We start from the raw sequence: 57,147 nt of genomic DNA, 5'->3' as shown, positions 1-57,147 counted from the left end.
TGCCGGGTTTTTGCAGGTGTGAATCGAATGAAGCCACTTACACTTCTTGTTCGTAATCCGCTTCTTGTTTAGCGTTTTCAAACGCAATGCCCACTACATGAATGTTCACTTCGCCAGCGTCGATAGCGGTCATATTCAACAAAGCTTCACGAATGTTATCTTGCACTTCCTGAGCAACTTTCGGAATTGAAACACCAAACTTCATGACACAATAAAGTTCGACTTTGATGGATTCTCCCGTTAAGTCCACTTTAACACCTTTACCGTGGTTCTTTTTACCAAGCTTTTCAACAACACCCGTAGCGAAATTCCCGCGCATATGTGCAACACCTTCAACTTCCGATGCAGCGATACCCGCAATTACCTCTATCACCTCAGGCGCAATCTCCACTTTGCCCAGCCCACTATTATAATCATTCATTTCGAGTAATTGGCCTTCCATTTCACTCATTCAAAAGCACCTCCTGTCTTCCTTTACATTATGAGTTCATTACATCATATATTTCAAGGAATTTGGTATTAAATTCTCCGGAAACAAATTGTTCATGTTGAAGTAACTTAATATGGAAAGGAATTGTGGTACTGATCCCTTCAATGACAAACTCACCTAAGGCGCGTTTCATCTTCTCGATCGCCTCTTCTCTAGTCGATGCATGGACGATCAATTTAGCGATCATGGAATCGTAATACGGCGGTATCGAGTACCCAGGGTATGCCGCGGAATCCACACGAACTCCGTAGCCGCCTGGCGGTAAATACATTTGAATCTTACCTGCGGAAGGCATGAAATTCTTTTCTGGATTTTCCGCATTTATCCGGCATTCGATAGACCATCCGTTAAAAGTGACATCTTCTTGTGAAAGCGAAAGTTTGTTACCTGAAGCAACTTTGATCTGTTCTTTAATCAAATCCACGCCCGTTACCATTTCCGTAACTGGGTGTTCAACCTGGATACGTGTATTCATTTCCATAAAGTAGTATTTTCTATTCACATAGTCATAAATAAATTCTACTGTTCCGGCACCTGAATAGTTAACGGCAAGTGCAGCCGTTACTGCAGCCTGCCCCATTTCCGCACGTGTTTCACCATCCAACGCTGGTGACGGGGTTTCTTCAACAAGTTTTTGCAAACGTCGTTGGACCGTACAATCACGCTCACCTAAATGGATGGCGTTGCCATGATTATCAGCCATGACCTGTATTTCAACGTGACGGAAGTCCTCGATGAACTTTTCAATATACACGCCAGGATTCCCAAATGCCGTCGCGGCTTCCTGTTGCGTGATGTTAATGCCTTTAATGAGTTCTTCTTCCGTCCTTGCGACACGGATACCTTTACCGCCTCCGCCAGCAGTAGCTTTGATGATGACTGGATAGCCCATTTCATTAGCTAAGGCTACACCCTCATCCGTATCTTTAATTATGCCTTTAGAACCTGGTACGATCGGTACACCAGCTTTGCGCATGGTTTCCCTTGCTACATCCTTTGTTCCCATTTTATTGATCGCTTCGGGGCTAGGACCGATGAAAATGATATTGCATTCACGGCATAGCTCAGCAAAGTCGGCATTTTCAGCAAGGAATCCATATCCTGGATGAATTGCATCAGATCCCGTTTTCTTGGCTGTGCTGATAATGTTCGTTGTATTTAAATAACTGTCTTTTGATAATTTAGGACCGATGCAATATGCTTCATCCGCAATTTGAACATGTAATGCTTCTTTATCTGCTTCTGAATAGACTGCAACAGTCTCGATTCCTAATTCCTTGCATGCCCGGATGATACGGACAGCAATTTCCCCGCGATTGGCAATTAATACCTTTTTAATCATTTAGAAACAGCTCCTCATTCCGGCTTTACTAAAAATAATGGTTGACCATATTCTACAAGTTGCCCTTCTTTTACAAGGACTTCAACGATTTCACCGCTTACTTCAGCTTCGATTTCATTGAAAAGTTTCATGGCTTCCACGATGCAGACAATGGAATCCCCCGTTACTTTATCGCCTGTTTTTACGTATGCAGGTGAATCCGGTGCAGGAGATTGGTAGAATGTTCCTACCATCGGAGAAGTGATTTTATGTAAATTTTCCTGTTCGATGACGGCAGCAGCAGGTTTTGCAGGCTCAACAGCTTTCGGCACTGCAGGGACCGCTGCGGGCTTGACCTCTACAGCTGCATTGGCTTGAACAACATCTGGAGCAGCTACTGATTGTAATACTGTACCCGTTTCAGTTTTTTTCAATTTAATTTTCGTTCCTTCATTTTCAAAAACGAATTCACTGATATTTGATTGATCGACTAGCTTAATAATTTCACGAATTTCTTGCACTTTCATTTTGTGGCACCCCTTGTCTAATTTAATATGAGTTTGTGAGGCAATAATATTTTATGTAACCTTACCCTTAGCTTATCCTACTTTGTCCAATACTGCACAAAGTAGCCGCTTTCTTTATGCGAATGCGAATAAACTGAATACAAACCTCATCTGTATTATAACAGATTTTTCACTTTCTCAAAATATTGTTTCCCTAAGAGAAATGAAAAGTTTATGACCAGCTTCTAACATCATACAATATTAGCTTATACAAATTCAATGATAGATTAGTTGTAACTTATTATCCGTACTTCTATCTTACACCTTTATTATAATATTGTGAATATTTTTCACCTGGGGCACCTTAACGCCTTCTCTTGAATTTCGCATTTAATTCCTAAAAAATCAGCAATAATATCCAGTTTAATTACTTTTCTAGAATATTTCGGATGGTCGTAATCACCATTTTTATTTGAGTTCCTTATGCCAATTGACATAAAAAAAACTTTTCCTCTAAAGTTTCCAGATTGTAAGATAGTTAAAAAAACATAATAAAAAAAGCCTCCTTTTTTTTATTAAGGGGGCTTTCAAAATTTTATGATGTTGAACTGTTCTGTATCAGCATTATTTTCTGTAAGTGTGTTTACTTTTCCGGTTGGAAATCGACTACAACATTTTGTGCATCGCTCACTTCTTTCCTTACGAGGCGGATAATGTTATTGGCCTCTGTTTTCGTCTGTTTATCAGCCTTGACACTCACCTTTACATCCGTACCGTCCACCCGGACCAGTGCGGCATTGTAATCCATGGCAACTATTAAGTTTTCGATGATATTTTCTTTTACTTTCGTTTCACTTAATTGTTCGATTTTTGCATAAGCCTCGTCTCTTTCTTCAGCTGATAGTTCTGTATTGCCCATCTTTGCAGTCAATTCTTCATTCAGCTTCGCCCGTTCATCTTCAATCTGCATCCTTAACGATTCGAACTCATCTCCAGATGCAATGGTTACAGAGGAACCTTCTGTATTTTTGGACGTTTCTTTTTCACTTTTATTTTCCTCTTTAGTATCTGCTTTGTTCTCTGTTTTAGTTTCTGTTTTATTTCCTTCCTGTTGCTCTGTTGCCGTCATATCGGCGGCATTTTCTTCAGGAGCGGTTAAATAATAGACTGAAAGCACAACGACCAGACTTAGCATAGTCAATAACCAAACGGTTTGTTTTTTTAATAACATGTAGATTTTCCCCCTTATTTTTTAGGCATGACAGAAACCCTGTGACTCGGTACATCAAGTGAGCGTGTGACAGCCTCGATGATCCACTTCTTTATTTGAATGTTTTCGGCCCCTTTAGCGACAACCAGAACTCCTCGTACACTAGGTTTTTTCGTTTCCGAAATGATCGGTCCTTCTTTTTCACCGCTCTTGACCAAAACTAGCTGTTCATCAACAGATGTGTCTTCGACCGTCCTTTTGCCGCCTTCCTGGTCGGTTTCTTCAGTGACTTGTTTTTGGGTGACTTTGTTTCTTTCATATACTTTTTTCTCAGATGCATCGACGTAAATTACGACTTTTACATCCTGGACGCCTGCGATGGATTCAAGCGCTTCCTTCATTTCATTCTGAAGATATATTTCATAGTCTTTTGTTGTCTTGAATTCTGATTTCTTCTGCCCGAATGTTTCAACATCCCCCTCATCATCCTGCTGTTTATCATTATTGAATACAGTCTTCACTTCAGGTGTTTGTCCAGTCTGGTTGGTGGTTAACAAATTCCCGGCCATCATGATTCCCGCTCCCAAAAGGACAACTATTAGAGCATAGACATACAGGGAAGGTTTTTTTTCCTTAGGCTCTTTTTGGTCAGGGTCTTTATTTAATAGTTTTTGCAGCCAGGATAATGGACCTTTGTCTTTGTTCAATACTCAGTCACTTCCTTTCCCCGGCGATTTCAATGATTTCTTCATCAACAGACCAACTTGTTGCCAGAAACCTTTTGACAGCATCCAGATTGGCATCATTCGAAGTGGATGGGCTATCTGCATTGATATCAACCTTCGCTACTGCCTCTATCTCCGAGTTTTCTTTCCCTTCTGCCTTTTCCAATGAGATGGTTATGTTCTGCAGATCATCAACACCCGGTTCTTCCTCATTCTTGACCCCTACATCAATTGAACTAATCTTCATGTTATAATCCACCATCAGCTCCTCTTCCACTTCTGCCTGTAAGTCAACAGCCATTTGTTTTAAAATATATGCACCCTGGGTAGCTTGTATTTCTTTTTTCTTCATTTCTGTCAAATTTCCTAAATCTTTTTTTTCCTGATCCTCAAATTCACTAGTAGCCGCAGTGAGAATATCGTCGAAATCCATATTGAATAATCCCAATATAGGAGTGATGATGATCGCAATCAGTAAAAGTCCGATGACCATTTTTGCATACTTCTGTAAAGCTGAATTCGGAAGAAGCATATCAATCACAGTAGCCAGCAATACAAATATGATGATGTTGGATACCCAGCCAGCTAAAAAACTCACCAAGCCCTCCTCCTTTCTAACGAACCATCAGGGTAATGTTTCCAGAGGCGATAATTACCGTGACACTTAAAAAAAACATGAGTGAGACAATGGCCAATGCAGCGAAAATATAAATCATGCTTTTACTTATAATGTCAAGGCATTTTATAACAGGTCCTCCGCCCAGCGGCTGCAAAAGACTCGCTGCCAATTTATATACAAAAGAAATCATCAAGATTTTTATGGCGGGAAATGTGGTAATGAGCAAGAGAATGATGACGCCTGACAAGCCCACTGTATTTTTCAATAGGACCGAGGCACTGATGACGGTATCCGTTGCATCGGTAAACATGCGCCCTATTACCGGTATAAAGTTACCTGTCACGAATTTGGCTGTCCTGATGGTCACTCCGTCAGCTACAGCTGAGGATGCTCCCTGAACGGAGATCACACCAAGGAATATGGTCATGAATGCTCCAAGGATACCGATGGCAAAATTACGGAGAAGTTGTGCCATCTGAGTCACTTTGTAATGTTCGGTCAGCGTGCTGACTATGCTTAAAATCGCTGCAAAGAATAATAACGGAAGGACGACAAACTGGATCAAGATGCCGCTTGTATTCATCAAAAACATCAATACCGGATGAAAGAATGCTGCCGATACAAGTCCGCCTGAAGCAGCTATCAATGCCAAGAGTAAAGGGATGAGCGCCATTAAAAAGGAAATCATCAAATCTATCGTATCTTTTGTATATTCCATCGCCACATGAAAACTGTTAAGTGCCAAAATGATCAGAACCATATAAACGATTGCATAAGCGACCTTACTTACGGAGCTTTGCTCGAACGCATTCTGCAAAGATTGGAGGAACATGCTGAAAACGGTTAATAAAATGAGTGATCCCAGCAGCTTTCCATTCACGAGCAGTTCATGAAAAATGAATTTTGTCATTCCCTTTATCCATTGCTCAAAGGAAAATTTCTTATCGCCGCTTACAAAATCCATGAAGCTCCCTTTCTGGCTTTCCGGTAAGAATCCTCCGTATTCCGTAACGATGTCATCCCAATATTGTTTGAGTTCATCAACACCAAGCCTTTCTATTTGGGCTTGTACCAGTTCGGACTGCATGATCGGCTCTTGATCGATTTCACCATTTTCTGGATTTTCGGCAGCTTGTCCAATAGATGCATGCAAAAAAAAGAGTAAAACGAATAGAATGGATAAGTAAGGCATCCGCTGCTTCATACATTCACCTCATTGACTAGTAGGAGTAATCCATTAACTAGGGAGCATCTGTAAAATCGTTTCGATAATGACCGTCAAAATCGGAATCGCCATGGCAAGAATCAAGATTTTTCCGCTCAATTCTATTTTGGAAGCGAGCGAACCTTGCCCCGCATCTTTTGTAATTTGAGAAGCGAATTCTGCAATATAGGCAATTCCGATTATTTTTAAGATGGTCTCTAGATACACGGTATTTACATTCGCATTAACTGCAATTTTTTCTAACATTAAAATGATTTCGTATATTTTATCAGCTAAAAAAAGAAAGATGGAGCATCCTACAAAAACGACCAGCAGGAATGCGAAATTTGGTTTTTGCTCTTTAACGATCAGTGCCAAAAAGGTGGCAACTAGGGCAATGGCCACGATTTTTATGATTTCAATCGCGAATCCCTCCCTTACTGAAATAGAAATACAGATTTAATTTTTTGAAATAAATCCTCTACAACAGAAGCAACCATGAATAAAATATAGATAAATCCGAAAAGTGTCACCCACTGGGCATATTCCTTCTTCCCAACCTGATCGAGTATCGTGTGAAGAAATGCCACAACTAGCCCAACACCCGCTATTTTAAATATGATGTCCACATCAATGCCCATTTTCATTCCCCCCACATATTCCTACATCAGCAAGATGATCAATAATAGCCCTGATAAAAAACCAAGACTTTTCATCATTTTTTCATATTTTCCCTGGCGGTCGAGTGCATCGCTCTCTTCCCGTTCCAAGTGTGCCATCGTTAGCATGATTTGCTTTTGCTGATGATATTTATCGCTTTTTCCAAGCGTCTCCCCAAACTGTGAAAGAATCTCGAATTCTCCCTGTTGTAAAGCAAGGGATTGCCATATTTTCTTCAAACTATCATCCCATGCTTCTTTGACGGTGGTCTCACCTGACTCGAGTCGATTTGCAAATGTATCGAAAAAGATGGATAAAGGTTTGGCCATCTGTTTAGAAAGTTTCCTTGCTGCTTCTTTCAAAGGTGTATGACCATACATGATTTCAGCTTCAAGCGATTGCATGGCGACTTTCAGCTGTCTCAGTTGACGAGGCCTCATACTTAATTTTTTCGCAGCTTCGAAACCTGCCCATGTCGTTGCAATAATAATTATGGCTGCTCCTATTATCTTAAACATGCGGGCTCACACCTTCCCCCAAGAAAATGGGAACCCCCGCTGCATCAAGGACTTTGTAGCTCCTCTTACCGGATTTACTTCTCTGTAATTCTATAAAACGTTCAAAGATGTTTTGCTTTAATATTTCCGCGATAAAAGGTCGCTTCTTAATCTCACCCAGTGTATGGCCATGTGTGGTTATCATGAGTTTAATACCTGCATTCACCGCTTCCAGCACAGCCTGTGTATCCTCTGCACGACCTATTTCATCCACGATCAATACATCCGGGGACATTGAACGGATCATCATCATCATCCCTTCCGCTTTAGGACATCCATCGAGCACATCAACCCTTGTTCCAAATTCGAGTTGCGGCACTCCATGAACACATCCGGCAATTTCCGAGCGCTCGTCCACTATCCCCACCTTTTGAGGAGCAATGCCGCGTTTTTCATTACCACTGGATATCATTCTTGCAATATCACGTAATATGGTCGTTTTTCCCGTTTGCGGAGCACCGATCAACATAGTATGCTGCCATTCCCCGTCATATAAATATGAAGTGAGTGGTTCAGCTGCACCTATTTTTTCACGTGCAACCCGAATATTGAATGAGGATATATCCCTGATCGCTTTGACCGACCCATTTTCAAGGATCACCTTCCCAGCAAGCCCCACCCGATGTCCGCCCGCTATGGTTATATAACCCCGCTTTAATTCTTCCTCAAGTGTATATAACGAAAATTGACCTATTTGATTCAACAATTGATCTGCATCCAGATGGGTCACTTCATAGGAAAAGAAGTATGGTTCCCCTCCTACAATGACCTCAAGCGGCCTTCCAACCCGAATTCGCAGCTCTTCCATCTTATCGATCATCATCGGTGTCATACCCCGGAGTTGCTCGTTTAATTTTTTCGGTAAAAAAGAAAGAATCGTTTCCATTTTGACAATCCTCCTGTATACACCACTTTCAATAAAATATATGCCGACAAGCCCATAATGATGACAGGCTATTAAAGAAACAGACCTATTATTGATTTTTTATATCTTCCGAGATCAAAAAAAAAACAAAAAAAGACCGAGAAATTAATCTCGGTCTACAGACTGTAGACAAATTCGAAGAAAACGAGTTTGCCTAAGTTTTTTTATGGCTTGTACAATTTGGACGTTGATTGGAACGTAGGGCACTCGCTTTCCGCGGGCGGTCCGGGAGCCTCCTCGGCGCCTTTGCGCCTGTGGGGTCTCCCTTGGACACGCTTTTCCCGCAGGAGTCTCGTACCTTCCGTTCCCAATCAACTTTGGTTTAACATTAAGATAGACCCCTTCCTACAGTCTTTTTAAAATAGGCGGATGAAAAAACTTGAGGTGATAAGGATTCTTTTTAAAACATGATTCTATTCAGCGAGATCAGCTTGAAATGATTACTTTAGACCAAATGGTGCCAGCTTGTAAAATGGAGATTAAAGAGGGCTATCGTGTGTACAAATCATCCTAATCCATTTGTGCGACTCGTTCATTTTTATCACAGTGTACAGAAAGTAAGGACCATCAGAAAGTGGTGACACTCCATATTTGGCAAGAATAAATGGAAGAAGCAGATCATCTGCGTCATCATGAAGTCCAATCCAATAAAAAATCAAAAAGGTTTCGGAATAAGACCATTCCGAAACCTTTTTGTCTACAATTTGAGGCCGAGAAATTAATCTCGGCCTCCTTTCATTTATGCACGTGATACGTAAGAACCTTCATTAGTGTTGATCAATAATTTGTCACCTTGGTTGATGAAGAATGGAACTTGAACCGAAAGGCCCGTCTCAAGTACGGCTGATTTCGTGCCGCCTGAAGATGTATCTCCTTTAATGCCCGGCTCAGTCTCCGCCACTTCAAGTTCCACTGTGTTTGGAAGCTCGACCCCAAGTGTTTCCGCTTGGAAAGTCATGATATGTACTTCCATATTTTCCTTAAGGAATTTAAGTTCACGTTCAATGCTTGAAGCAGGCAGTTCGATTTGGTCATACGTTTCGTTATCCATGAATACATGGCTATCTCCACTTGCATAAAGGTACTGCATCTTGCGGTTTTCGATATGTGCTTTAGCGACTTTTTCACCAGCACGGAATGTTTTCTCTTGGATTGAACCTGTACGAAGGTTACGAAGTTTAGAACGTACAAAAGCTGCACCTTTACCAGGTTTAACATGTTGGAACTCGATAACCTGCCAAATTCCATTATCTACTTCAATTGTAACACCCGTGCGAAAATCGTTTACAGAAATCATAAATTTGTCCTCCTACATGTACATGTTTACAGAATGATTAACTCTTTGGTTGAATGAGTAAGTGCTTCGTTACCTTCAATTGTAACGATTGTATCATCTTCAATCCGCACTCCGCCTACACCCGGTAAGTAAATGCCCGGTTCAACGGTTACAGCCATACCTGGTTCTAAAATGATATCAGACCTTAAGGATAATGCTGGACCTTCATGAACTTCAAGACCGATTCCATGTCCGGTCGAATGACCAAAATACTGCCCATATCCCTTTTCTTCAATTAGATTACGAGTTAGTGCATCCGCTTCCCTGCCAGTCATACCAGGTTTGATCCCAGCCATTCCTCGCAGTTGAGCTTCCAAAACAATGTCATAAATATTAATAAGTTCTTCACTTGGCTTGCCAACTGCTAATGTCCGAGTGATGTCAGACACATACCCGTTATAGTATGCCCCGTAATCCAATGTGACAAAATCGCCTTTTTCGATGATTTTATCCGTAGCCACTCCATGCGGAAGTGCGGACCTTATTCCGGATGCTACAATGATATCGAAGGAAGAAGAAGTTGCCCCTTGTTTCCTCATAAAGAATTCAAGTTCATTGGATACATCCAGTTCCGAGATCCCTGGACGCAGGAAATCCAGAATATGTGTAAACGCAGCATCAGCAATAGCAGCCGCTTCCTTTAATATCTTAATCTCTGATGAAGTCTTTATCAAGCGTAAATTCTCAATAACACCCGACACCGGCGAAAGTTGACCATCAATGGACGCTTCGTATGCCTTATATGTAGCATAAGTCAGGTGCTCTTGCTCAAAGCCCAGCTTGCCGATATTCATCGCTTTAGCCTGCTTGCCTACTTCTTCGATGATGGTTCCTTTGTGTTGAACGATCTCATAATCCGGTGCCTGCTTGCCCGCTTGTTCCACGTATCGGAAATCAGTGATGAATTTAGCTTCTTTTTGGGAAATAAGGACAACGCCTGCACTTCCCGTAAAGTTGGTCATGAATCGGCGGTTATATGTACTGGTGATCAAAAAACCATCAATGCCCACCTTTTCCATTGAGGCCCTTAAGCGCATTAGTTTATTCATTTAATTTCTCCCCTTTGCAATCTTTGTGACCGCCTGCAATGCCAATTCATATCCGTGTATCCCCAAGCCGACAATCTGTCCCGCCGATACCGCCGCGGTCACTGATTCATGCCGAAAGCTTTCACGGGCATGTATGTTCGAAATATGCACTTCCACCACTGGAACATCAATTCCGGCTATTGCATCACGAATCGCATAGCTATAATGAGTAAAAGCTCCAGGATTAATGATAATCCCGTCGATCCCATGATCCTCTGACCAATGGAGCTTGTCGATAATTGCTCCTTCATGGTTAGTCTGAAAAGAGGTTAATTCCACATTTAACCCTTGAGCTTGCTGCATTAATTGCGCTTCCACATCCGCAAGCGTCGAGGATCCATAATGCGCAGGTTCCCGCTTCCCCAAGCGATTTAAATTCGGACCATTGATTAGTAAAATTTTTGTCATCATCAAACACCTGCTCATGTTAAAAGAATGCTTTCCATGAACATTCTATCATAATTACAAATTGTCTTACTACTTTTTTACAACCAAGAAACAATCAGCTTTCCGATTGCTTCTCGGCTTTGTTTTTTTGACGTATATACTCCTGATGATCGTATGATATAGAAAACCCTATAAAAAGACCGTATATAATAAAAATGCAGACACTTGTTATAACCGTATTTGCTGACATCTTAGAAAAGGTTGGCAAATCGACGAACATCGGTCTTAGGACAAATACCAGCAAAGCCCAGCAAACCACTCCGAAAAAAACACCCGAAAAAATACTCTTCATCCTTTTAAAAAGACTATAGTATATAAAAGCGATCCCCACGGATAGAATTCCGAATAAAATTATGGTCATTACCGTACCGAGCCAATGATCGATCCAGGTCATGTTGGACCATGAAGTTAGTATGAATTTTGGGCTAAAATCCATAAAATTAAAATAATGGGCAATGATTCCGATAAAACTGGCTAAAGCCCCCCCAACAAAACCGACAGCAAGTACATTGTAGATTAACATGCTTTGATATTCCTGTTGAATTTGTCCATTTTCATTAGAAGACATATCAATCACCTCCGCTACGTAGTATGCCCTTTGTTAATTAGAACTATTTTTTTTTATTCTTAGGAAGGAGAATCACTAGAGGTTTTGTGATTTATTCTGTATGATTAAATCATAAATAATCTACTTTTTTCAGAGGAAAATACCCATCCTCTGTTGAAGATTATAATGTACACAGGATACTATCTTCCTGTGATTCAACATTCATAAAGTAATCGCAGGGTTAAAGCTTCCATTCAATTTTATTGGAACACCTTTAAACCCTTGTGATGCTTGATAATAAACATGTTAGCACCCTTGAGAGAGCTACGTGAATAACTATTAGGTTGGTGTAGAAATGTCTGAGGTTCAAAAACCCGTTTATGGAGGGCAGGCTGTAGTGGAAGGCGTCATGTTTGGGGGCAAACATCACACAGTCACTGCGGTACGCCGCAAAGATTCAACGATCGCTTATTATCATTTACCGCGTGAATCGAAGCCTGCTGTAAAGCTTATGAAAAAAATACCGTTTCTACGGGGGATCGTATCATTGATCCAGTCAAGTGCCACCGGCTCGAAACATCTGAACTTTTCCACAGAACAGTATGAAGAAGAAGACGGGGAAAAACAGGTCGAAACGAAACAAGAAACGAAAGAACCCTCTAAATTAAGTCTTTGGCTAGGTGTTGCCGTGATCGGTGTGATCTCCTTCCTATTTGGGAAATTGCTTTTCACCTTGGTTCCTGTCTTCCTCGCAAAATTGACAGAACCCATTTTCAGTGGCCATACGGCTCAGGTATTAGTGGAAAGCTTGTTCAAGCTGATCTTACTGCTCGTATATATTTATGTAGTTTCCTTGACGCCATTAATCAAGCGGGTCTTTCAATATCACGGAGCTGAGCATAAGGTGATCAATTGCTTCGAAAGCGGAAAAGAATTGACTGTGGCAAATGTGCAGGCAAGTTCCCGCCTTCATTATCGCTGTGGCAGCAGTTTTATTTTATTTACTGTCATTGTAGGGATGTTTATCTATCTTCTCGTACCAACGGATCCGTTATGGGTTCGTGTCGTCAATCGCATCTTGCTTATCCCCGTCGTGCTAGGCATTGCCTTCGAGGTATTGCAGGCAACGAACAAATTAAAGGATATTCCTGTTCTGCGCTACCTTGGTTACCCTGGACTTTGGCTTCAGTTATTGACGACCAAGGCTCCCACCGATGATCAAGTCGAAGTTGCATTAGCATCCTTTCATGAACTGTTAAGGATGGAAAAAGAGACAGAAAAAAGTTTAGAATCCGATGTAATTGTGTAAAACATCTATACACATTTTGATTATGGAAAATCATATACTAACTATGGGAATGCCTTTTACTTTTTTTCAAATATTTTACATTAACAATGTTTAAAATAAGCTAAAAATGCTTATGATGCTCTTAAGGAGGTGTCTTTGTTGAAACGTTTCATATCTTTCATGATATACGGAATCATCGCCCTCGGAGTCCTCGGACTAATGAGCCGACTATTTAATGACCCGATTGGCTTTTTTAGAAACATTCTCATAATAGCCATTGTCGCAGGGATTATTTATATGATTTATACCGGATTAACAAAGGGAAAACCAGTTAAGAAAGAGCAGCAAGCATTCCGAAAGGCTGCCCGCCAATCGAAAAAAAGGCTAAAAAACCGAACTTCGAAAAAAGATAATGTGGCTAGCTTCTCTGCAGCAAAATCATCAAAGAAAATAAAATGGAGAAAGAAAACGGATAGTCACTTAACCGTCATCGAAGGGAAAAAGAATAAAAAGAAAAATCGGGCTTCTTTTTAAGAGCCCGATTTTTCTTTTTATAATCAATAAGTCCATTTTTTAAGGAATTCTTTCGTGCACTGCCTTCCCCGATTCATCAATTCACCTTTTTTTTCATCATTCAGATTGAAATCCATTGCAGAAATTCCCTTCATCGGGATAAATACAATATTATGGACGTGTTTCTTGGAAATATACCGTGCATCATGGGCATCTTTCATCGTTTTGAATAATGCGGAGAACAATTCAACCGCATTATCCACCTTATGCGGTTTCCATATCTCATCGACACTTAGCCGCAAGCCGATGACCGGCCTTTCCTTTCTTACATGATCTGAATTGAATAGCCACATTGGAAAATTGCTTAACACACCTCCATCAACAAAAAGGAACTTGCTTTTTCCGACATCAAGTTTGACTGGCTCAAAAAAATAAGGAATGCTACAACTCATTCTTACTGCCTTTGCCACTGGAAAAGTGCTCGGATCAATGCCATAGTTCGGTAAATCATCAGGCAGTACCACCAATTTCCCATTTGTAATGTCAGAGCTTATGATTCGGAGGGATTTCGGTCGAATATCCTTAAAGGTGACTACATTCCTTTCGGCAAGTTTACCGGCGACCCATGTCTCCAGTGCGTTGCCTTTATAAAGGCCAAGTTTCCAATATAAAAGGAGCCATTCGGCAAACGGGATAGGCAAAAGACCACGCCTTTTGTCCAGCAGGCCGCTTAAATCTATATCAAGAAAAAGCTTTTCCATTTCTTTACCTGTGTACCCAGCTGCTACGAAAGCTGCAATTATGGATCCTGCACTCGTACCGGCTGTTCGATGGAATACAAATCCCCGTTCTTCCAATTCCTGCAGGGCTCCCACTAAACCATAGCCTTTAATCCCGCCTCCGGAAAAAACGCCGTCAATAATCATAGCTGCCCTCCCCTAATCCGGTCTTTACATTTCTAAGCAGGATTAGAGCGATTTATGACAGTTTTAAATAGAAAATTGCCTTGATTCAGGTAAAATACTGAATTTCCGCTTTAGGGAAGAATTCCGCTATATACCCACGAATGGTCGTTTCCAGTTCTGCGGCTTCTTCTTTTTGATAAACATATTTACCAATTCCATATCGGCCCCATTTATATTTACGCTTCGTTTCGTCCAGTTCCAATTTTGTTTTAGGGTAGTTTTTTTGAATCACTTTTTTTGCTGGGCCAGTAAACCGATGCTGAATTAATTCGAAAGTCAAGTCAGGGATATCCACCCCATTTAAAGCCTCACTCAACCGTTCGAATAATTCATGGTAGCCCTCCTTCCATGCTTCATGACGATATATTGGAGCTACGATAAAACCGAGGGGATATCCGGCACCTGCCACTTTACGTGCCGCTTCCATCCTTTCTTCGAAGCTCGAAGTGCCGGGCTCGAAATTCTTTATCACATAACGTGAATTTATACTGAAGCGAAATCTTGTTTTTCCATTATGTTCAGCATCCAATAGATGGTCGACATGATGAAATTTAGTTACGAACCTTAGAACCCCATATTCACTTTTCCCAAAATATTCTATGGCCCTTTTTAACGAATGTGTCAAATGGTCAATTCCGACGATATCCGATGTACAGGCTGCCTCAAAACGGGTAATTTCAGGCTTTCTCTCATTTATATATTTTTCGGCTGCTTCGAAAATCTCATCAAGATTCACATATGTCCTAATATATGGTTTTGATCCGAGTGTGGTCTGTAAATAACAATAGTGACAATGCCCCATACACCCTGTAGCAAGAGGTATGGCATATTCAGCAGATGGCTTTGAGGAATCGAATTTCAATGTTTTTCTGATTCCTACCACAAGCGTTGATTTTGCGACACGATATTTTTGCAGATCATTTTCTCCAGGAAGATCCCTAATTTGGTTATGCGATGTGGTCTCACGGATTTCAATGTTCAAATCTTCGAATTTCTTTTTTAACTCCCGGCCAAGCGGGTATTCCAGTGCCCTTGGCTCAATATATACTAACTGTGGCATAAATGGTTTCATTTCGATCTCCATTCTTTTATCGATTTGTTCATATTTTCAATCGAACTACACAATCTATATTATAAGGATAGTTTTTCTTTATTCTGTTAGCCTCATGATTGTTTTTACTTGGAAATTCAAAATGAAGGAGATGCGATATGGTTAATAAACGAGACTTCTTGACAAATGGAACGGGGAAACAAGCGATCACCGTCCAAACAGATAATAAATTTCCAAATCCAAGGAATATACCTGGAGACTCGGTCGATGAATTTTCGGTATTGAAAGATGGCAACCAATATCTAGCTGAAAAGGAAATAGGGCAGCAAAATGAAAATGGTTGATTGAACGCAAAAAGAAGACCGAATTTACGATGATTCGGTCTTCTATGTAACTGAACAGACTGTTACTGCCCCACATATATGAAAAAAGCCGTTAAGATAGCTTTGCAGCATACTTAACGACTTCCCATCCATCAGCTTATAGCCCGCATTTTAATTGCGCTCCGCAATTCGTGCAAGTATTGCATCCGCCCATTTCCTGGACTTCACCTTTACGGCAGACCGGGCAAGTGTTACCCACTTCCGATCCAATTGTAACATTCGTCGAACGCAGTTCATTTATCGTATCGACCAATACAACTTTTTTCTTAACTTCCACATCTGTCAATTCATCCATTTCAAGCTGCTCGTCCATTTGGTTTTCTTCCGCTTTAAGCGTAAGGACCTGACTGTCACGGCTGCCATCCACATATACAGTACCGCCTTTTGCTCCGCCTTTGTATAGACGTTCATATACTTTTTCAACTTGTTCGACAGTATATCCTTTTGGAGCGTTGACTGTCTTACTGATCGAGCTGTCAATCCAGCGCTGAATGATGCATTGAACATCAGCATGTGCTTCTGGAGCTAATTCCATAGCGGAAATGAACCATTTTGGAAGCTCTTCTGAATCGGCTTCTGGATGACGGTCCAAGTATTCCTGAACAATGTCAGCCTTCACTTCAATGAATTTACCCAGACGGCCGCTGCGGAAATACGTAAAGGAGAAATATGGTTCAAGACCTGTTGATACCCCAACCATCGTTCCTGTACTTCCTGTAGGAGCCACTGTCAATAAATGAGAGTTACGGATGCCATGTGCAGCAACACTTTCCCTGATATCTTCCGGCATTTTTTCCATAAATCCGGTTTGTGTGAAACGTGTTCTAAGCTCATTGGTTTCTTTGTCCGTTGACCCAATCAGGAACGGGAAACTGCCTTTTTCTTTTGCGAGTTCCACGGAAGCCCTGTAAGCTGTAGTCGCAATCGTTTCAAACACCTTGTCAACCAGGATATTTCCTTCTTCAGAGCCATATTCCGTTTCACAGTAGATCAACAGGTCATGCAGACCCATTACACCAAGTCCAACCCGTCGCTCGCCCAGTGCCTGTTTTTTGTTTTCATCCAAGAAATAAGGAGTTGCGTCAATGACATTGTCCTGCATACGCACACCGACTTCGACGGTCTGCTTAAGTTTCTCGAAATTGACCGTTTTGCTATCTTTATCAGCCATTTCAGCCAGATTGACTGCCGCAAGGTTACAAACTGAATATGGGGCCAATGGCTGTTCGCCACAAGGGTTCGTGGCTACGACCTGCTGACCGTATGCTTTGGCATTCGTCATTTCATTAGCATTATCGATAAAGAAAATACCTGGTTCAGCAGAATATGTGGCACAAATGTTTATTAAGTTCCAAAGCTCTTTAGCTCGGATTTTACGGTAAACACGGACTTTGTGACCCATTTTCTCCCATTCACGCACATCACCGACATTATGCCATTCTTCATTGTAAATGGCCATTTCCTCGGCATTATAGCTCTCTACATCAGGAAAACGCAATTCGTATTCCGCATCTTGTTCCGCCGCTTCCATAAATTCCTTAGTCAGGCAAATAGAGATATTGGCTCCAGTCAGAAAATCCGAATTATGGACACTATACGTTCCACCTGTACGGATCTTTTCTTCTGCATCCCTAATGATTTTCTCGCTAAATCCACCTTGGCCAGGAATCTCCTTATAATTGATGATCCCTTGATACATAGCCGTTTCCTGTTCCGTGTGCGGCGTGAATTTCAATTTATCAGTCGCATATTTCTTGATGGCTTCATCTTTAGTGTTTTCCACTAGGTAACGCAGAATCCTTGGATTTTGCATTTTGGAAATGATGAACTCCGCAATATCAGGATGCCAATCAGCAAGCATGATCATTTGCGCGCCGCGTCTGCTACCGCCCTGTTCAACAAGATGCGTCAGTTTCGCAATATCGTCAAGCCATGAAACTGAACCCGAGGATTTTCCATTCACCCCTTTTGCCAGAGTGTTTCTTGGACGCAGTGTCGATCCGTTCGTACCCACTCCGCCGCCGCGGCTCATGATTTCCATCACTTGTTTCCTATGTTCTGAAATCCCTTCACGTGAATCCGGGACGAATGGCATTACATAGCAGTTGAAATAAGTAACGTCCGTATTGGAACCTGCACCGTACAATACTCGTCCTGCCGGGACAAAATTAAGGTTCTTTAATTCTTCATAGAATTTATTGAACCATTCCGTTCTTTTTTCTTCCGTGGTTTCCACTGATGCCAAGCCCGTTGCATTACGTTTCGCAATTTGTTCATAGTATATTTCAAGCGGCTTTTCAATTATATCCAACGGACGGTTTACAATTCCCGTCTCCACTTCTTCCGGATTATCCAATACGCCACGGAATTCTTCATCCACCAATACCTTGGCTTTTTTGGTTTCCCAATCAATTTCAACGATGTAACCGAGACCCCTTGCCGGGAATTTCGGATCTTCCTTAATCGTCAACACGACGAAATCGCCTGCCGAGAGTGTGATTTTTTCAGTATCCTTAAAAGAATAGCGGTCAAGCATGACTAGACGGGACACTCCCTTATGCGCCATTTTCATATCAGCAGTTACAGGGTGAACCTGGGGAAATAAAGAAATATCCTTATTCAACCTTTCTAGATCAACCTTTAAAGCTTCTTTTATTACAACCGACATAATTCCCTCTCCTTTATATGTTTCAAGATCCGTTCTTGCTGCCGCAAAAATCCTTATGTAGCCTTACATGTCCGTTTCGCTTAACAAGTACCCTAAATTTATCATAGCGAAACTCAAAAATCAACATATAGTGTCGTATTAAATATTTCAACCACTATATATTGTGTTTGTTTTGAATAACTTTTAATTTTGTCAAACGATAAATCAATTAATATAGTTAGTAAAAGGGAGGAAAATGTCGATTTACAATAATTTTTCATCAGATTTCAATTAATTTGGACCTTGCTTTTTCCCCATCCCTTTTAGGGCTTATCCCTGCAAGGGATAGCTTATTTGGTCAAAAAAATCTGAAAAAACTTTTTTATTTAATCACTCTAATTATCCCACTTCGTCTATCTCATGAAATTCCATTCATCGCTTTCATATTTGCTTTCTGCAATGGCCTTCACTTCCAGCAATTGCTTTTCAGTTAGGACGTATGGCTCTAACTCGATCGAAAGTCCTTCCGCAAAACCTTTTTCAAAAGCTTCCTTCGCTTCAGGTATGGTAATCTTTCTTCCGGCAATGTCATTTATGGCCACAGCTTTATTTTTTAAATTTTTTTGCATTCTCTCTTTAACCCTGTCATTTGAGAATTTAAATACGCTAAAGAGCTTATCATCATCAAGTTCAAGCAAAATGGAACCGTGCTGAAGGATGACGCCTTTTTGCCTGGTTTGAGCGCTGCCAGCGACCTTCCTGCCCTCGACGACCAGTTCATACCAGCTTGGAGCATCAAAGCAGACGGAAGACCTGGGCGTTTTTAAAGCCGCTTTTTCCTGATCGGTTCTAGGCACGGCAAAATAAGCATCCAATCCCAGATTCCTGAACCCCATTAATATTCCTTCAGAAATGACACGATATGCTTCAGTAACGGTAGTTGGCATTCCCGGATAGGATTCTGGAACGATTACGCTATAAGTCAATTCATGCTCGTGCAGTACCGCTCGTCCTCCTGTCGGCCTGCGAACAAAACCAAGGCCCTGCCTTTTGACCTCTTCCAAATCAATTTCCGCTTCAGCCTTTTGAAAATAACCAATCGACAATGTCGCTGGATCCCAGCCGTAAAAGCGTATGATTGGCGGAATTTCAGCTTTGCTTTGCCAGTTTAACAGTGCTTCGTCCAACGCCATATTAAAAGCCGGTGAACAATACCCCGAATCTATAAAACCCCATTTTTCTTTAGTCATCCTTACCCCTCGTTTCAATAGACTGTTTTTCATTCCCCCACAAAAAACTCACATGTAGTAGTTTAACAGACTTTAACACTCTAAAAAAGAAAGTGCTATCAAGTCGATGAAGAATTTGATGAAAATTCTTTTTGATTATTGGGTAAAGCAATTATATAATAAAGATTGTCTGTATTCGTTAAGGTAGAAGGGAGTTTTTATGTTTGGAAATATTATATACACTGCTCATCATCTTGGGAGTGGTTATTGCGTATTCACTTTTTAATTGGTACCGCCAGCGTAAAATCGTCAAAACATTAACACAGGACGAATTTATCGCTAACTACAGAAAAGTGCAGCTAATCGATGTGCGGGAACCGAATGATTTCGATAATGGTCATATCTTAGGCGCAAGAAACATCCCTATGACTCAAATGAAAACCCGCTTGGTCGAAATTAGACCGGACAAGCCTGTATATTTGTACGCTCAAAGCGAAATCATCAGCGGAAGAGCTGCAGCCATGCTATACAAAAAGGGCTACAGGGAACTTTTTCACCTAAAGGGCGGTTTCAAGATGTGGACCGGGAAAATCAAAGCAAAGAAATAAGACCCCATCACCGCATGGGCTCTTTTAAATTAAAAAGCATTCTTGTGCATCATGCGGGCTCTAGGAAAATGAAAGTTAACTGTTGAACTTTAATGAATTCTTACATAAACATGAAAAATCCCCGCCGGCAGGCAGGGATTTTTTTCGTGTAAGCTATCAGTCTATGCTTGATAACGCAGAACAGGTTTTCTTGCAGCAAGAGTTTCATCAAGCCGCTTTATAACGGTTGTATGCGGAGCTTCCTGAACGATTTCCGGGGTTTCTTCCGCTTCCTTGGCAATCTGGATCATCGCATCGACGAACGCATCCAGCGTTTCTTTTGACTCGGTTTCAGTCGGTTCTATCATCATTCCTTCTTCCACGTTCAACGGGAAGTAAATGGTTGGAGGATGATACCCGAAATCCAGCAATCTTTTGGCTATATCGAGAGTCCTTACCCCTAATTTCTTTTGACGGCGTCCGCTTAATACGAATTCATGCTTACAATGACGATTATATGGTAAGTCAAAAAATGGTTCTAACCTACGCATCATATAATTGGCATTGATGACCGCATTCTCCGTGACGGCTTTAAGGCCATCAGGACCCATTGACCGAATGTACGTATATGCCCTCACGTTTATCCCGAAATTACCATAATAAGGTTTTACCCTACCAATGGATTGCGGACGATCATAATCAAGAACGAATTGCTCACCTTGTTTGACCACAAGCGGTTTAGGCAAGTAAGGAATCAAGTCCGACTTCACCCCTACAGGACCAGAACCCGGGCCGCCGCCGCCATGCGGGCCTGTGAATGTTTTATGGAGATTTAAGTGAACCACATCAAAGCCCATATCACCCGGGCGTGCTTTTGATAGGACTGCATTCAGATTGGCTCCATCATAATAAAGCTTCCCGCCTGCGTCATGGACAAGTTGTGCCATTTCCAAAATGTTTTCTTCAAATAATCCCAATGTATTGGGGTTCGTCAGCATCAAGGCCGCCGTATCCGGTCCGACAACACGCTTTAAATCCTCAAGGTCGACTAACCCATTTTCATCCGACTTCACTGTAATCGTTTCAAGTCCGGCAACAGTTGCAGAAGCAGGATTCGTACCGTGTGCAGAATCAGGTACAATCACTTTAGTCCGTTCTGTATCGCCATTCGCTTCGTGAAAAGCGCGAATCATCATCAATCCAGTCCATTCACCGTGAGCACCCGCTGCAGGCTGTAGTGTCACTTGGTCCATCCCCGTGATTTCCGTTAAGTGTTCCTGCAAATCAAATAATAGTCCCAATGCTCCCTGAACAGTAGCCGGATCCTGATATGGATGGATATGGGCAAAACCGTTGAAGCGTGCCACATTTTCATTTATTTTCGGATTATATTTCATCGTGCATGAACCCAGCGGATAAAAACCCGAATCCACCCCATGATTCCGTTTGGAAAGTGCTGTATAATGACGCATGATATCCAGTTCGGACACCTCAGGAAGCTCTGCCTCTTCTTCACGGATGTAGTCGGCAGGAAGAATTTCTTCGAGCGGAATAGTTGCAACATCCATTTCTGGCAGACTGTATCCGATTCGACCGGAAGTACTGATTTCAAAAATGAGTGATTGATCTTGATTATTCATGTTGATCCCCCAATTCCTGCGCAAGTGCATCAATTTCTTCTTTTGTTCTAAGTTCAGTTACCGCGACCAGCATATGGTCTTTCAGCTCAGGATAAACCGTCCCTAAATCGAAGCCGCCGATCATCCCTTTTTCAAAAAGGTTTTTATTGATTTCTGAAAACGAAGCAGGCAGTTTAATGACAAATTCATTAAACGAAGGACCGTCGAATATCACTTCCACCCCTTTTGCCATAATTGCTTTTTTCGCATAATGCGCTTTTTGAATATTTTGCACGGCCATTTCTTTGACACCCTTTTTCCCAAGCGCGGTCATTGCAACAGAAGCTGCCAAGGCATTCAAAGCTTGATTGGAACAAATGTTGGATGTGGCTTTGTCACGACGAATGTGCTGTTCACGAGCTTGAAGGGTCAGTACAAACCCCCTTTTTCCATTTTCATCCACCGTTTGACCGACGAGTCGGCCCGGAACTTTCCGAACAAGTTTATTAGTAACGGCAAAATATCCACAATGAGGTCCCCCAAATGCCGCTGGAATGCCGAATGGCTGGGCATCCCCCGTTACGATATCTGCACCGAGTGCACCAGGGGATGTCAAAGCTCCCAATGCAAGCGGGTTACTGGAAACGATAAACATGGACTTGACTCCATGAATGATTTCCTCCATTTCTTTCAATGGCTCGATGCGGCCAAAAAAGTTCGGATATTGCACGATCACTCCTGCAATGTCATCATTCGCCAATTCCCTTAAAGCAGCTAAGTCCGTCACACCGTCTTTATAAGGAATTTCGACCACTTCCACCCGTTGCCCTTTCGCATATGTCTTCACAACTTCTCTTGATTCAGGATGAACGGTTCCTGAAATGAGAATCTTCTTGCGTCGTGTCTGGCCTGAAGCAAGCATGGCTGCTTCAGCTAGCGCCGTCCCGCCGTCATACATGGAGGAGTTAGCAACATCCATGCCCGTCAATTCACATATCATCGTTTGATATTCAAAGATCGCCTGAAGCTCGCCCTGTGAAATTTCAGGCTGATAGGGTGTATAAGCCGTATAAAACTCAGAACGGGATAAAACATGATCGACGATGACCGGTGCGTAATGGTCATAGACACCCGCACCAAGGAAGGAAGCATAGTTTTTAAGGTCCGCATTCTTGGCAGCAAGCCTTGATAATTCTTTCATTAATGCAGGTTCCGATTTAGCAGGCTTGATATCGTATTCTCCTTGAAAACGAACGCTTTCAGGGATATCATTGAAAAGTTCTTGAACAGTAGATACCCCTATCGCTTCCAGCATTTCTTGTTTATCTTGCTCTGTCATGGGTAAATAACGATGTTTCATCTAATGACCATTCCTCTCTATTTACGTGGTTTTTTATAAAAAGGTGTTTGTATGATAACGGCTTTCAAACGTTTGGAACGGATTTCCACTTCGACTTCCGCATCCAGCACCGAAAATTCCTTATCGATAAGTACCAATCCCACGTTTTTCTTCAACGTTGGTGATTGGGTACCGGTCGTGACCTCGCCAATGGCTTTATCACCGCTGTAGACCTTATACCCATGACGTGGAATGCCACGGTCAATCATTTCAATTCCCACAAGCTTGCGGGGAGCTCCTTTCTCCTTTTGCTCAGCAAGAACGGCTTTCCCGAAAAAATCCACTTCCTTATCCACTTTTACTGCAAAACCAATACCGGCTTCCATCGGGGTGATGTCCGCTGAAAGCTCCTGTCCATACAGCGGCAGTTTCGCTTCAAAACGCAGGGTATCACGAGCACCTAAACCAATCGGCTGAACCCCCTCTTCCTTTCCGGCTTCCATAATCGCATTCCAAAGGGCAGGACCATTTTCACTGTCGCTATATATCTCAAACCCATCTTCACCAGTGTATCCAGTACGGGATACCAACGTGGAGATACCGTTGATCAGGACATTTTCCTTGAACTTGAAAAATCCAATTTCACTTAAGTCAGTATTTCCCGATAGTTTTTGTAATATCTTTTCTGCAGATGGTCCTTGAAGTGCCAGCTGTGTATAGTCACTCGATACATTCGTAATTTGGACATCTTCCGTTAAATTAGCTTGCAGCCAATTGAAATCTTTTTCTGTATTCGCTGCATTGACCACGAGCAGATAGTCGTCCTCAGCCCTTTTATACACGATAAGATCATCAACCGTGCCTCCGTTTTCATAACACATGGCGGTATATTGGGCACCGCCCTGTTGCAGCTTTGATATATCATTAGTCAGCATCTTCTGTAAAAAGGAAAGGCTCCCAGGACCCTTAACATCGACTTCCCCCATATGGGAAACATCGAATAACCCCGCTTTTGTACGTACGGCTTCATGTTCGTCCTTTATACCCGAAAATTGGACAGGAAGTTCCCAGCCGCCAAAATCAATCGTTTTACCTCCGTATTCACGATAAACCTCAAATAGTGGTGTTCTTTTTAAATTGGTCAAAAAATGACCCCCTTCAGATTTTTTTAAATTAATTGGCTTCATTATCAAAAGCTTCTTGTCATTACGCATCAGGTATATCCTGATTCATGATGTGAAAAAAGCACAAAAAAGGACAGAGAAAGCCCGTTTGAGCTTTTTCTCTGTCCTGAAACCTGAAAGTTTACCTATGTAATAGGTTTTCCCCTTTGGTGGCCGTCCCAAAACGGGCGGCGCTCTCCAGAGTTGCGTCCAATAAGAGTTCTTTTGCCTGAGAGATTCACTGCTAAGTTTGCTCCTTCGGCGCTACATCCGTAGTCTCTCCCCTTATCTTCACCCGCATATGAATGGTCTACCAATGAAAGGAAGCGAAATAGCCCCAAGCATCGGTAAAACCTTTGAGCATCATGGAATGCATTCTCTGCCAATTCTCCTAAAACTTCAGAAACCGTTTGAGTAATCTCCTTCAGTAATCTTGGATAAATTAGGAGCCTATAGCTCATACTAAGAAAACGCGAACTGCAAAATCGATGTACAAAGATTCTTTGTAGCGTTTGGAAATTGGAATTTTCTAAATATACTTATATCCTACCCTAAGAAACTTATCTCTGCAATATCTTTTGAAAAGAAATATTTTTCTTACTTCACATACGAAATGTTCGGGTTTTGACCTTTTATTAAGGAAATTATGATTTAAGAGGGAGTTATTTCTATGAAAATCAATATATCCTTCAATTCTGAATGGAATGACGAGTTTCTGCAAAAAATGGAAAATGACGGTCCATGGGGAAATTGGGAGCTTTATAAGTTGGCGGTTCAAATGGAGGAAAATCTTATCATCCCTGATTTTGAAGGTTTACAGGCGCCCAAGCACCTTCCGCAGTTAACCCCGCTTCCCCATCAATTGGAAGCAGCCAAGCAAGTGGTGGAAAAGATGAATGGAAAGGCCATTTTAGCTGATGAGGTGGGGCTCGGAAAAACAATTGAAGCAGGCTTGATCCTAAAAGAGTATATGATTAGGGGCCTTGTAAAAAAAGTATTGATCCTTGTTCCAGCCTCCCTTGTCACACAATGGGCTTTTGAATTGAATACCAAGTTTCATATACCGGCAGTCGTTCAGAGAAAAAGTTATGTTTGGGAATCCTGTGATGTGGTCATTTCATCCATTGATACAGCGAAACGCGCTCCACATCGAGATATCATTTTTACTCAGGAATATGACTTCATCATTATTGATGAAGCTCATAAACTTAAAAACAATAAGACGAAGAACTATGAATTCGTCCAAAATCTGAAAAAGAAATTTTGTTTACTCCTGACAGCCACTCCGATTCAAAATAAAGTCGAGGAGATTTTTCACCTCGTTTCGTTATTGAAACCGGGCCACTTGGGAAATGCCTCACTCTTTTCGGAAAAGTATAAAGGGAAAGGCCGGAACATCATTGAAGATGAACACCTAAAGGAACTGGTCAATACTGTCATGATTCGAAACCGGCGGGCCGATACTGGCATTGAATGGACAAAACGGCATGTGGAAACCATCACCATTGAATTTTCTCCATCGGAACAGGCATTGTACGATGCTGTTTCCAAATTCAAGCCTATTTCGGATGGATCAAAAGGAAGCGCCTTTTCGGCTCTCACTCTCCAAAGGGAAGCATGCAGCAGCAGAGAGGCGGTCTTTTATACATTAAAGAATATGAAAGAAAAATATGATCAGCCTTCCCCTGACTTTTTGGCAAAGCTTGATGATTTATTTTCTAAAGTGAATGAAACAGTTCAGAACTCCAAGGCTGAAAAAGCACTGGAACTGATCAAGAAAATTGATGACAAAGTGATTATCTTTACCGAATACCGGGCGACTCAGCTATATCTCCAATGGTACCTACAGCAGAATGGAATTTCTTCGGTTCCCTTCCGAGGCGGTTTTAAGCGCGGTAAGAAAGACTGGATGCGGGAATTATTCCAAAAGAATATACAGGTATTAATAGCAACAGAAGCTGGCGGGGAAGGGATAAACCTTCAGTTTTGCCATCACTTGATTAATTTTGACCTGCCATGGAACCCCATGAGGCTCGAACAGAGAATTGGACGGATTCACCGCCTTGGTCAGGAAGAAGATGTGATGATTTATAACTTTGCCACGAAAAATACAGTAGAAGAACATATTCTGAAGTTACTATACGAAAAAATAAATTTATTTGAAAAAGTAATTGGAGAATTGGATGATATTCTAACCAAACTGGATATTAACAACATTGAAGAATATTTAATTGATGTGGTCGGCGAGTCCAAAACAGAGGGCGAAATGAAGATCAAGATGGATAATTTTTCATCGTTAATCCAATTCGCTCAATCAATGAAGGAAGGTGAGGTTCATGCAGCAACGGGAAATTCATGATTTTTTAATAACTTTTTTTAAGGCCAACGATTGTGAAATACTGGATAATGCACCAACCCACCTTACAGTCCAATTGACGATTGAAATGGATAAAGAATTAATGAACAGACCCTTTTACTGGCATTATCTAGAAAAAACAGGTGGCGTTCCGAACCCAGCACAGATGACTTTCATTACCGATCCAGAACAAGCTCCATCCGATTTAAAGGGAGAAATGATTCATTTTGGCTCCCCACGCCTTCATCAGATTATTCAATCAACCAAAAAGCTGGCAGGGTATACTAGACTTTTTGAGGATACTCCTCCATCAAAAGGCGGCGGAAATAATCCTTTGTTTCCTTGGCTGACCCTGAATGTGAAAATATCCTATCAATGCGACCGTAAAAAAGATACTTTCATGTCGATAGGACTGAATCTAATCTCAGGTGAGATCATGGAAAAGTTTCACCATCGGGTTTTACCGATAAAGGTTACCCCAAAAATACCGGATTACTCCTTTACGCTTTCACCTTTGATCATGCCCAAGAGTGGATTGGCAAGACTGGATACATACATCAGGACCAGTTTCGAGGATGATGACCATTCTTGGGCGGAGGAAGCAATGCTGCGCTGGCAGAATGATTTGAATTTATTGGAGCATTTTTACAAAGATATGGACGAAAAAAGTGAGAGTTATTATACCGAGAAAGAAGCACTAAAAGCTCAATATGAACCCAACATCAGAATATCCATCATCAACGGAGGATTATTTTACCTTTCAGATAGGGCGTTGGGATAATTAAAGAACGAAAAGAAACAGATGTCCTAAGTTCGGGACATCTGTTTCACTTTTTGATATTTTTCCTTACGAACATCGACAAAGCAAAAGGGACAATGCCAAACCAATGGGACATACCATGATTTTTATCCTCTTTTCTGTGACGGCGCTTTTCTTTTCGTTCTTTTTTCGTCAGATTAAAATACTCGACAAGCTGCTGCGTCAGATATTTAATATAAGCGTTTGTAGACATATAAAATCATCACCCTATGCAAAGTATGCCCGTTTTACGCTCCTTTTATTCCTTCGCTTGTTCCCTGAACACGTGAACCTGTCGCGTTCCGTTTTAAAAGAGTGTTGATTATGCGCATTAGCCAGCTTGCTTTTCCAACCATTCTTTCACTTTCCCCGCTTCTTTATCGTATTGAATGATGACCCTGCCCTCGCGATCATTTTTAGTCGTGGAAGAAAACTCGATATATACGTAAGGACCTTCTTGTTTCATCAAGGAATACCGCACCACACCATTGGGATATGAAATTTCCCCCTGGATGATTTTTGGGATTTCTTCGCCCCACTCTGCCGTCACATCCATGATGGCTAGATGGACAAGATGGTCGGCCACAAGCGACTCTTCCACTTCTTTATAAAACTTTTTATCAATGATAAACTGGTCTATCATTAGTATCGTGAACATGATGAAAACACTCGCTACAATCATGACCATCGGGAAAACGACTCCTTTTTGATTATTCATCGACTTTCGTAACATTCCTTATGAAAGGGTGAAATCTTCGACTGAAAGTAGTTCCTGCTTTATCCGTTATATTTATAACAATGACACCGCCATCCTTTTCAACCCGGAATTCCGAAATGTTCTGCAAGATGACCTCATGCCCCATTCCATTCACTCGTCTTCGGACCTTATCTTCATATTGTTCAAACGATGATAATTGCTCACCTGAAAGCAAAAATAATTTATTTCCCATTACATCCTGAACTTTGGAACTCCGGACCTCCTGCTTCATTTGCATGGTAAAGACCTCCCACTCTTTAGGATGCAATTTATCAACTGACCCCATTTGGGTGTGAATGATAGAAAAAAGCTGTAGAACAATAAGGGACGTAGTCATTAAAATCATTAAAGAAAAAAGCATTTCGATCATCGTAAAGCCATCATTTTTTCGCAGCATCACAAATGGATTCCAGATTACCCGATTCATCTTCATAACGTACACACCCTTCAATCATTCCCGGGAAATCCCCATGGTCCTTCCAAACCAATTCATAGGATCTTTTTTTGTAAATGATTTCCTGACCAACTGCTTGTATCTCCCCATCCATGAACGCCGTCAATCTTTCATATAATAAATGGTGGGCTTCTGTCCTTACGGCAATATCTTTCCGATCCATCAATAACTCTTCAAGAATGGGTAAAATGGCAAGGACCAGGAATATACAAACGGCAAATGCGGCTATCAGCTCAAGGTAGACGTAACCTTTACAATTTCTCAATCCTGAACCTCCCTTTACCGATATTGAGGATCAGCTTGTACTTTCCCTTTGAGGTGTCAATCATAATCGTTCCGGCTTTTGAAGCATTTCCATACTGATTAAAATGAAAGCTGAACCCCAAAGTGCCACTTAAAAACTGTATATCCTCTGGAATGATTCTTTCTAAAACGATCCCCTCCTTATAAGACGAAACGGTATAAACCTTTTTGGTATTATCAATATGGAGGTAAATCAAGCTCTCATGACTGATGGCATACTGTTGTGCATAGAAAAGATCTTCATGGAATTGAGAAAGGAATAGCCTATTTTCCATTCCTTTTGTGAAGCTAGGATATAGATTAGGACCGATGGAAATCAGGAGTACAAAAATAACGAGGACAATGAGGGTTTCAGATAGTGTATACCCCCCATTGGAATGCCGTATGTTCACTTCTCTCCTACTCAACGACCGTTATCTTTCCTTTACTATCCAAACTAATATCATCCCCATTAGGACAAGATGTCTGTTTGAGATAGCCTTGACTTTCCAACTCACCGATACTTCCGGGCAGTTTAGCATTGTCGATCTCATAAGCCTGTACCTGCGCTTGGGCCATCTTCACGAATGCTTCACATCCTTTAGACTGAATCGTAGATTGGTTCTTCGTGATATTGGGGATCGTTATAATCAATAGGATGGATATTACCAATAAAACAATAAGCATTTCAATTAATGTAAAACCACGTTCATTCATCACTTTCTTCAACATATCATCATGCTCCTGAAACCATCTGAATACCAGATGACCTTCGAGCATTTTCACCTCCGGAATACAAAAATGAAATCCTATATACCTTCGAGCAGTGAGAACATCGGCAGCAAAACTGCCAAATAAATGGATACAATCAAAAGACCTATAAGTGAGAACATAAGAGGCTGAATGATTTTCAAGATTGCATTCATTCTCTCTTCAATTTTCTCCAGTAAAAAACGACTGTAATGAAGCAGCTCCGCATCAAGTCTGCCGTATTTTTGACCATTTGCAGCGACCACCGGTAAATTCCCATCAAAATATGGGAGCTCCCGAAAAATCATTTCAAGTGATCTGCCCTCGATCAAATCATCCTTAATGATATTGCATAGTTTTTGGTAAAAAGGCTGCTGTTGATTTATCGAGAATAATTTGATGCTATCGTTTATCGATAGCCCTCCGGAAAGTAAGCCACTGAATTGGCTAGCAAAAAAATAAGTTTCGTATAATTTGATGAAGGTCCCGAATATCGGAATTCTCATCAAAATCCTTCGCTGCCTTAATGGGCACAATCCGTTAAACCAAAATCGTTTGAGTATATACAAGAATAGGAGCAATCCGAGTAAAAAGAAGGGGAGTGCTGGAAGAATGAATGTGGAGGCTGCCATTAATTTTAAGAGTGTGTGCTGATCGACATCCATCGTGAAATAGATTGTCTGGAATTTGGGTAGGAGAACACTCTGAAGAATATAAAAAACGATGCTTACAAAAAAGACTAAGAATACGGGATACACCATTAACTTTTTTACTTTATCCATATCCTCGGTTCTTTTCTTCCAATATCGCCCTCCTTCTTTCAACGCCCGTTCCAGGTCGCCATATTGTTCTCCATAAAATATATAACTTACAAGCTGCGGATGAAAACCAAGATGGGTCAGCACCATGTGCAACGGGTAACCGTTCCTTAAATCGGCTTTAGCCTGAGTGAAGTCTTCCGCTTTCTTCTTTGATTCCTGAAACTCAAGAAAATGTAAAGCGTCCGCCAAAGGATAACCATGATTCAATAATTCACCTAGCTTCGAAATAAAGACCGCCTGCTCTTTTACCTTCCATTTACTTTTTGGTTTCATCGTATACCAGCCGTTCATATTCCCCGGAATCCACATAGCCCATCGCAACCGCTTTTCCGATTTCATCCTTCAATTGGCGGTAGCTGACCGTTGCCTTTCCTTTTTCATCCCCCATTATCCGGAGAACCTCAGCCAGGCTTTTTCCATATAGCAATTCATATACACTTGCCCTTTTATTCCTGGCAGTCATTTTGCAAGCTAAATCACAGTCCCCTTTACATGGAAGACATCGCAATTCAACCAGCCGCTGTGCTGTCACGCCAATCAAACTCTGTTCAACCTCAAGCAGGCTGACACCAAATTCCAGTAACCTGGAGATGGCGCCCTGGGCGTCCCTGGTATGCATGGTTGTAAGTATCAAATGACCGGTCAATGCGGCACGCACTGCGATTTTGGCGGTTTCTGCATCTCTGACTTCCCCAACCATGATCACGTCAGGGTCATGCCTCAGAACAGCTTTTAGACCGACAGAATACGTAACGCCCGCCTTTTCATTGATTTGGACTTGCAATACCTTTTCGGATACATTTTCAATGGGATCTTCAAGTGTAATAATATTTCGATTGATCATCTCATGGGCATGGTGAAGCAGGGAATATAGTGTCGTGGTTTTTCCACTGCCAGTCGGGCCGGTAAATATGAGCATGCCATGGGAATGCTTCAGGAGAGCAATCAATTTTTGAACGGTGCTTGGAAATAAGGATAACTGTTCTAGAGGAAGGATATTCTGTTGGGGTATTAAGCGGATGACCAAACTTTCGAGATGGGCAGTGGGTAAAGTGGAAAGGCGGAGTCCGACCACCTGGTTGGCCAAATTGATGGTGATGGCACCACTCTGGGGCCTCCTTTTCTCCCCTATATCCATCGAGGCAAGGAACTTCAAATGAGCGATCAGCCTCTCTGCTTCAAAGAATGATAATGTTTCCTTTGGAACAAGCTTATTGTCTATCCTGAATTGGATGAGAGGTCCCTCCTTGCGAAAAAAAATGTGGATATCCGATGCCGATTCCTGTACAGCACGGGTCAGTATTTTTTCTGCGGTCTTTTCAATCGATATCAATTCATTCATCACCTCCTATGATTCTTGTTGTATGGATTCGACAATCCACGACAAATTCCTGCTTCAGAAAAAAAAAATTCCCGAAAGAAATTTCGAGAATCATCTCACATGCTCATTTTCAAATCAAGCCTTTTGGAAACCAAATTTCTTAATGCGTCTACATTATGACCAATCACCAGTTTTTGCCCGTCTATGAGAATGGGCCTTCTTAATAACTTCGGTTCTTTTGTTAATAATTGGATTACATCAGATAGCATCATTTCGTCAATATTAACTTGTAAGTCTTTGTATGCTTCACTTCTTGTTGCTAAGACTTCATCAAGCCCTTCAGATGTCAATTCAAGAATTCTCTTTAACTCTGCTACAGTTGGAGTCTCTCTGAATAAATGTCGCTCATCGAAGGAAACTTGATTGGCCCTTAACCATTTTTTTGTTTTGCGGCAAGATGTACAACTTGGATACGAAAAGAAAGTTAACTGTGCCATACTAATCACTCCCCGTTCACATTTTGTATACATTAATAATCTATATAATGATTGTATAATATTTGTACAATTATTGTATATATTTTTGCTTATTAAGCCGCTTTATTTGTGAACATTTTTTAAACTAAAAGGAGTTTGCCCTTTCTCTTATTCCATTTTTTTCTGCCTGCATTATAATGGACATAGTTAAACTATGGAAACAGGAGGGTGTAATGGAACAAACGTTAAAAATAACAAACGTGTTAGCTGATCCCACCAGATATTATATATATCAGCATATTGTGAACAAGCATGGTGATGTATCGGTACAGCAAATCGCCGATTCTTTTAACATCCATCCAAATGTTGCCCGTCTGCATTTGTCAAAACTTGAGGATATCGATATGTTGACCTCGGATGCCCGAAAGACGGGGAAAGGCGGTCGTCCCAGCAGACTTTATCGATTATCTGATAAAGTCATTCAACTTCATTTTCCATATAGGAACTATCAGCTGCTTTCAAGGATTGCCATCCAGACGATGATGACATTAGGGGAACAAGGAAAACAGGCACTTTATGAAACGGGAAAAGAATTCGGGGAGGAATTGATCAATCAGCAACTAGACCTGAATTCGACATCGATCGATCGACTTGGTTTTTGGGAAAAGGTCAATATGCTTAAAAATGCGGCTACGATCGCAGGGTTATCTCCTGAAATACAAGCAAGCGAAGAAGAAAATAAAATATACTTCCGTATCTTCAATTGCCCGTTTAAGGAAGTTGCTGAAGTGGAGCCAAGAACAATCTGCTCCATGCACAATTCATTTTTAGAAGGTATGTTCGAAGCCTTGTTTGAGAATGTCAATATTGTGGAAATAGAAAATATGATGTCCAATTGTGCAACATGCTCATACCAGGCTTCGGTTCTCACATAGAAACAAAAGGCATCCTTTACATTACCTTACAATTTCATTTATAATTATTTAGAATGTACACGTCTAGACATAAGGAGGGATTCGGGTGGAACGCATGTTCAGAGTATGTGGATTTTGGACAGGAATTATGGCAATTTTCTTTTATCTTGGCCATATGCATCAAACGTCTTTGCTTTTCTTTGCACAAACGATCTTTTTTGTACTTTTAAGTTATTTGAAATTATCTGAGCGCATGTATATTTATGTTTTCGGCGCCTATCTTACCGTTTTCTTTGCAGGATTTTCCTACTGGAGCGTATTTATGATGACTCCGGGTACTGCGCATTAAGAACAAGCAATATTACATAACCCATGAATTTTTATTCATGGGTTTTTACTTGTCACCATTCAGGAAAGATCCTCACATCTTCTGCTAAATTCTTCGATTGAAGCAGAACTTTGAAATGTTCACTAAACCCCCCTGGAACAATTAGCCCCCGAATTGCACGATTACGCTTTGCCGTTTTCGAGAATGGATCAGTTCCTTGATGGTCCTTCAATTCCTCTAGTATCCCTGCTTTAAGCAAGAATTCATTTTGAAGGAATAGCCCCTGATTGGAAAGTTCCTTTCTTTTTCCAATCTCGATTAATGTGTCAAAATGGATATGTGTCGTCAAATCCATATCACCAGGATACATAAGCGCATCTTTAATCATTTGATGCTGATAATAGCCCCTCAAGCTCCCTTGAAGATGTGCTGGCTCCTTCCATTCCCTTTCGGTATAGCCATAATCAATCGTAAGGAGAATACCCGATTCGATACAGGAAACGATCTTCTCATATTCACGGACCATTTTTAGCGGAACTTCATATCGTTGTTTTTCATTTAAGGTGATATTTCGTTCTGTAAGGTAAGATAGAATGTCAGGGTTGTCCAAAGGTTCCCTCACTTCTACCAAATCGCCTTCCTTATCAGTGACGAATACCTCTACCAGGGCTCCCTTATACTTTTCAATAACATGTACAGGCAACGCGTCGAAAAGTTCATTTGAAAAGACGATTCCATTTACATTCGTCCATTTTTCTAAACTGGCGGCAGAAACTGCCTGTTTGAACATCCCTATACGTTCTTGCTGAACCTTTCTATGAAATGGACTGCCATCCACAAGGATATAAGTCAGAGAGTCCCATATCTGCGGTTCCATTTCTTTTATGAAAACGAGGATGTCATAAGCCAGCTTACCGTCCCCTGCGCCGACCTCGATGATTCTTGGTGAAACTCCGCACCTTTTTATCAAATAAACGAACCACCTGGCCAGTGATCTCCCAAATGCATCCCCAACATTGCCAGACGTATAAAAATCCCCTCTTGAGCCAATTTTCTCTTTTGCGCGTGCATAGTAGCCTATTTTTGGCGTATATAAAACAGCATCCATATAGTCATGATAGGAAATTCTTTTTTGGGGGCTTCCTGCAACCAATTCCTTCAAGTGATTTTTCAACACAATAGCCTCCGTCTCCATGATCTTCCATCATATTGAAAATTAAACTTTCCTTTTTCTTAATAAAACACATAAATAAGTTTTTTTATCGACAATCATACACGAAAACAAATTTAAGGTTCACAAAATGTTCAATTTTTCATCTCAAAGTTCTTAAGAGTGCCACCATAAAAAAAATGAATGCTTCCAGCAAATATTAAAATATGCATCTTACTTCAGGGCTGAATCAGAAGAGTCATCCACACAAGGAAGACCCCGGAAATTTCTTTAAGCCTTTTAAAAGTGAGTGTCAAAACGTTTTTTATATTCAGTATAGTTGTGGAGATTACCCATTTCAATATTTTTACATTATAAAGTCTAAAAATAAAACAGGTGCCATATGGCACCTGCAAAAGTCATTATCTCAAAAAGGGATTAGTATTCTTTTCATCCAAAATGGTCGTGACAGGCCCATGACCAGGAAAAACGATAGCATCATCAGAAAGTGTCAGCAGCTTCGTTTCAATGCTATTTAACAGCACTGCCTCGCTTCCGCCTATTAAATCGGTTCTGCCAACGCTTCCTTGGAACAAGACGTCCCCTGAAAAGAGGAGACGTTCTTCCTTCACATAATACGAAACGCTCCCTGGTGAGTGTCCGGGAGTTTCAAATACTTCGAAAGTGAATTCTCCAATAGTGAGCTCCTGCTCATTTGCCAGGATGTGATCGGCAGGCTTCATTCGCATCGGATTTTCAGGGAACCAGTTTTGGGAACCATTCAACGCGGGATCAAGCAGCCACTTGGCCTCTTTTTCATGAATATATGCAGGTATCCCATAATGATCCCGAATAGCATCAAGAGCACCGATATGGTCAAAATGTGCATGTGTCAATAAAATCGCCAAAGGCTTTAAATTTTTTGTTTGTATGTACTGTATGATTTTCTGTGGCTCTTCACCCGGATCGAAAATGATGCAATCCTGTCCATCGGAAACTACATAACAATTCGTTTGCAGCGGGCCTAGAGGAATTTGTTTCCATTTCATTTCCATCAACTCCAATATGATTTTCTATCTTCATCTTACACTAATTAAGCTGCTAATGTTAATCCAGTTTACTCAAGTCATAGAAGTGTCACCTATTAAACCTCGACAAATAATTGAAAAAATATTAAGATATTAACAAATGCAATCTTTTCTACATATTTTTGGTAGTTGCTTTATTCTCTGGGTATATTATTAGGGATTAGTTATTCATTACGTAAAAAGGGGGTTTTGACATGATATTAATGGTTGTTTTCGGACTTGTGGCTATATTAGGAGTAGCAGCTGTGTTTACCTCATTAAAAAAGAGAAACTTCTTAGGATTCATTTTTGCAGCCGGCAGTGCAGTAGTGTTTGGCTGGTTCACTGTCATGACTGTCATCAACAGCGGTTTTCCTGTTGCCCATTGAAGAAAAAAGCTCGCCATCCGGCGAGCTTTTGTTTTAGGTCATCATGTTTGTTTGAACAATCTTTGTATTTGATGGGTTTTCATATCAATGATTTTCTCAAATTGATATCCATATAAGCAGAAGTTGCCATCAAGCGAACAGCTTAATGGTTCATTTTCCATGTCCTTCATCAATTCTTCTTGTGTGCCTTTTTCCCAATTTAATTTAGTTAAGGTAAACCTTCCCTCATATTGGTCCGCATCTTTTGATTCATTAGGAATGAACGTTATGAATTCCTTATTTTTTTCAATGAAATCATAGGATGGAATCACCCAATCTGAAAAGCTTTTCAATAGCGGCACGGAAAAAGAGTGGATCGGCTTGTTTGTAGAATCATAAAATGCATATGTACCCCGATCTTGTTTTTCTGTCTCCACTTGAATTGTCATCAGCGCTTGTTTTATCTTTTTAAAGTGAATGACATCGAGCATAAGACTGTCCGCTCCATCCTCATTCAGCGCTTTTCTTTCTAGGGGAGCCGTCAAAGCAGGTTCTTCCTTGTCCCAATCCAGAAACATCAATTCATTTTCACTTGCCCATTGAGCAAAGGGCTGCGGAAAGTCCAGAGTTTCCATAGTTTGTTCATCTGGATTCAACACATAACTGCTGTATGTCCAATCTTCATAAAAACTCGATACAAACAACTGGCCATCTTTAAATGAATTCCACTCATAAGCTAATTCATAGGCTGGGATCGCCACGGAATACAATGGATTTCCCGTTTTATCGAGTATTGTGATTGATGCTTTATCCGAAGAGGTGAAGGACGATAACAAGATATGCTTACCAGACGGACTGATCGATACTTCAGAAAACGCAAAAGCCGGCTGATAGAAAACGGAAGTATCATTCGTTTCCAAATTCCATGCCATCAACTGGGATAATTCATTACCATCCCGCTTCACAGAATATAAAATGGTTTTTGAATCCAGCCATCCAAAAATGGCTTCGATTTTTTCCGTTTCTGCAGTCGGGACCTTTAAATTGCTTACTGAAGTTTCCAGGTTAGATTGGGAGTGTTCTTTTTCCGTATCATTTACGGGTTTACTAAGGTCCTTGGAAGGCTCACAAGCCGAGATAAGAAGGATAGTGGAGATAAATAATGGGACGAAACACAACATCTTACAAATGGAAAGCCGCATACAAAGTGCTGCTTTGGATACTTTAATCTCCACACACCTCCCACTTCAAAACTAAAACGCCTGGCATATGTGAGCGAGACATTAGAAAGAGAGTAAGGACAGACCAATCGAATCCTTACTCTCTTTCATTATAAAGTAAAAAAGAGAAAATGTGGCGGATAATGATCTTATATTTTTTTGGAAGTATATTCCTTAGGGGGATGCATCACATATATAGGCCTGCCATCAAAATCTTGACAGAATCTTCATATATACCAGGCAAATGGGATAGCGGAAGCGGATTGATGCCCTTTCCCAGTTCGATTGTGAATCCGCCGCGTTTAAATTCCTGAATGAACCAATCTTTATACCCGGCATGGCTGTCAACATATTGTACGGCCCGATATCCGCTGCGCTCCTCGAACTCCTTCGCAACATTCGCTGCCTGTTCAGGTTCATGGCCCTCATATCCCCAATAGAATTCTTTTCCCTGGGTGTGAAGTGCAAGCACTCTTTCAAAATTCCGTCTTATTGCCAGCTCCTTCATGGCCAATGCTTCTGGTTCTGATAGCGCGGTCTCTCCTGGAAAATCCCTCGGAGCAGGGGCTTTTGGAATCTTTCTGCGCTTTTCAATCTCCCAATTGGCAGGATATTGATTATTCAGGTCTACACCGCGGATATTGGCTTTCCAAGCATAAAAAGCAGGATTACCATTATTTATTTTTAAAACATCAACCTTCCCCTCAGCCGCCTCCTCCCCCTTTAGGACAAGATCGACTCCATCCGGATTCACCATTGGAACCATCGAAATGGTCATATCCCGATAGAAGGGCATACAATCCATTCCACATAGTGTACGATCATTCGTTACCGCCAGCAGAAAATCGTTCAGCCATTTCATCAAAACAGCCGTAGTGATCCATTCATTAGCATGGAATGAACCGTTATAATGTATGATCTTTTCACCTTGACCGATTCTTACCTCAAGTAGTTCTTTTCCCAATACACTCCTCCCGATCGATTCAACCTTAATAAAGGGGTAATGAAAAGATAGAATATCAAGATCGTCAAGAAGTGATTGATATTCATAGGGCTTGTCGGTGACAATCATGGGATTCATCACCCGGACGGGTACGGAAAAAGGTTTTTGTCCATCTTGATTCAATAATATTATCCCATCGATGGGCAGGTGATATTGTAAAGCGATTTCGGCAAAATCGATATCTAACCGGGACTCTTCCTGAACAATGTACCCAGGTATCTGTACTTCCATGCCATTTGGCAAAACCCCGCCAGTAATGGCAGGATTGGCATCCTCAATCAAAACCCGAGGAATTTGAAACAATTGACTGTAATATGCCAAATCATCCCCGCCTCTGCTCACAACTTTCATTCAGCCTCCGCCCCTTTCATTGTTTTATCTTTATGAAGCGAAAAACAGAAAGATGTTCAGGAAGTCTCACGTGTTTCATAATTGTAATGCTACTGATTCTCCTGAAAAAACAAAAAACCTGGATTGCGCCAGGTTTCCTTTTTCAACGTTGCTCATAAAATCGGAGCAAATCCCCATAAATGATTTTGTCGGAGTACTCAAGCTCCTGCTTAGCCTTATCCAAATACTTTTCACATGAATCCTTTGCAGTCGCTGCTCCGGTTTTTTTATCATAACAGGTATCCATCGTATAGAGATAATCCTTTGTGATGAAACTGCTATCGCGAAGAACGGTGAATTCTAATTTCTCTTCAGAAAAAAGATCTTTGCCGAATTCGATATAATCATCATTTTCAATCCCCAATAAATGAAGGAGAGTCGGCCTTACATCAATTTGGCCGGAAACGGTGGAAATCGTTTTCCCCTCCTGCCCAGGGACATGTATGATGAGCGGGACACGCTGAAGTTGGATGGATTCGAAAGGCGTGATTTCCTTCCCAAGGAACTGGCCCATGGCAGAGTTGTGATTTTCCGAAATTCCATAATGGTCACCATATAGCACAATAATGGAATCCTCATATAATCCATCACGTTTCAAATCACCGATAAATTGTTCCAAGGCTTCGTCTGTATAACGTACGGTCGGAAAATACTGATTCAATGTTTTGGAATTCGAATCGTATGGTTCCAATGTCCGGTCTTCTTCATTCAAAGTGAATGGAAAATGATTGGTTAACGTTATGAACTTGGCATAAAAAGGCTCAGGCAACTGCTTCAAGTGAGAGATTGATTGCTTGAAGAACGATTTATCATTCAAACCCCAATTGATGGAATTCCCTTCAGAGACTTTGTATTCATCACTATCATAAAACCGTTGGTACCCAAGAGAACCGTACATTATGTCACGATTCCAAAAGCTTTTATTATTGGCATGGAAGGAAGCCGTATTGTAACCTTTTTCCGTTAAGATTTCGGGGGTGGCTTTGTATTCATTTTGGGCATGAGTGAAAAATACTGCACCCCTACCTAAAGGATAGAGGGAATTCTCAATAATGAATTCTGAATCGGATGTTTTCCCCTGGCCAGTTTGGTGATAAAGGTTATTGAAATAATAGCTCTCTTTAATGAATTGGTTCAGAAAAGGAGTGATTTCTTCACCGTTGACAGTTTTATTGATGACAAAGCTTTGAGTGGATTCCAATGATACTAGGATCACATTTTTGCCTTTTGCCAGACCATAAAGGTCATCATTAACCTTTTTTTGATTCGCACGGACGTAATTTTCAATTTCCGACAATTCACTGCCATCCGCAAGGGCACGTTGAGCTGATGATTTCGTCTGTAATATTACATCATAAAGGTGATAATGGTACGTACCGATATTCTTAACGAGGATTTCACGGTCAAACGTTCTTGTCAGGAGTTCAGGACGCGCCGCTTCCGCTAAAGCTAAGTTAAAAAATGTCACTCCCAAAGCCATTAACAAAAAGAATTTACGGTCCTGGGGATTGTATCGACATTCATGGAATGTTTTTGGTTTGTATTTCAGCAGAAGCATCAAGACCAGAATATCGGCAAAATACAAAAGGTCACTCGGATTGATCAATTCATGTACACTGCTTCCAAGGTCGTTCATATTGCTCGTTTGAAAAAGAACGGGAATGGTTAAAAAGTCATTGAAAAAGCGAAAAAAAACAAGGTTGGCAAAAAGGACGAAGGTGATGAAAAAACTCATGATCAATAAGTATGCTGTCCTTTTATTTTCTTTTAAAAATATATTCACGCCAAGAGTAAGCAAGAGGAAACTGACAGGATTGATGAATAGTATGAACTCCTGGATCCAATTATCAATATCTATCTCAAAACTTGTTTTATAAGCAATATATGTTTTAAGCCAAAGTGAAATCAATACGACCCAAAACAATGAATATCCCTGTTTTTTGAAGACCCTTTTCAATCCTGGTCCCTCCTCATCGAAAAAGCGCTGGAGCGATGATGCAGAGCGCCTCAATCATGGGTCATGGTTCTCCCCCTATGCAAAAGCAGGAACGATTGCCCCCGCCCCTCAAAAGGGGGGTATTTTTTGAAGATTCCATCTTTTTTTCTTATAACCCTGTTTGCCACAGGGCAGCAAGGGATCACGTATTCAGTTGGCTTTTAATGAGCCAGGCTGCACCTATTACCCCTGCATCATTGCCCAGTGTGGCCAGGCTGATTTTCGTTGATTTACTAACCCGTTTGAATGCATACTTTCCGAAGGCAGAACGGACAGGATCAAGCAAAATGTCTCCCGCTTGCGAAACGCCCCCACCAATGACGATTTTATCTGGATTCATGACATTCCCAACATGTGATAGTGCCAGCCCCAAATAATTGCCTACCTTATTTACGACAGCTTTGGACAAAGGATCACCTTCTGCAGCGCATTGGAATAACAGTTTGGAAGTAACCGCATTTCCCTCTTCGACTTTCTGCTGAAGCATTGACTGTTCATCGGCGGTATTCAAGGCCTCTAAAGCCATACGGACAATTCCCGTTGCCGAAGCAACCGTTTCCAAACAACCAGTCTTACCGCAATTGCATGGTGCGCCTCCGTCCGTTACGACCGTTATATGCCCTATTTCACCAGCAGCCCCACTGGTACCATGGACAATTTGCCCATTATGGATGATCCCGCCGCCTACACCCGTTCCTAGAGTTACACAAACGAGGTCTTTAGCGCCATTACCGGCACCTTTCCACATTTCTCCCAAAGCTGCCATATTGGCATCATTATCGATCACAGCCGGAAGAGATGTCTCCACCTCCAATAAATCTTTTAAAGGATAGTCCTTCCAGCCTAGATTGACGGCTTCATATATGGAACCGTTAACAAATTTCACAGGCCCGGGAGCACCCATCCCTATCCCTACTATCTTACTCTTCGGTTCATTAAGTTCCACGAGCTTCGCATCAATTGCTTTGGCTATGTTAATCGTAATGAATTTTCCCTTTTCGGAGATGTCTGTGCTGATTTCCCATTTTTGAATAATCTCTCCGTATAAATTGATCAGAGCCAGTTTGGTAGTTGTACCGCCTAAATCCACACCCATCAGCCACTTTTCCATCATTCTCACCTTTTTTATCAATTTTTTTTCGGTTTTTCCCTTTCAAGAGACAATTGCTGCCTAATTAAAAGAATCGCCATTTGATAATCTTTCGTATCCATCATCTGCATACGGTGGATTTCCCTTATTTCGGCTTCCATCAGTTCAAGCTCGGCTAAGCGATCACCAATATAGATAAATGTACCAAATCTTTTCAAGTATTGTTGAAGATCATAATATGTTTTCATTGTAAACCTCTTTACTCTTTTCTATAGGAAAAGTATATCGAATCAGCCTCTTTGTAACAAGCGCCCATTTCCCCTCATACATGTCCAATTATATTCATATGATGAAATATCAAGAATGTGGACTCTTTCGATTTGATTTAACAGCTTAATGTTTTTAATGCATTCATCACGCGTGAAAACGGAGGGGAAAAATGAAAGTACAATTGAAGTATACCGTCTTTTTGGTTTTAACCACCATTTTTGTCATCCTTTATTTATCAAATCATAAACAGACAGAGGAAACCATCATTTTTTTTCCCATCGATTCCTCGCTCCATTTTGAACATGCCTCCACCCATCTGACACCGAAGGGTACCGGGGATTCCACCTATACCATCACTTGGAGGGTGGAGTCTTCTTTGGACCAGCCTGCTTACTTACGTCAGGACGTATCGCTTTTATACAAAAATGGAAAATTGGCAGGAGCTTTAAAAAATTGGCGCCAAAATAAACAAGAACTCTCTCAAAAAGCGAAATCTAAAGAATCTGAGAGCGGACGTTATGAAGCGGTAACGTTTCATTATGCCGAGGTTCATCCGAGTGACACAATTTTCACCAGTGCCCAGCAGCTCAGTAAAGATAAACTCTATACAGTAACGACACCGGCTTTTCAATTTTTCCACCGTCCCCTTTCAGAAGAACAGGTTCAGTGGAAAAAAACGCTGGACGGCTTGACAGATCAAACGGTTCGAAATGGTTTGGAGAAAGCTGGTCAAGCTTTTCAGGTTAATCTGGAACAATACAATATCATCTCTTTAACAGATCTGCCCTCAAAGAAAAATCAATGGCTTGCTGCCTTCCCCCAATTCAAACGGGAGGAAATTGTGGGGAAACTATGGGAAGGACTTTACAAAAATTATGTGTTGGGAATAAAAAAGGAGGATGGAACCACTGTGAGTCCACAAGGTAGCACCACCCCCCTATTGCTTATGGCAAAGAATCAAAGTGAAATACTTGTCTTGTTTACCCTGAAAGACGGTACCCCAATCATGTTGCGTCAAAAGTTATAGTTGCTTTTCAATTTCCGCCAGCAATTTAGTGTATGACTTATTATCCGGGGCAAGCTCAATAGCCTTATCAGCTTGCTCCTTAGCTTGATTGAATGATTCGAGATTCATGTAGACTAAGGCAAGATTGTAATGGGCTTCATGCAAATCCGGATTACTTTCAATCGCTTTTTCATAATAATCCCTAGCTTTGTATATGTCCTTTTTATCAAAAGATAAATTTCCCAGCATAAAAAGCGATAGCGGTGCTTCAGGGTTTGCATCCACATAATTGAATAGCATCTCTTCCGCTTTGTCCTCTTCATCATCATCTATATACTTTTGGGCCATCATGGCCATGGTATTATCATCGATAGCTGCACTTTCCTGATGATTGAAACCAAATTGCAGCAGGGCATAGGTCAGTATTACCGTCCCTATCAGAAAAGCCAGCTGCCGAAAGATATTCTTGGATTTTGGCAGATGGACCACTCCAGCAGCCAAGAACCCTCCGATCAAACCTCCGATATGCCCTGCATTATCAATTCCCGAAACAGTGAAACCATATATTAAGTTAATGATGATCAATACGATTACCGATGAGCCCATCGAGCGCATGAATAATTTCGGATAGACGATGCCAAAGTACAAAAGTGCCCCAAAACAGCCAAAAATGGCTCCACTCGCTCCTGCGGAAAGATTCGGGGTCATGATGAAGCTGCCTAGAGTTCCAGCGAAACCAGCGAATATATAGATGATAAGGAACCTGGCATTACCGTAAATCCTTTCAACTTCAGCACCGATTAAATACAACGAAAATGTATTCATCAGTAAATGAATGAACCCGATATGGACGATCATCGGTGTAAAGAACCGCCACCATTCCCCTTGTATGATATAAGGGGAAAATTTAGCTCCAAACTCGATCAAAGTTTTGGAATTGGTGCTGCCCCCATTAAACTCCATCAAGATGAACACAGCTATTTGTATCGCCATTAATATATATGTAAAGAACGGCTTATTGGCATTTTGAAAAACCTTCTGCTCTGCCTTAGCCTTTTTGACTGACTCCGAGATGGCGGCCTTCTTTACTGCGAGGACCTTTTCCTCATCTATTTCATTTTCTTCAAGAATTTGAATTGAGAGTGGCTTTTTCAAAACAAGTTCAAGGTTTTGCAACGAATCATGAAAGTTTTCACACGTTAGAAGAAACGTGTTAACATTCGTTTTTTTAAAGGAAGCCACCCGTGAACTAAAGTCATGATCATCCACCGGGGCGAATTTACTAACATAGATACTTAATATGTTTATGGGCTTCTTGTATAATTTCCTTCTGATCCTTTCCCCATTCTGCAATGTTCGGTCGATATCGCGTTTCAGCCAATTAGCCCAATCCAAATCATGTCGAATGAGTCTTATGACTGGAAACTCCTTATTCTTATCGCTCTCAAGCCAAATCTCCTGATGGTTTTCCGTGACAGTGATCATTCGATAATCATAATGGGCAGACAACTCCCTTATGGTTTCCCAAAACAAATAATCCTCTTTAAATCCCAATGCCTTCCCCACTTTCCAATGAAACTTAAGCTTCTAAAATTCCTGTTTCTTTAATTAAAACTATAGACGAAATCATGTAAAAAGTAAAAAAGGAGACTGTTTAAAATCCACTCTCCCCTATCCTTATAAATTAAAAAGGAACCCCTGATCAGGTTCCTTTTTAAGATGCCGGCATCCTCATTTGGTCTGAGTGAACATGCTTTGCATCATTTTATCCCTGAACATTGGCATATCCAAGGATTTAGTCACTAGAAATCTTCTCAGTATGCCGTTGGACAGCGCAACATTTATCAGGCGGTACCTGTTTTGGTAACCTGCATAAACAACTAAACCAACCAAGAAGATTTGAACAATTAATCGAAGCATAACAATCCCTCCTATCAATAGTTTGATACAGGACAGGATTTTTATGAGCTAAAAGTGATAATTAATAAACTTCTTCTTAATGGGCGTACGTGCGTATAACCCTGGATGGGGTAATTAGTTTGCCGACCGCTATATCATGTACCTCTATCGGGAGTTCATCCATTAATTGAAGCTCGTATGTAAGGGCCAATGTATCTCCCCGGTAATAGGATAGGAAACGGTCATAATAGCCCCCTCCAAAGCCTAGGCGATACCCTTCCTTGGTAAAAGCAAGACCGGGTACGATCAATGCATCCAATTCCTCTTTGCGAGCCTTGGCTGTATCAGCCACTGGTTCTAGCAATCCGTAATAAACAGACTCCAGCTGATTGAAGGACGAAATTTTTTTGAATTCCATTGTCTTTTTTTCAGGATCACATTTTGGAACAGCCACTTCTTTTCCTTCACTCCATGCTTGTTCGATGATCCGTACCGTTGGAACTTCAGGCGGGATGGAGATGGTGATGCCAATTGTTTCAGCTTTTTTCCATTCCTCCAGCGAAAATAAGTTTTCAGCGATTCTGTTCGATAGTTCTTCATGTTCTTCTTTAGTCAGCTCCATTAAACGGGACCTAACTTCTTGACGGAGCTTATTCTTGTTTTCTCTCATCTCTTCCGACTCCTTTAGTCTACTTCTATCATTATCTCATAATATTTGTTCATTTCCGAAAATACCGTGTCGGAAATCGCCGAATCATTAGTCTTTCTGAAAATATTCACTAAAGGAAAGTGAGAAAGAAGGAATTAAAAAAATGAATAAAAAAAACAACAGGAAAAATCCTGTTGCTTACTTTGTTTCACGGTGAGTCGTGCTGCGTTTTTCTCTTGAGCAGTATTTTTTAAGCTCAAGACGGTCTGGATTGTTACGTTTATTTTTTTTAGAAATATAGTTACGGTCTCCACATTCAGTGCAAGCTAATGTAATATTCACGCGCATTGTGTATTTCCCTCCAAACATATTGACATTTTCACATAGGACTTTTCTATAATATCATTATTCAATGCGAATTGCTAGTATGTTTTTTGGAAATCCAACATTAACTTTTTTGAATTCTTAATTGTTTACGTTTTGCATCGTCAGGAGGAGCTGATTATTTATAACTTTCGCTTCTTCTTTCGTTTCAGCATGAATGACCCAAGCCACAGCTTCCACACATTCTTTCGGTAAGATTTCCGTCTCTAACGTAAACACGCTGGTAACTTCCCCTTTGGCGAGCGGTGAATAAGCCAGGAGTCCTTCTTTCAATGATTTGAAGCATCCCTCTTGATAAAGGCTTCCCTTACCTTGGATGCAATATTGAGAGATGCTTTTTCCTTTCACCAATCCACCCAATAAGGCAATCGATTGAGGGGCTACATGTAAGATCGCCCGTTCATTCGGGCTGTAAAAGGCTACTGCCTGCCTTTCGAAAGCGTTTTCATAGTGAAAAAACACTTTAGGGCGCTTAGTCTCGAATGAGGTATTCCTAATCGTGAACTTCGAAAAGGTCACCTTCCCTTGGGTATATGTTTGTGAAAGTGTCCGGATTTCTCCATTAGGATGACTCATCATATCTTCCTCAGGATACCAATCAAAACTCTCATCCATCCATAGCCCAGCCTTTAGTCCCTTACGAAATATATCGAGGTTATCCTGCGGCATATACGCGAATAGCGAATTCATAATAATCATCCCTTCCCCTTTATTTATCCTTATATAACTTATCGTTAGGCGCTGACAGTGAAACAATCCACTTTAGAATCTGCACACCATTTTCTTATAGGTCCACCAATTTTTAACTATTCAAAATATTTTGTTTTTTCGATTTATTCTATCTTTATGTTAGCACTGAATTGGCTGATGGACAATAAACACTTTTTGTCGAATTTTATGTATGTTATCTCCCAAAGGTTTTTTTTCCCATTTTAATACCTAATTTTTTTTCTTCAACGACGGTCATAAGGCTTTTCGACAATATTTTTAAAAAAATAGACAATAAATGAAATATACGGCCCACTTTGAATATGAAAATCTCCAATTTTTTAAAAATATATGTAAAATATAAGTATATTGTCGAAATTTATCTTTTGAGGTGAAAACATGGAAACACTTATCATCCTCCTTTTTTCATTAGCGATCGTCCTTCTCATCATTTCCTTTTTCGGTAAAGATAAAGTTACCAAATTAGAAGAAGATTTAGAACAGATGACACTAACGTATATGCAGGATATCTACCAATTAAAGATGAAGGTGAAGATTCTTGAAGAGGAATTCGTTATCCAGGACGACATTGTTCCCCCTGTAAAGGATAAATCAACTGTCAATCCCAATGATATCGAACCCATTCATGAAATTCTAAAAAGCCAGGTTCTATCTTTACATAGTCAAGGTCTTTCTTTGGACCAGATCGCTAGACAATCCTCGTTAACGAAGGAGCAAACCATTTCAGTGATCGAGCAGCAAAGAGTGCGGGGTGAATGAAAATGAACAAAGCAAGACTGCAAGGTCTTTCCGCCGGTATCATTTTTACCACAACAATCTTCGCTGGCTATTATTATGGCACCGGATTATTCGTAGGCACCACCCCTACTGCGGAGGAAGCTAAGGAATTGCTCGTGAAGAAGGGATTCGTCGTTACACTTCCTAAGGAGGAAGCTAAAAAGACCGTCCAACCAAAGGATCCGGATAAGGATTCAATGGAGAAAGAGGCTTCAAAAAAAAATCCCTCCATCTTCACCTATACAATTAAAGTGAAAACGAATATGACCGCAACCGAAATTGCCGATAGCCTTTCAAAGGAAAAAATCATCGTTGATGCTGCTGAATTTGAAGCTTACATGAAGGACCATGATTTCTCAAAAAAAATACAAATCGGCGAGTTTGTTGTTACGAATAATATGACATATAGACAATTGGCCAATACTTTGACCCATTAATGAATAAGAGAGACTTTTAAATGGACCATGTCCGAGAAAAAGCCTCTCTTTTTTCAATTAGGATGGGTTCATTCATTCCTGCTGATATATCTCCCTCTTACCAGGAAGTAAATATTCTCTGCGATATTCGTTGTATGGTCCGCTGTCCTTTCCAAATATCGAGCAATTAAGGAAAGCTGTGTAACCTGCTGAAGGTTTTTTTCTTCTGAAAGGCGAAGGAGACTTCGAATCATATCTCCATAAAAGCGATCAACCTCATCATCCATTTCAATGATTTCTCTTGAAAGAACAACATCTTCCTTCTCAAATGCTTCTATTGAAAGTTGAATCATCTTTAATGTAATATCATGCATCTGCTTTAATGGTGTTAAAGGCAGAATAAATGGCTGGTCACCGATTCGGATGGCTGATTTAGCGATATTCACACCAAAGTCCGCCATCCTTTCAATATCCGAAGCAATTTTTATTGCAGCAATGATACGCCTTAAATCAATCGCAACCGGCTGCTGCTTAGCAATCAGTAAAATCGCAAAGTCATTAATTTCCTCTTCCAGTAAATCAGCTATTGTATCATCATCAATAACTTCAAGAGCCTCTTCAACATTCTTGTTTTCCAGTGCGGTAAATGATTTTGATATCGCACCTGAAGCTAAATTAGCCAACTTCACTATTTTCTCTTGCAATTCTTTTAATTGAAGCTCAAAATTTTCACGAACAACCATTATCGCATCTCCTTTTCATTAGCCAAAACGTCCGGTAATATAATCTTCTGTTCTCTTATCATTCGGGTTCGAAAAGATGGTGTTAGTGTCGGAATACTCGATGACTTCCCCATTTAAGAAGAAGGCCGTTTTATCAGAGATACGAGCTGCCTGCTGCATATTGTGGGTAACGATGATTATACTGAAATCTTTTTTTAGCTCCTGGACTAATTCTTCTATTTTCAAAGTGGATATCGGATCAAGGGCAGAAGTCGGTTCATCCATTAAAATGACATCTGGTTCAATCGCCAGACAGCGAGCGATACAAAGGCGCTGTTGTTGTCCACCAGAAAGGCCATACGCATTTTCATGCAGACGGTCTTTCACTTCATCCCAAATGGCTGCCCCTTTTAAACTCTTTTCCACGATTTGGTCCAGAATCTTTTTATTTTTGATACCGTGAATTTTTGGTCCGTATATAACATTTTCATAAATTGATTTAGGGAAGGGATTAGGCTTTTGGAAAACCATACCAACCTGTGTCCTTAAATCTTCTACTTTGTAAGACTGATCTAGAATATTACGGTTCCTATATTTAATCTGCCCAGTCGTTTTAACATCTGGCACAAGCTCAATCATCCGGTTTAACGTTTTGATGTAGGTAGATTTCCCACATCCAGATGGCCCGATAATGGCAGTCACTTCATTTTGATACATATCTAGGTTAATATTTTTTAAAGCATGGTTTTCACCGTACCATAAATTGAGATCTGACGTTTCATACACCGTTTCCTTTAAGGAAACAGAATCTGCATTTTCTATTCCAACTGTTGGAGCCTTTTCGGGTCCCGTTAATGTCATATTCATTCTTTCCTTCCTCCAATCAGTATCTTTTCTGGAATTTGTTACGGATTATGACAGCTATCGAATTCATTAAAATTAACAGAGCAAGTAAAACGATGATACCTGCAGCCGCAACCTGCTGGAATTCCTCCTGTGGCCGTGATGTCCAGTTATAGATTTGCATCGGTAGTACCGTAAATGTATCCATGACCGATTGCGGTAAAAATGCGATGAACAGCGGGATACCAACTACCACTAATGGTGCCGTTTCCCCAATCGCCCGGGATAAAGCGAGTATTCCACCTGTCAAAATACCAGGTATCGCAGCTGGAAGAACCACTTTCAAAATCGTCTGCCATTTTGTTGCACCCATTCCATAAGAAGCTTCTCTTATATCACGCGGTACAGAACGTATGGCTTCCTGAGCTGCAACAATGATGACTGGCAAGACGAGTAGACTCATCGTCAAACCTGCTGCCAACACGGAGCGATCCAAGGCTAGAGCCCTAACGAAAACCGTCAAACCGAGTAATCCAAATACAATTGACGGAACACCTGCCAGATTGGATATATTCAACTTTATAAAAGTAGTGATCCAATTCTTTCGTGCATATTCCTCTAAATAGATCGCCGTTCCCACACCGAGAAAAAGGGAAATAGGGGTAACGACGGCCATTAACCATATAGAACCGATAAGAGCTGCCTTTACACCAGCCTCTTCCGGTCTTCTTGAAGCGAAATTCTGGAAGAAATCCAAATTCAAATGACCAATTCCTTGAGTCAATATCCGATAAAATAAGATGGCCAATACCAGAAGGCCAAATAAGGTTGCTAAGAAGAATAAGCCTTTACATATCGAGTTAACCGCCAGCCGAGTGGGCATTTTCTTTACAACATGATTTTTGTTTATCAGTTTCATGTCTTAATATTCCTCCCTGAACTTGCGGGAGATGAACTGCGCCAATAAATTCATAATAAGCGTAAAGACGAACAGTGTCATTCCAACCGCATATATGCTGTAGTAAATCGTTGTCCCATACCCTGCGTCTCCAGTACTCACCTGTACGATATAGGCAGTCATCGTTTGAATAGAACTTGTGACGTCCATACTCATACTTGGAGTCGATCCACCTGCGACACTTACGATCATGGTCTCTCCAATCGCTCTGGATAAAGCCAGGACAATTGAAGCAACGATTCCGGACATGGCCGCTGGCAATACCACTTTAATCGTCGTTTCCAGCTTCGTAGCACCTAGAGCATACGCACCTTCACGAATCGATTTCGGTACTGAGACAAGTGCATCTTCCGATAAAGAGGCAATCATTGGCATGATCATGATTCCTACCACAATCCCAGGACTTAAGGCATTGAACATGTCAAGGGAAGGAAAAATATCCCGCAATACTGGCGTTACAAAGGTTAAGGCAAAGAAGCCGTAAACGATAGTAGGGATTCCAGCTAAAACTTCTAAAATCGGCTTAATGATTCTCCGTGTTTTCTCTGATGCATATTCACTCAAGAAAATGGCTGTTGCGAGACCTACCGGAACTGCAACTAACGCCGCTATTACCGTTACCTTCAACGTTCCAACAACAAGTGGCATAACCCCATAGGAAGGCGTGGATGCAAAAGGTAACCATTTCTGTCCTGTTAAAAACTCCACGATGGACACTTTATCAAAAAATATAAAAGTTTCAAAAATCAACGTAAGGATTATCCCAATGGTTATAAATACAGAAATCACAGCTGTAAGGAACAACAGCTTAGGAATGATTTTCTCTATATTCCATCTTTTTTTGCTTTTCTTTTCTAAAATCAATCGCTGTACGGAATAGGTGTCTGTTTGTTTCGGTTCCAACATGTATCCTCCATTTCAGACAAGCATATTAAGGGGCTACCCAATCCCTCTATTTATACGAAGAGATTGGGCAGCCTGTTAAACAGATTATTTTTTTAGTTCGTTCAATTTTTCAAGATCCTTCTTGTACTCTTCTTCCGGTAAGCTAACGTAGCCTACTTCTTCAGAAAGCTCTCCAGCATTTTCAATGACGAATTGAGTATAATCAGCCACTTGTTCCTTTTCAGCTACACTTTTATTGGATACATATGTGTACAGAGGACGAGACAGTGGTGCATACTCTCCGCTTTTAATCGTTTCATGGGTAGGCTCAACAGCACCCTTACCATTATCGATTGATACAACTTTTAATTTATCCTTATTTTCTGCATAGTAAGCAAATCCGAAGAAACCAATCGCATTTTTGTCACCTTCGACCCCTTGTACAAGAACGTTATCATCTTCAGAAAGAGTCGCATTTTCAACCATTGGTTTTTCCTCTAAAATAACTTCGTTGAAATAATCGTATGTGCCAGAATCAGTTCCCGGAGAGTAAAATTTAATTTCTTCCTTCGGCCATTCCGGACGTATATCAGACCATTTCTTCACTGATCCATTGTCAACCCAAAGCTTTTTTAGTTCGTCAACTGTCATTTTATCGATGAATTCATTATCTTTATTGACAACGATAGAAATACCATCAAACGCAAGCTTCATTTCTGTATACTTAACTCCCTTTTCATCAAGTAACGCACTTTCTTCGTCTTTGACAGGTCGGGACGCATTACTTAGATCCGTTTCACCAGCGATGAATTTTTTAAATCCGCCACCTGTTCCCGATGATCCTACAGATACTTTAACATCAGGTTGTTCCGCCATATATTCTTCAGCAACTGCCTCCATGATTGGAAATACAGTCGATGAACCATCCATAATCACTTCGCCCTTGAGTTGATCTGAAGCCGTTTCATTTCCTTTACCGCTGTTTGTAGTATCATTAGATCCACATCCAGCTGCCACTGCGATTACTCCACCCATTACTGCAGTCATTGCCATAAATTTGAAACGTCTCATTTGTATATCCCCCTAAGAATTTTATATGAATATTTTGTCCTACTCTCACATCATACGTTTAGACTGTAAATTCCGTTTAAAGCAATTGTAAATGTTCAGTAAATAATTGTGTTTATATTGTAAAGGTAGTCAAAGTCTTTTAATCGCTCTCTTATTTTGTGCCCAAGGGGTGTTTACATGTGCGGGAAATTACTCCAACTGAAGTGATTATAAATCTCTTTCATAAGGGGAAAGTGCAAAGCTCGAGGCATACTGATAGCATCACTGAGCAATTTTATTTTATGACAAAAAAACACGCTTTCGGGTTTAACCCAGAAGCGTGTTTTATAACTTTTTATTCATTTTCCTGACTATTTCTTATTTCAGCCTGCTCTTTTTGAACGTCTTTACCATTCTCCACTTTCAAATCAGTCGAGGTTTCGGTATTTTCCTTCTTAGCCCGTTCTTTTTTCAGTTCGAAATAAGTATCCATAATTTCTTCACCTATCTCTTTACTCATGCTGTGCCCTGTATGTCCTTGGTATGCCCACGGTACAACGACCGCAAAAGCGACCTCCGGATTTTTGGCTGGGGCATAGCCAACAAGCGTGATGTTCATCGTTTCTTGGGGCTCGCTATAATCCAACCGGTTCGGGCCGTCATAGAATGCTTCCGCCGTCCCGGTTTTAGCTGCCACTGTATACGGTTTATTCCCAAAATACTTATAAGCCGTTCCGCCTTGTTCCATCGCAACTTTATCGAAACCGCTCTGAACACGCTCAATCCACTCTTCCTTCATATCAAGACGATTAAGGACAGTCGGTGAAACGTCTTCGGCAACAGGTCCCAATTCCTCATTATTATCAACAGGATCGCGGATTTCCTTAACCATATGCGGCTTCATGCGGTTACCGCCATTTGCGATGGATGAAACATATTGCGCGAGCTGCATTGGTGTGTACGTATCATACTGTCCGATAGCAAGGTCAAGCAGTTTACCAGGAGATACGTCGGAACCTTTGAACCCGCTCATTTCATTCGGAAGATCAATCCCTGTACGGACTCCCAAGCCAAACTGGGCGAATGAATTTCGCATGGTCGAAAAGGCGCTTGAACTAATATTCAACGGTTCGTTCGGCACATAATGCGCACCTGCAATATTTATTGCCGTTCTGAACATATAAACGTTCGAAGATACTTTCAATGCGGTCAAATCATTAATGTTCCCGAAGTCACTATATGAACCTTTTGCTGGTGTACCTTTGATTTTCAGCTTCGTATCATAAAAGTACGTACCCGGCTGGATCGCACCTTGCTGATAACCGGTTAAAACGGTAGCCCCTTTGACTGCAGATCCCATTGTATAGGAAGTCGTGATATTTCCTAATGCGAAGTCCTCAATCGAGGATTTCCCCGTTTTTGGGTCCTTCTCATATTTCTTCCCAGCCATCGTTAATACTTCCCCTGTATCGGGATCCATCATGACGACAAAGGCCCTGTCCAAGAATTTGGTGTTACCCATTTTTTTCTTGGCAATCAATTGCTTTTCAATGATTTCCTCTGTTGCAAGCTGCAAATCCATATCAACTGTCAATATAAGATCTTTTCCTCGCGAACCTTCAGTAATCACTTCGGAATCGACAACATTTCCTGATTTATCGGTCACATTCCTTACTTTCGCTTTCTGCCCTTGGAGGATATCTTCATATTGCGCCTCAATATAACTCTTTCCTACTCGGTCATTCCGGCTGTAATCACGTGCAAGGTAGTAGTCCAGGCTTTCACTAGGCAATCCTTCTTCAGATGAGGAAACTTTACCTAATACAGATTTGAGTGTTTTATTATATGTATAAAAACGATCCCAATCTGTTGATATATCGACCCCTGGGAGCGAATCAAGGTTTTCACTCACCTTGGCGAATTCTTCTTTTGTTACTTTCTTGTTTTTCACAATTTGCGGGGTAAGGGCATATCCGCTTGCAAATTCCCTATAGATGGCAAGGACTTCCAGATCTTTTTCCGAAAGCTTCATTTCATCTAAAGTTATCCGATCAAGCTGAAGCTTATACAAATCACTTTCTTTCATCTCGCCCTCTTCCACTTTTTTCCGTTCTTTATCCGTAATCTTTTTCTCGGCCAGCTCTGGATTTTTCAAAATCCAAAAATCCTTTTTATCGCGCTCAGTCACTTTGTTTGTTTCCTTTTCGATCAACTTCGCGAGTTTCTCAGCCGTTTCCACCATTTCTGTTTGTTTCGTACCTTGCTTTCGTGTATATGTAATTGCATCCAGTGGTTGGTTATCGACCATCAATTTTAAATTCCGGTCATACATTTTCCCACGGGGCACCGAATTATTCACGGTCACTTCCTCTGTTCTTTCAATCTCACGCCGGTAATCATCACCATAAACAATCTGTACAACACCCAAGCGTAAAATTAAAGCGGAAAACAAAACAAACACTAAAAAGAAAAGAATATTCAATCTGAAAGGCACATGCGTCTTTTTCTTTTTCTTTTTATTCACACTAAGCCACACATCCTTTTTACATAGTCATAATAGGTCCTATACTATTCTATAGAACATTTATATTTTTTTCTACCTTAGTGTTCTAGAAATATTAAACATCTAACGAACTTTACATAAAAAGTGACTTACGGCTCATAAATCCTAAAACCGTAAGTCATGTATATTGAAAAGAGGCCTCTAATGGCCTCTATTCAATCTTGGTCAATGATATCGATTTTCCGTACAAACCAATATATCACGGTATGCCCTGCACCTACGATTAACAGATAAATCGGCAGTAATTGCTTTAGGTCGAATAACATGACGGAAAGTATGAATCCTGATATGGATACAATCCTTCCAATATGAACGAACAGTTCCCTGACAACGATATATTCAATCCTCATTTCCGCTGCTTTCCAAGCGCGGCCTATAATGTCATAAGTCAATGATATATAAGGGACCAAAAGAATAGGATAAGCGGTAGCGACAATTGCCCCATAAACGAGAAGCTTCCCGAATGTGATATCAAATGCGATCAATAAGACCCCTGCATACAACAGGATTCCTCCAATAAGAATTGCTTTTTTTCGCATCGGCTGTTTTATATACCGTGAAGCAAAAAAATACGCAACGAATGATATGGCCGAATTTAACAGACCATAGCTCCCTAAGGCAAGTTCACTATCCGTCTGAATGAAAACGGTAATCGAAATGATGAACATGAATGTGCCCTCTCGTATTCCTTGAAAAAAGTGAGCACGAGTGATCAAGAGCCAATTCCGATTATTTTTCCGCTCCTGCAATATCCGAAGGAAACAGTACCTGCCATGCGCTGGACGTCTTTTTAACGAAAAGCTAAGAAACACCGCAACGGAAAACAAAAGCAAAGACAATCCGAATACAATGGAATAACCCGTGAATTTTTCTAGCCTCGAAATGATGAACCCTGAAAGAATCGGACCGACCATTCCCCCAAGTGATGATAAAATCCCTAAAAAACCATTGAAGAAATCCCTTGTTTCCGGTTCAGTAATCTCAAAAGTCAATACATTATAGGCAAGCCAATAAAACCCATAACCGATTCCTAACAGTCCTCCAAGCAACCAAAGGAAATCCGTAGCCCGTGTGCCGACCAATAGGACTGATAAATAAAATAGGGCCAAAAAGATAACACCCAGACGCAAAACAATGATTCGATCAACCTTTTTCGCCAGCCTGCCAGCAAAGACAAAAGTAAGCGGTTGAAAAAGCACCACGGTTAGATTATATACGGCAATATCAACAATTTGACCGGATTGTTTCCACAAGTACACATTAACGAATGTATTGGATAAAGCAATACTTAGGCTGTACAGCCCGCCAATAAACAAAAGGAGGTGCAGATCCTTCTTCCCTCCCGCTTCACCCAACCATCTCTCTAAAATACTCATTGTTTTAACTCTCCTTTAAATTCCACTCTAGTGTTTGAAAAAACAAAAGAATTTATGTAAAAAAAGGTAAAGAAAACTCTTCGATTGGCGAAGACAGAGAAGTAGTTGCACTTACACTGTTTTCTTTAAAAGCCTTTCCTTTTAAATCAAGAACAGTGTAAAGAAAACTCTTCGATTGGCGAAGACAGAGAAGTAGTTGCACTTATACTGTTTTCCTTTTGAACTTGGACAATAAAAACAGTGTAAAGAAAACTCTTCGATTGGCGAGCCAGGATGGCGGAGACAGAGAAGTAGTTGCACTTATACTGTTTTCCTTTTGAACTTGAACAATAAAAACAGTGTAAAGAAAACTCTTCGATTGGCGAGCCAGGATGGCGAAGACAGAGAAGTAGTTGCACTTACACTGGTTTCCTTAATAGACTTTCCCATTACAGAAACAGTGTAAAGGAAACTCTTCGACTGGCGAGACGAAGGGGATGTTAATGAATTTGGAGTGTTTACTCGTGAATTTCGGCCTTTTACTCGTGAGTTTTGAGCTTTTACTCAGGAATTGGAGTGTTTACTCGTAAAGTTGTGCGTTACTCGTGAATTCGATGCTTTTACTCGTAAGTTTTAGGGTTTTACTCGTGAGTTTCGAGATTTCACTCAGGAATTGGAGT

Annotated in this window: 62 protein-coding genes and 2 riboswitches; of the genes, 12 read left to right on the top strand and 50 right to left on the bottom strand. The window is 40.9% G+C overall.

Annotated features, from left to right (window positions below; translation table 11 throughout):
- Positions 1 to 37: 37 nt before the first annotated feature.
- From FNK51_RS14875 to FNK51_RS14800, 15 genes are all read right to left on the bottom strand, one after another.
- Positions 38 to 442 (bottom strand): Asp23/Gls24 family envelope stress response protein, encoded by a 405-nt coding sequence (locus tag FNK51_RS14875; RefSeq protein ID WP_222620245.1) that lies wholly within the window; start codon positions 440 to 442, stop codon positions 38 to 40.
- A gap of 37 nt (positions 443 to 479) precedes the next feature.
- Positions 480 to 1,832 carry an acetyl-CoA carboxylase biotin carboxylase subunit gene (gene accC / locus FNK51_RS14870; protein ID WP_141993851.1) on the bottom strand — a complete coding sequence of 451 codons (1,353 nt, stop codon included), beginning with the start codon at positions 1,830 to 1,832 and terminating at the stop codon, positions 480 to 482.
- 14 nt (positions 1,833 to 1,846) lie between these two features.
- Positions 1,847 to 2,338, bottom strand: a complete 492-nt coding sequence (gene accB, locus FNK51_RS14865) for an acetyl-CoA carboxylase biotin carboxyl carrier protein (RefSeq protein ID WP_141993850.1) — start codon at positions 2,336 to 2,338, stop codon at positions 1,847 to 1,849.
- 622 nt (positions 2,339 to 2,960) lie between these two features.
- The gene (locus FNK51_RS14860; protein ID WP_098369838.1) at positions 2,961 to 3,548 is read right to left on the bottom strand and encodes a SpoIIIAH-like family protein; all 588 of its coding nucleotides are present in this window, start codon (positions 3,546 to 3,548) and stop codon (positions 2,961 to 2,963) included.
- Between the two features lie 14 nt (positions 3,549 to 3,562).
- Entirely contained in the window at positions 3,563 to 4,234 is a 672-nt protein-coding gene (spoIIIAG, locus tag FNK51_RS14855) for a stage III sporulation protein AG (RefSeq protein ID WP_063233088.1), read from the bottom strand.
- A gap of 7 nt (positions 4,235 to 4,241) precedes the next feature.
- On the bottom strand, positions 4,242 to 4,850 hold the full coding sequence (spoIIIAF, locus tag FNK51_RS14850) for a stage III sporulation protein AF (RefSeq protein ID WP_098369837.1): 609 nt from the start codon (positions 4,848 to 4,850) through the stop codon (positions 4,242 to 4,244).
- Positions 4,851 to 4,866: 16 nt separating this feature from the next.
- Entirely contained in the window at positions 4,867 to 6,075 is a 1,209-nt protein-coding gene (gene spoIIIAE / locus FNK51_RS14845) for a stage III sporulation protein AE (RefSeq protein WP_098369836.1), read from the bottom strand.
- A 33-nt stretch (positions 6,076 to 6,108) separates the two neighbouring features.
- Positions 6,109 to 6,498 carry a stage III sporulation protein AD gene (spoIIIAD, locus tag FNK51_RS14840; RefSeq protein ID WP_094246647.1) on the bottom strand — a complete coding sequence of 130 codons (390 nt, stop codon included), beginning with the start codon at positions 6,496 to 6,498 and terminating at the stop codon, positions 6,109 to 6,111.
- A gap of 14 nt (positions 6,499 to 6,512) precedes the next feature.
- Complete coding sequence (gene spoIIIAC / locus FNK51_RS14835; RefSeq protein WP_034308319.1) at positions 6,513 to 6,716, bottom strand: stage III sporulation protein AC; 204 nt, start codon at positions 6,714 to 6,716, stop codon at positions 6,513 to 6,515.
- A gap of 21 nt (positions 6,717 to 6,737) precedes the next feature.
- Entirely contained in the window at positions 6,738 to 7,253 is a 516-nt protein-coding gene (gene spoIIIAB, locus FNK51_RS14830) for a stage III sporulation protein SpoIIIAB (RefSeq protein WP_098369835.1), read from the bottom strand.
- Positions 7,246 to 8,178 (bottom strand): stage III sporulation protein AA, encoded by a 933-nt coding sequence (gene spoIIIAA, locus FNK51_RS14825; protein ID WP_141993849.1) that lies wholly within the window; start codon positions 8,176 to 8,178, stop codon positions 7,246 to 7,248. The genes spoIIIAB and spoIIIAA overlap by 8 nt, the downstream gene beginning before the upstream one ends.
- 778 nt (positions 8,179 to 8,956) lie before the next feature.
- A complete protein-coding gene (gene efp / locus FNK51_RS14815) occupies positions 8,957 to 9,514 on the bottom strand; it encodes an elongation factor P (RefSeq protein ID WP_034308328.1) in 558 nt (185 codons plus the stop codon).
- Between the two features lie 26 nt (positions 9,515 to 9,540).
- Positions 9,541 to 10,602 (bottom strand): M24 family metallopeptidase, encoded by a 1,062-nt coding sequence (locus FNK51_RS14810; protein WP_141993847.1) that lies wholly within the window; start codon positions 10,600 to 10,602, stop codon positions 9,541 to 9,543.
- A complete protein-coding gene (gene aroQ, locus FNK51_RS14805) occupies positions 10,603 to 11,049 on the bottom strand; it encodes a type II 3-dehydroquinate dehydratase (protein ID WP_141993846.1) in 447 nt (148 codons plus the stop codon).
- A gap of 94 nt (positions 11,050 to 11,143) precedes the next feature.
- Positions 11,144 to 11,656, bottom strand: coding sequence for a YqhR family membrane protein (locus FNK51_RS14800; RefSeq protein WP_141993845.1), 513 nt, complete (start codon positions 11,654 to 11,656; stop codon positions 11,144 to 11,146).
- Between the two features lie 334 nt (positions 11,657 to 11,990).
- Here FNK51_RS14800 and FNK51_RS14795 point away from each other — a divergent pair, with 334 nt between their 5' ends.
- Both FNK51_RS14795 and FNK51_RS14790 read left to right on the top strand, forming a co-directional pair.
- Positions 11,991 to 12,944: a DUF1385 domain-containing protein gene (locus FNK51_RS14795; protein ID WP_098369831.1), complete on the top strand. Its 954-nt coding sequence runs from the start codon at positions 11,991 to 11,993 to the stop codon at positions 12,942 to 12,944.
- 138 nt (positions 12,945 to 13,082) lie between these two features.
- The gene (locus FNK51_RS14790; protein ID WP_081395494.1) at positions 13,083 to 13,457 is read left to right on the top strand and encodes an SA1362 family protein; all 375 of its coding nucleotides are present in this window, start codon (positions 13,083 to 13,085) and stop codon (positions 13,455 to 13,457) included.
- A gap of 23 nt (positions 13,458 to 13,480) precedes the next feature.
- On the opposite strand, the gene FNK51_RS14785 is transcribed toward FNK51_RS14790, so the two are convergent.
- Positions 13,481 to 14,362, bottom strand: a complete 882-nt coding sequence (locus FNK51_RS14785) for a patatin-like phospholipase family protein (protein WP_098369830.1) — start codon at positions 14,360 to 14,362, stop codon at positions 13,481 to 13,483.
- 85 nt (positions 14,363 to 14,447) lie between these two features.
- Entirely contained in the window at positions 14,448 to 15,473 is a 1,026-nt protein-coding gene (splB, locus tag FNK51_RS14780; RefSeq protein ID WP_141993844.1) for a spore photoproduct lyase, read from the bottom strand.
- 137 nt (positions 15,474 to 15,610) lie between these two features.
- Here splB and FNK51_RS14775 point away from each other — a divergent pair, with 137 nt between their 5' ends.
- Positions 15,611 to 15,796, top strand: a complete 186-nt coding sequence (locus tag FNK51_RS14775; RefSeq protein ID WP_098369828.1) for a hypothetical protein — start codon at positions 15,611 to 15,613, stop codon at positions 15,794 to 15,796.
- A gap of 136 nt (positions 15,797 to 15,932) precedes the next feature.
- Here FNK51_RS14775 and FNK51_RS14770 read toward each other — a convergent pair whose 3' ends face one another.
- Positions 15,933 to 18,503 (bottom strand): vitamin B12-dependent ribonucleotide reductase, encoded by a 2,571-nt coding sequence (locus tag FNK51_RS14770; protein WP_141993843.1) that lies wholly within the window; start codon positions 18,501 to 18,503, stop codon positions 15,933 to 15,935.
- 392 nt (positions 18,504 to 18,895) lie between these two features.
- The gene (locus FNK51_RS14765; RefSeq protein ID WP_098369826.1) at positions 18,896 to 19,732 is read right to left on the bottom strand and encodes a lipoate--protein ligase family protein; all 837 of its coding nucleotides are present in this window, start codon (positions 19,730 to 19,732) and stop codon (positions 18,896 to 18,898) included.
- A 203-nt stretch (positions 19,733 to 19,935) separates the two neighbouring features.
- Between FNK51_RS14765 and FNK51_RS14760 the strand changes: the two genes are divergently transcribed.
- Positions 19,936 to 20,319, top strand: coding sequence for a rhodanese-like domain-containing protein (locus tag FNK51_RS14760; RefSeq protein WP_076365383.1), 384 nt, complete (start codon positions 19,936 to 19,938; stop codon positions 20,317 to 20,319).
- Between the two features lie 161 nt (positions 20,320 to 20,480).
- On the opposite strand, the gene gcvPB is transcribed toward FNK51_RS14760, so the two are convergent.
- Genes gcvPB through gcvT form a run of 3 tightly spaced genes read right to left on the bottom strand, consistent with a single transcriptional unit; the run spans position 20,481 to position 24,401 of the window.
- On the bottom strand, positions 20,481 to 21,938 hold the full coding sequence (gcvPB, locus tag FNK51_RS14755; protein ID WP_141993842.1) for an aminomethyl-transferring glycine dehydrogenase subunit GcvPB: 1,458 nt from the start codon (positions 21,936 to 21,938) through the stop codon (positions 20,481 to 20,483).
- Positions 21,931 to 23,277 carry an aminomethyl-transferring glycine dehydrogenase subunit GcvPA gene (gene gcvPA, locus FNK51_RS14750; RefSeq protein WP_141993841.1) on the bottom strand — a complete coding sequence of 449 codons (1,347 nt, stop codon included), beginning with the start codon at positions 23,275 to 23,277 and terminating at the stop codon, positions 21,931 to 21,933. The genes gcvPB and gcvPA overlap by 8 nt, the downstream gene beginning before the upstream one ends.
- 17 nt (positions 23,278 to 23,294) lie before the next feature.
- Entirely contained in the window at positions 23,295 to 24,401 is a 1,107-nt protein-coding gene (gcvT, locus tag FNK51_RS14745; protein WP_141993840.1) for a glycine cleavage system aminomethyltransferase GcvT, read from the bottom strand.
- 138 nt (positions 24,402 to 24,539) lie between these two features.
- Positions 24,540 to 24,623, bottom strand: a riboswitch (glycine riboswitch).
- A 3-nt stretch (positions 24,624 to 24,626) separates the two neighbouring features.
- Positions 24,627 to 24,714: riboswitch (glycine riboswitch) on the bottom strand.
- 375 nt (positions 24,715 to 25,089) lie between these two features.
- On the opposite strand from gcvT, the gene FNK51_RS14740 reads away from it, so the two are divergent.
- Positions 25,090 to 26,778, top strand: coding sequence for a DEAD/DEAH box helicase (locus tag FNK51_RS14740; protein ID WP_141993839.1), 1,689 nt, complete (start codon positions 25,090 to 25,092; stop codon positions 26,776 to 26,778).
- Positions 26,756 to 27,556, top strand: coding sequence for a YqhG family protein (locus tag FNK51_RS14735; protein WP_141993838.1), 801 nt, complete (start codon positions 26,756 to 26,758; stop codon positions 27,554 to 27,556). Before FNK51_RS14740 ends, FNK51_RS14735 begins: the two co-directional genes overlap by 23 nt.
- 46 nt (positions 27,557 to 27,602) lie before the next feature.
- On the opposite strand, the gene FNK51_RS14730 is transcribed toward FNK51_RS14735, so the two are convergent.
- The 9 genes from FNK51_RS14730 to FNK51_RS14690 all read right to left on the bottom strand — a co-directional run bounded on the left by FNK51_RS14730 (position 27,603) and on the right by FNK51_RS14690 (position 32,456).
- Entirely contained in the window at positions 27,603 to 27,788 is a 186-nt protein-coding gene (locus FNK51_RS14730; RefSeq protein WP_063233067.1) for a YqzE family protein, read from the bottom strand.
- Positions 27,789 to 27,905: 117 nt separating this feature from the next.
- Positions 27,906 to 28,292, bottom strand: a complete 387-nt coding sequence (gene comGG, locus FNK51_RS14725) for a competence type IV pilus minor pilin ComGG (protein WP_179890981.1) — start codon at positions 28,290 to 28,292, stop codon at positions 27,906 to 27,908.
- Positions 28,285 to 28,764, bottom strand: coding sequence for a competence type IV pilus minor pilin ComGF (gene comGF, locus FNK51_RS14720; protein WP_141993876.1), 480 nt, complete (start codon positions 28,762 to 28,764; stop codon positions 28,285 to 28,287). The genes comGG and comGF overlap by 8 nt, the downstream gene beginning before the upstream one ends.
- On the bottom strand, positions 28,712 to 29,050 hold the full coding sequence (locus FNK51_RS14715) for a hypothetical protein (protein ID WP_141993837.1): 339 nt from the start codon (positions 29,048 to 29,050) through the stop codon (positions 28,712 to 28,714). Before FNK51_RS14715 ends, comGF begins: the two co-directional genes overlap by 53 nt.
- A complete protein-coding gene (gene comGD / locus FNK51_RS14710) occupies positions 29,037 to 29,480 on the bottom strand; it encodes a competence type IV pilus minor pilin ComGD (protein ID WP_098369818.1) in 444 nt (147 codons plus the stop codon). Before comGD ends, FNK51_RS14715 begins: the two co-directional genes overlap by 14 nt.
- Positions 29,481 to 29,487: 7 nt before the next feature.
- On the bottom strand, positions 29,488 to 29,799 hold the full coding sequence (gene comGC, locus FNK51_RS14705) for a competence type IV pilus major pilin ComGC (protein WP_063233178.1): 312 nt from the start codon (positions 29,797 to 29,799) through the stop codon (positions 29,488 to 29,490).
- Positions 29,800 to 29,876: 77 nt separating this feature from the next.
- A complete protein-coding gene (comGB, locus tag FNK51_RS14700) occupies positions 29,877 to 30,911 on the bottom strand; it encodes a competence type IV pilus assembly protein ComGB (RefSeq protein WP_181762270.1) in 1,035 nt (344 codons plus the stop codon).
- Positions 30,895 to 31,980, bottom strand: a complete 1,086-nt coding sequence (comGA, locus tag FNK51_RS14695) for a competence type IV pilus ATPase ComGA (protein ID WP_483295535.1) — start codon at positions 31,978 to 31,980, stop codon at positions 30,895 to 30,897. The genes comGB and comGA overlap by 17 nt, the downstream gene beginning before the upstream one ends.
- Before the next feature lie 95 nt (positions 31,981 to 32,075).
- Complete coding sequence (locus tag FNK51_RS14690; protein WP_098369816.1) at positions 32,076 to 32,456, bottom strand: Spx/MgsR family RNA polymerase-binding regulatory protein; 381 nt, start codon at positions 32,454 to 32,456, stop codon at positions 32,076 to 32,078.
- A gap of 212 nt (positions 32,457 to 32,668) precedes the next feature.
- Here FNK51_RS14690 and FNK51_RS14685 point away from each other — a divergent pair, with 212 nt between their 5' ends.
- The gene (locus FNK51_RS14685) at positions 32,669 to 33,370 is read left to right on the top strand and encodes a helix-turn-helix transcriptional regulator (protein ID WP_141993835.1); all 702 of its coding nucleotides are present in this window, start codon (positions 32,669 to 32,671) and stop codon (positions 33,368 to 33,370) included.
- Between the two features lie 85 nt (positions 33,371 to 33,455).
- On the top strand, positions 33,456 to 33,698 hold the full coding sequence (locus FNK51_RS14680) for a DUF2626 domain-containing protein (protein ID WP_076365317.1): 243 nt from the start codon (positions 33,456 to 33,458) through the stop codon (positions 33,696 to 33,698).
- Positions 33,699 to 33,750: 52 nt separating this feature from the next.
- Here FNK51_RS14680 and FNK51_RS14675 read toward each other — a convergent pair whose 3' ends face one another.
- Together FNK51_RS14675 and FNK51_RS14670 are read right to left on the bottom strand one after the other, a co-directional pair.
- Positions 33,751 to 34,851, bottom strand: coding sequence for a class I SAM-dependent methyltransferase (locus tag FNK51_RS14675; RefSeq protein ID WP_181762269.1), 1,101 nt, complete (start codon positions 34,849 to 34,851; stop codon positions 33,751 to 33,753).
- 398 nt (positions 34,852 to 35,249) lie between these two features.
- Positions 35,250 to 35,876, bottom strand: coding sequence for an MBL fold metallo-hydrolase (locus FNK51_RS14670; RefSeq protein ID WP_141993833.1), 627 nt, complete (start codon positions 35,874 to 35,876; stop codon positions 35,250 to 35,252).
- 233 nt (positions 35,877 to 36,109) lie between these two features.
- Here FNK51_RS14670 and FNK51_RS14665 point away from each other — a divergent pair, with 233 nt between their 5' ends.
- Positions 36,110 to 36,283 (top strand): DUF2759 domain-containing protein, encoded by a 174-nt coding sequence (locus FNK51_RS14665; protein WP_034308396.1) that lies wholly within the window; start codon positions 36,110 to 36,112, stop codon positions 36,281 to 36,283.
- Positions 36,284 to 36,324: 41 nt separating this feature from the next.
- On the opposite strand, the gene FNK51_RS14660 is transcribed toward FNK51_RS14665, so the two are convergent.
- From FNK51_RS14660 to FNK51_RS14640, 5 genes are all read right to left on the bottom strand, one after another.
- Positions 36,325 to 37,497, bottom strand: coding sequence for a YqgU-like beta propeller domain-containing protein (locus FNK51_RS14660; RefSeq protein ID WP_141993832.1), 1,173 nt, complete (start codon positions 37,495 to 37,497; stop codon positions 36,325 to 36,327).
- 172 nt (positions 37,498 to 37,669) lie between these two features.
- Positions 37,670 to 38,836 (bottom strand): M14 family metallopeptidase, encoded by a 1,167-nt coding sequence (locus FNK51_RS14655; protein WP_141993831.1) that lies wholly within the window; start codon positions 38,834 to 38,836, stop codon positions 37,670 to 37,672.
- 142 nt (positions 38,837 to 38,978) lie between these two features.
- Positions 38,979 to 40,832 (bottom strand): LTA synthase family protein, encoded by a 1,854-nt coding sequence (locus FNK51_RS14650; RefSeq protein ID WP_141993830.1) that lies wholly within the window; start codon positions 40,830 to 40,832, stop codon positions 38,979 to 38,981.
- 181 nt (positions 40,833 to 41,013) lie between these two features.
- Positions 41,014 to 41,985 carry an ROK family glucokinase gene (locus FNK51_RS14645; protein ID WP_141993829.1) on the bottom strand — a complete coding sequence of 324 codons (972 nt, stop codon included), beginning with the start codon at positions 41,983 to 41,985 and terminating at the stop codon, positions 41,014 to 41,016.
- 14 nt (positions 41,986 to 41,999) lie between these two features.
- Positions 42,000 to 42,209, bottom strand: coding sequence for a YqgQ family protein (locus FNK51_RS14640; RefSeq protein WP_141993828.1), 210 nt, complete (start codon positions 42,207 to 42,209; stop codon positions 42,000 to 42,002).
- Between the two features lie 191 nt (positions 42,210 to 42,400).
- Here FNK51_RS14640 and FNK51_RS14635 point away from each other — a divergent pair, with 191 nt between their 5' ends.
- Complete coding sequence (locus FNK51_RS14635; RefSeq protein ID WP_141993827.1) at positions 42,401 to 43,258, top strand: hypothetical protein; 858 nt, start codon at positions 42,401 to 42,403, stop codon at positions 43,256 to 43,258.
- Here the strand turns inward: FNK51_RS14635 and FNK51_RS14630 are convergent.
- The 5 genes from FNK51_RS14630 to FNK51_RS14610 all read right to left on the bottom strand — a co-directional run bounded on the left by FNK51_RS14630 (position 43,253) and on the right by FNK51_RS14610 (position 46,859).
- Entirely contained in the window at positions 43,253 to 44,791 is a 1,539-nt protein-coding gene (locus tag FNK51_RS14630) for a rhomboid family intramembrane serine protease (protein WP_141993826.1), read from the bottom strand. The two genes, FNK51_RS14635 and FNK51_RS14630, sit on opposite strands and share 6 nt — an antisense overlap.
- A 177-nt stretch (positions 44,792 to 44,968) precedes the next feature.
- Positions 44,969 to 45,157, bottom strand: coding sequence for a hypothetical protein (locus tag FNK51_RS14625; protein ID WP_098369806.1), 189 nt, complete (start codon positions 45,155 to 45,157; stop codon positions 44,969 to 44,971).
- A gap of 76 nt (positions 45,158 to 45,233) precedes the next feature.
- Complete coding sequence (locus tag FNK51_RS14620; protein WP_141993825.1) at positions 45,234 to 45,806, bottom strand: 5-formyltetrahydrofolate cyclo-ligase; 573 nt, start codon at positions 45,804 to 45,806, stop codon at positions 45,234 to 45,236.
- A 177-nt stretch (positions 45,807 to 45,983) separates the two neighbouring features.
- Positions 45,984 to 46,133: a 50S ribosomal protein L33 gene (gene rpmG, locus FNK51_RS14615; RefSeq protein WP_028391797.1), complete on the bottom strand. Its 150-nt coding sequence runs from the start codon at positions 46,131 to 46,133 to the stop codon at positions 45,984 to 45,986.
- A 117-nt stretch (positions 46,134 to 46,250) separates the two neighbouring features.
- Entirely contained in the window at positions 46,251 to 46,859 is a 609-nt protein-coding gene (locus FNK51_RS14610; RefSeq protein ID WP_141993824.1) for a hypothetical protein, read from the bottom strand.
- 417 nt (positions 46,860 to 47,276) lie between these two features.
- On the opposite strand from FNK51_RS14610, the gene FNK51_RS14605 reads away from it, so the two are divergent.
- Positions 47,277 to 47,657 (top strand): hypothetical protein, encoded by a 381-nt coding sequence (locus tag FNK51_RS14605; protein ID WP_141993823.1) that lies wholly within the window; start codon positions 47,277 to 47,279, stop codon positions 47,655 to 47,657.
- 2 nt (positions 47,658 to 47,659) lie between these two features.
- On the top strand, positions 47,660 to 48,112 hold the full coding sequence (locus tag FNK51_RS14600) for an endolytic transglycosylase MltG (protein WP_181762268.1): 453 nt from the start codon (positions 47,660 to 47,662) through the stop codon (positions 48,110 to 48,112).
- Between the two features lie 68 nt (positions 48,113 to 48,180).
- Here FNK51_RS14600 and phoU read toward each other — a convergent pair whose 3' ends face one another.
- From phoU to FNK51_RS14565, 7 genes are all read right to left on the bottom strand, one after another.
- Entirely contained in the window at positions 48,181 to 48,834 is a 654-nt protein-coding gene (phoU, locus tag FNK51_RS14595; protein ID WP_098369801.1) for a phosphate signaling complex protein PhoU, read from the bottom strand.
- A gap of 18 nt (positions 48,835 to 48,852) precedes the next feature.
- Positions 48,853 to 49,674: a phosphate ABC transporter ATP-binding protein PstB gene (pstB, locus tag FNK51_RS14590; RefSeq protein ID WP_141993875.1), complete on the bottom strand. Its 822-nt coding sequence runs from the start codon at positions 49,672 to 49,674 to the stop codon at positions 48,853 to 48,855.
- A 22-nt stretch (positions 49,675 to 49,696) separates the two neighbouring features.
- Positions 49,697 to 50,575, bottom strand: coding sequence for a phosphate ABC transporter permease PstA (gene pstA, locus FNK51_RS14585; protein ID WP_141993821.1), 879 nt, complete (start codon positions 50,573 to 50,575; stop codon positions 49,697 to 49,699).
- 3 nt (positions 50,576 to 50,578) lie between these two features.
- Positions 50,579 to 51,517, bottom strand: coding sequence for a phosphate ABC transporter permease subunit PstC (gene pstC / locus FNK51_RS14580; protein ID WP_377408237.1), 939 nt, complete (start codon positions 51,515 to 51,517; stop codon positions 50,579 to 50,581).
- A gap of 87 nt (positions 51,518 to 51,604) precedes the next feature.
- Positions 51,605 to 52,570 carry a PstS family phosphate ABC transporter substrate-binding protein gene (locus FNK51_RS14575; RefSeq protein WP_098369797.1) on the bottom strand — a complete coding sequence of 322 codons (966 nt, stop codon included), beginning with the start codon at positions 52,568 to 52,570 and terminating at the stop codon, positions 51,605 to 51,607.
- Between the two features lie 334 nt (positions 52,571 to 52,904).
- Complete coding sequence (locus tag FNK51_RS14570; protein ID WP_141993820.1) at positions 52,905 to 55,073, bottom strand: peptidoglycan D,D-transpeptidase FtsI family protein; 2,169 nt, start codon at positions 55,071 to 55,073, stop codon at positions 52,905 to 52,907.
- A gap of 194 nt (positions 55,074 to 55,267) precedes the next feature.
- Positions 55,268 to 56,488, bottom strand: a complete 1,221-nt coding sequence (locus FNK51_RS14565; RefSeq protein WP_141993819.1) for an MFS transporter — start codon at positions 56,486 to 56,488, stop codon at positions 55,268 to 55,270.
- Positions 56,489 to 57,147 lie beyond the last annotated feature (659 nt).

The sequence above is a fragment of the Bacillus sp. B4EP4a genome, assembly GCF_006680105.1.
GTDB lineage: Bacteria > Bacillota > Bacilli > Bacillales > DSM-1321 > Peribacillus > Peribacillus simplex_E.
Note: the sequence above shows the minus strand (reverse complement) of the source record. Positions and strands in the feature narration are given on the sequence as shown.

Excerpts from the sequence above, each read along its gene's own strand:
- FNK51_RS14655 (WP_141993831.1), bottom strand. The coding sequence starts at position 38,836 with ATGAAAGTTGTGAGCAGAGGCGGGGATGATTTGGCATATTACAGTCAA.
- FNK51_RS14625 (WP_098369806.1), bottom strand. The coding sequence starts at position 45,157 with ATGCTTCGATTAATTGTTCAAATCTTCTTGGTTGGTTTAGTTGTTTAT.
- FNK51_RS14875 (WP_222620245.1), bottom strand. The coding sequence starts at position 442 with ATGGAAGGCCAATTACTCGAAATGAATGATTATAATAGTGGGCTGGGC.
- FNK51_RS14735 (WP_141993838.1), top strand. The coding sequence starts at position 26,756 with ATGCAGCAACGGGAAATTCATGATTTTTTAATAACTTTTTTTAAGGCC.
- accB (WP_141993850.1), bottom strand. The coding sequence starts at position 2,338 with ATGAAAGTGCAAGAAATTCGTGAAATTATTAAGCTAGTCGATCAATCA.
- FNK51_RS14605 (WP_141993823.1), top strand. The coding sequence starts at position 47,277 with ATGGAAACACTTATCATCCTCCTTTTTTCATTAGCGATCGTCCTTCTC.
- splB (WP_141993844.1), bottom strand. The coding sequence starts at position 15,473 with ATGAAACCATTTATGCCACAGTTAGTATATATTGAGCCAAGGGCACTG.
- FNK51_RS14770 (WP_141993843.1), bottom strand. The coding sequence starts at position 18,503 with ATGTCGGTTGTAATAAAAGAAGCTTTAAAGGTTGATCTAGAAAGGTTG.
- FNK51_RS14740 (WP_141993839.1), top strand. The coding sequence starts at position 25,090 with ATGAAAATCAATATATCCTTCAATTCTGAATGGAATGACGAGTTTCTG.
- FNK51_RS14575 (WP_098369797.1), bottom strand. The coding sequence starts at position 52,570 with ATGAGACGTTTCAAATTTATGGCAATGACTGCAGTAATGGGTGGAGTA.
- gcvPA (WP_141993841.1), bottom strand. The coding sequence starts at position 23,277 with ATGAAACATCGTTATTTACCCATGACAGAGCAAGATAAACAAGAAATG.
- comGG (WP_179890981.1), bottom strand. The coding sequence starts at position 28,292 with ATGAATAATCAAAAAGGAGTCGTTTTCCCGATGGTCATGATTGTAGCG.
- spoIIIAA (WP_141993849.1), bottom strand. The coding sequence starts at position 8,178 with ATGGAAACGATTCTTTCTTTTTTACCGAAAAAATTAAACGAGCAACTC.
- FNK51_RS14565 (WP_141993819.1), bottom strand. The coding sequence starts at position 56,488 with ATGAGTATTTTAGAGAGATGGTTGGGTGAAGCGGGAGGGAAGAAGGAT.
- FNK51_RS14620 (WP_141993825.1), bottom strand. The coding sequence starts at position 45,806 with ATGAGAGAAAACAAGAATAAGCTCCGTCAAGAAGTTAGGTCCCGTTTA.
- comGF (WP_141993876.1), bottom strand. The coding sequence starts at position 28,764 with ATGAAGATGAATCGGGTAATCTGGAATCCATTTGTGATGCTGCGAAAA.
- spoIIIAC (WP_034308319.1), bottom strand. The coding sequence starts at position 6,716 with ATGGGCATTGATGTGGACATCATATTTAAAATAGCGGGTGTTGGGCTA.
- FNK51_RS14670 (WP_141993833.1), bottom strand. The coding sequence starts at position 35,876 with ATGAAATGGAAACAAATTCCTCTAGGCCCGCTGCAAACGAATTGTTAT.
- FNK51_RS14730 (WP_063233067.1), bottom strand. The coding sequence starts at position 27,788 with ATGTCTACAAACGCTTATATTAAATATCTGACGCAGCAGCTTGTCGAG.
- FNK51_RS14610 (WP_141993824.1), bottom strand. The coding sequence starts at position 46,859 with ATGAATTCGCTATTCGCGTATATGCCGCAGGATAACCTCGATATATTT.
- pstB (WP_141993875.1), bottom strand. The coding sequence starts at position 49,674 with ATGACATTAACGGGACCCGAAAAGGCTCCAACAGTTGGAATAGAAAAT.
- FNK51_RS14775 (WP_098369828.1), top strand. The coding sequence starts at position 15,611 with ATGGTTAATAAACGAGACTTCTTGACAAATGGAACGGGGAAACAAGCG.
- FNK51_RS14785 (WP_098369830.1), bottom strand. The coding sequence starts at position 14,362 with ATGATTATTGACGGCGTTTTTTCCGGAGGCGGGATTAAAGGCTATGGT.
- accC (WP_141993851.1), bottom strand. The coding sequence starts at position 1,832 with ATGATTAAAAAGGTATTAATTGCCAATCGCGGGGAAATTGCTGTCCGT.
- gcvPB (WP_141993842.1), bottom strand. The coding sequence starts at position 21,938 with ATGAATAATCAAGATCAATCACTCATTTTTGAAATCAGTACTTCCGGT.
- FNK51_RS14795 (WP_098369831.1), top strand. The coding sequence starts at position 11,991 with ATGTCTGAGGTTCAAAAACCCGTTTATGGAGGGCAGGCTGTAGTGGAA.
- FNK51_RS14665 (WP_034308396.1), top strand. The coding sequence starts at position 36,110 with ATGATATTAATGGTTGTTTTCGGACTTGTGGCTATATTAGGAGTAGCA.
- pstA (WP_141993821.1), bottom strand. The coding sequence starts at position 50,575 with ATGAAACTGATAAACAAAAATCATGTTGTAAAGAAAATGCCCACTCGG.
- phoU (WP_098369801.1), bottom strand. The coding sequence starts at position 48,834 with ATGGTTGTTCGTGAAAATTTTGAGCTTCAATTAAAAGAATTGCAAGAG.
- FNK51_RS14765 (WP_098369826.1), bottom strand. The coding sequence starts at position 19,732 with ATGACTAAAGAAAAATGGGGTTTTATAGATTCGGGGTATTGTTCACCG.
- rpmG (WP_028391797.1), bottom strand. The coding sequence starts at position 46,133 with ATGCGCGTGAATATTACATTAGCTTGCACTGAATGTGGAGACCGTAAC.
- FNK51_RS14600 (WP_181762268.1), top strand. The coding sequence starts at position 47,660 with ATGAACAAAGCAAGACTGCAAGGTCTTTCCGCCGGTATCATTTTTACC.
- FNK51_RS14685 (WP_141993835.1), top strand. The coding sequence starts at position 32,669 with ATGGAACAAACGTTAAAAATAACAAACGTGTTAGCTGATCCCACCAGA.
- FNK51_RS14800 (WP_141993845.1), bottom strand. The coding sequence starts at position 11,656 with ATGTCTTCTAATGAAAATGGACAAATTCAACAGGAATATCAAAGCATG.
- FNK51_RS14690 (WP_098369816.1), bottom strand. The coding sequence starts at position 32,456 with ATGGCACAGTTAACTTTCTTTTCGTATCCAAGTTGTACATCTTGCCGC.
- spoIIIAE (WP_098369836.1), bottom strand. The coding sequence starts at position 6,075 with ATGAAGCAGCGGATGCCTTACTTATCCATTCTATTCGTTTTACTCTTT.
- FNK51_RS14860 (WP_098369838.1), bottom strand. The coding sequence starts at position 3,548 with ATGTTATTAAAAAAACAAACCGTTTGGTTATTGACTATGCTAAGTCTG.
- FNK51_RS14640 (WP_141993828.1), bottom strand. The coding sequence starts at position 42,209 with ATGAAAACATATTATGATCTTCAACAATACTTGAAAAGATTTGGTACA.
- FNK51_RS14810 (WP_141993847.1), bottom strand. The coding sequence starts at position 10,602 with ATGAATAAACTAATGCGCTTAAGGGCCTCAATGGAAAAGGTGGGCATT.
- comGA (WP_483295535.1), bottom strand. The coding sequence starts at position 31,980 with ATGAATGAATTGATATCGATTGAAAAGACCGCAGAAAAAATACTGACC.
- comGC (WP_063233178.1), bottom strand. The coding sequence starts at position 29,799 with ATGTTGAAGAAAGTGATGAATGAACGTGGTTTTACATTAATTGAAATG.
- efp (WP_034308328.1), bottom strand. The coding sequence starts at position 9,514 with ATGATTTCTGTAAACGATTTTCGCACGGGTGTTACAATTGAAGTAGAT.
- FNK51_RS14645 (WP_141993829.1), bottom strand. The coding sequence starts at position 41,985 with ATGATGGAAAAGTGGCTGATGGGTGTGGATTTAGGCGGTACAACTACC.
- FNK51_RS14635 (WP_141993827.1), top strand. The coding sequence starts at position 42,401 with ATGAAAGTACAATTGAAGTATACCGTCTTTTTGGTTTTAACCACCATT.
- comGB (WP_181762270.1), bottom strand. The coding sequence starts at position 30,911 with ATGAAACCAAAAAGTAAATGGAAGGTAAAAGAGCAGGCGGTCTTTATT.
- aroQ (WP_141993846.1), bottom strand. The coding sequence starts at position 11,049 with ATGACAAAAATTTTACTAATCAATGGTCCGAATTTAAATCGCTTGGGG.
- spoIIIAB (WP_098369835.1), bottom strand. The coding sequence starts at position 7,253 with ATGTTTAAGATAATAGGAGCAGCCATAATTATTATTGCAACGACATGG.